Genomic DNA, 57120 nt, shown 5'->3' with positions numbered 1-57120 from the left:
GCGAGGGCGACCTGGCGGAGGCTTCCCGGATCCTGTACGGCGAGATCCCGACGCTGGAGAAGGAACTGGCCAATGCACAAGCCGCCGAAGAGCAGGGCGGCGCCGACCGCGACCTGATGGTCTCCGAGGAGGTGACCGCGGACGACATCGCCGAGGTCATTTCCGCGTGGACCGGCATCCCGGCCGGACGCATGCTGCAGGGCGAAAGCCAGAAGCTGCTGCATATGGAGGAGTACATCGGTTCCCGGCTGATCGGCCAGAGCAAAGCCGTTGCCTCGGTGTCCGACGCCGTCCGGCGCGCCCGCGCGGGCATCAGCGATCCGGACCGGCCCACCGGCTCGTTCCTCTTCCTGGGCCCCACCGGCGTCGGCAAGACGGAACTGGCCAAGGCGCTGGCGGACTTCCTGTTCGACGACGAACGCGCCATGGTCCGGATCGACATGAGCGAGTATTCGGAGAAGCACTCCGTGTCCCGCCTGGTCGGTGCCCCTCCCGGTTACGTGGGCTACGAAGAAGGCGGCCAGCTCACCGAGGCCGTGCGCCGGCGGCCGTATTCGGTGGTGCTGTTGGATGAGGTGGAGAAGGCCCATCCCGAGGCCTTCGACATCCTGCTGCAGGTGCTCGACGACGGACGCCTCACCGACGGGCAGGGCCGCACGGTGGACTTCCGCAACGTGATCCTGGTGCTGACCTCCAACCTGGGCTCGCAGTTCCTGGTGGATCAGTCCATGGACCAGGAGACGAAGCGCGAAGCCGTCCTGAACGTGGTGCACGCAAGCTTTAAGCCCGAGTTCCTCAACCGGCTGGACGACGTGATCATCTTCGACCCGCTGAGCATCGACGAGCTGTCCCGGATTGTTGACCTGCAGGTGGCCTCGCTCGCCGCCCGGCTGGCCGACCGGCGGCTGGTCCTGGAGGTAACGGACGCGGCCCGGGAATGGCTGGCCTTGGCCGGCTTCGACCCGGCCTTTGGCGCCCGGCCGCTGCGCCGCCTGGTGCAGCGGGAGATCGGCGACAAACTGGCCCGCGGCCTGCTGGCCGGCGAGATCAGCGACGGGGACACGGTGCTGGTGGATGCGCCGCAGATCGACGCCGAGAACGGGGCCGGCGGCCTCACCGTACAGGCCAAGGTGGGCGCCTTCCGGAACGGCTAGCGCTGGCCGCTCCCAAAAACAGAAAAGCCCGGCGACCGTCGCATCAGCGGCGGTCGCCGGACCTTTGTGGCAGCAGTCTGACTAATCGACCAGAGTGCCGGTGAGCTGCTCGCCTTCTTCGGCGGCGATCTTGAAGCAATCGATCCTGCGATCGCCCTGGGCCCAGGTTTCCTTGGACGGCATCCCGTAGGAGTCCTTGAGCTCGGGCTGGTCGGCTGCCGCGTCGTTGAGGACGACGGCAGTGCAGACTTCCTGCGCCTTGATGTTCAGTGCGTCGGCACCCGGGAACTTGTCGTCGTCGCCGTAGGAGAACGTTCCGACCAACTGGGCCGTGTGCGGGGTGTCGCAGGTGACCACGGTGGCGTCGCGCATCACGGACTCGAACTTGGTGAAGCACTGGCCCTGCCGGAAGTCGAACGGGGAGACATTCTCGGCGATCACGCCGTCGGCATTTGCCGTCTCCGCCTGGCTCTGCGACGACGAGGGGCCGGCGGCCCCGCCGGCCGGCGAGCTACTGGTCAGGCTGGACACGATGATGGCAATTATCACGATGGCTACTATGACCACCGCACCGATGATGATCAGGGGCTTCCAGTCGATGTTCCGGCCCGCTGCGGCGGAACCTTCACCAGTGGCAGGAACTTCGCCGGCCTCGTCGTCCGCACTGTTGCCGGGTGCGCCGCCGTCGGGGGTGGAATACCATTTCTTTTCCGGCGCGGAACCGTCGGCGCTCGCCGGCGCGGAGTCCCAACCCGACGGCGGGACCGCGGGGGCCGAGGGTCGGGCTGCGGGCGACGTCGGCGGGACAGCGGGTGATGTCGGCGTGGACTCGGGGGCCGAGGGCGGGACCGCGGGTGACGACGGCGTGGCCTCCGGTGCCTGCGCCGCCGGGAAGGCCTCAGTGCTATCCATGTCGTCCTGAAGGGCGGGTGACGCTCCGGCCGGAGCCGTGCCGCTGGCTTTGGTGGGACCGCCGTCGTCCCTGGCTCCGAGTAACCGCTCGGCAGCTTCGACTTCTTCCTTCACCGCCTGCGCTTCGGCGGCAGCCTCCGCCAGATCCGCCTCGGCCGCGATCTCGTCGCTGATCTGCGCTTCGCCTAGGTGCGGTTCAGCCAGCTCGACTTCGTCGGCCGTGACGTGGAGCTCGGGATCAGGCACTTCGAGGTTCTCCGGGCCCTGCTGCGGAGACCTCCCGCGGTCATCAGGCCGCTTGTCCTGTTCGCTCATGGGGAAACTTGCCTTCCGTGCGTGTTGTCCTCCGGGAGAAAAGGAGAACGGGTCACGATGACTTTAGCCAACAATCCCCTTGCGTGGCACGATTTTGCCGTTTCCGGACGTGGAGGCAGCCGCTTCGGGGGACTGGCCGCGCTGCCACGAGCAGCGTGGAAAACCATGTACCCTAGAGGTACGACAGAATTGATCAATTATTCCGGAGCCTCGTGCGCCTTACCGTGCGACCACCTCCGGATCGACGTACAAAGGGGGTCACGCCATGGGGCGCGGCCGTCAGAAGGCAAAAGCAACCAGGCAGGCCCGGGACATGAAGTATTACAGCCCGGCCACTGACCTCACTGCTCTCCAGCGCGAACTCGGCGCTGCGAAACGCCATACCTCCGACGCGTTTTCCGATAATCCGCATGAGCCGGATTATTCGGTTTATGAGGACAAGTACGCGGATCAGTACGACGACGACGAGGATGAAGGCAGCCGCAACGTCGGTTAGCCGGCCTCGGTCGCTACGTCCCGGTCGAAACCCTTCCGGCTGGACTTCCCGCCTGGTTCCACACGGCGAGGACGCGCCGGTGCTTTGAATCCCCGTCGGGACGCATGTCTACCAGCGCTGCCTGCGCTACCCGCACAACTTCGCCAGGCTGAAGGCGTCCTTCTGTTTGGTGGCTGATGTGCGGGCGGAAGTTCTGGCGGGCGTGGTGCGGACTGAGCAGATGGACATCCGTACCGAGTTCGTCGAGCAGGCGGTCATGCAGCAGCTGTAGTTGCGGATGTGGTTCCACCAGCGAGACCGGAATTGAATGGTTTCTGCCGAAGAAATCGTCCGCTCCGGTGCGTACGTCAAACCCCAGCCGGCCGGAGAGGGCGCGGCCGATCCGCTCGGCGACGCCCTCTGCCGGCTCCTTGCTGTCGAAGCGCGCCAGCGTGATGTGCAGCGGCCAGTCGCTCCGAGGGAACACGTGACCGGCCCGCACCGGCCGGATGAACACCACCACCACGTACGCACCCATACGCCCAGTGTTTCACCGGACGTGAACCATGGAGGACATCGGCCAAAGCAAAACCGCCCCTGCACCGGTTAGCGGTGCAGGGGCGGTCCAGCGCCCGGACGGCTCAGGCGTATGAATTGACCAAGTGGACGGCGCCGCCGTCGACGCCCTTGGCGCCTTGGACGAAGTCGACACCGCCCAGCGAAGCGTCAACCGGGGCAACCTGTCCCATGACCCAAGCGGGCACGCCGCGCTCGTTCAGCCGCTGCAGGGCGGCGTCGGCTCCGGCTGCGTCCACGATGGCGACCATGCCGACGCCCAGGTTGAGCGTCCGCTCCAGATCGGCCTGCGGCACGTTGCCTAGCTCGGCGATGAGCTTGAAGATGGCAGGCAGCTCCCAGGTGGAGCGGTCCACCGTGGCCATCAGCCCTTGCGGCAGCACGCGTGCGAGGTTGGCGGCCAGGCCGCCGCCGGTGACGTGGCTGAAGCCGTGGACTCCGGCCGCTTCAAAGCGGGCCAGGTCCAGGCAATCCGCCGCGTAGACGCGGGTAGGCTCCAGCAGTTCTTCGCCCAGCGTCCGGCCGAGCTCGGTCACCTGCCGGTCCAGCGCCCAGCCGGCGTGATTGATTACGCGCCGAACCAGCGAGTACCCGTTGGAGTGGATGCCCGAGGACGCCATGCCGATCACGACGTCGCCGTCCTTGACCCGCTCCGGGCCGAGCAGGGCGTCGGCCTCCACCAGCCCGGTGGCAGCGCCGGCAACATCGTATTCGTGCTCGCCCAGCAGGCCGGGATGTTCGGCTGTTTCGCCGCCCACCAGCGCGGTGCCGGCCACCTCGCAGGCGGCCGCGATGCCGCGCACAATATCCGCAATGCGCTCGGGGACCACCTTGCCGCAGGCGATGTAGTCGGTCATGAACAGCGGCTCCGCGCCCACCACCACAATGTCGTCGACGACCATGCCGACCAGATCGAAACCGATGGTGTCGTGGATGTCCATGGCCTGGGCGATCGCCACCTTGGTGCCCACCCCGTCGGTCGACGTGGCGAGCAGCGGCTTGCGGTACTTCAGCAGGGCCGAGACATCGTACAGTCCGGCGAAACCGCCGACCCCGCCGATCACGTTGGAGTTGTGAGTGGCCTTGATGGCACCCTTCATCAGCTCAACCGCCCGGTCGCCGGCTTCGACGTCGACGCCGGCGCTGGCATAGGTGATCTGGCCCTGTTCGGGGGAGGTCATACTCGCTCTTTCTTGTCTTCGGCGGTCAAGAGGTTCTCCAGGTCCGAGTCCGGCCCTGGGTCGCAGGAGCCATGCTCCAGTTCGTCGCTGCTGCGCTCAAGCAGATTCTTGCCCAGGCGGTCCGCGGACGGCAGCTCGATCGGATACTCGCCGGTGAAGCAGGCGGTGCACAGCTGCTCCCGCGGCTGTTGTGTGGCATCAATCATGCCCTCTTCGGAGATGTAGCCGAGGCTGTCGGCCCCGAGGGAGGCCCGGACATCTTCAACGCCGATTCCGTTGGCAATCAGCTCGGCCCGGCTGGCGAAGTCAATGCCGTAGAAGCAAGGCCACTTGATGGGCGGTGACGAGATCCGCACGTGAACCTCCGCCGCACCGGCCTCACGCAACATCCGGACCAGGGCCCGCTGGGTGTTGCCGCGGACGATCGAATCGTCGATGACCACCAGCCGCTTGCCCTGCACGACGGACTTCAGCGGGTTCAGCTTCAGCCGGATGCCCAGCTGGCGGATGGTCTGGCTGGGCTGGATGAAGGTCCGGCCCACATAGGCATTCTTGACCAGCCCCTGGCCATAGGGGATGCCGGATGCTTCGGCGTAGCCGATGGCTGCCGGTGTTCCGGACTCCGGCGTGGGGATCACCAGGTCGGCTTCGACCGGATGTTCCTTCGCCAGCTTGCGGCCCATCTCCACGCGGGCGGCGTGGATGCTGCGGCCGTTGATGGAGGTGTCCGGCCGGGCCAGGTAGACGTACTCGAAGACGCAGCCGGCGGGCTTTTTCTCGGCGAAACGCTGGGAGCGCAGTCCGTTCTCGTCGATCGCGATGAATTCGCCCGGCTCAACTTCGCGGACGAAGGAAGCGCCGACAATGTCCAGCGCAGCGGTCTCGGAGGCCACCACCCAGCCGCGGTCCAGCCGGCCGAGAACCAGCGGGCGGACCCCCGCTGTGTCGCGGGCGGCGTACAGGGTGCCTTCATCCATGAAGGTGAAGCAGAACGCGCCGCGCAGCTTGGGCAGCAGCTCCATCGTGCGTTCTTCGAGCGACTGGCCTTCCTGGCCGGCCATCAGCGCGGTCACCAGTGCGGTGTCAGTGGTATTGCCCTGGGCCATTTCGCCGCGCTCGGGCTTGCCGAATTTCTCCAGCACCTTCTCGTACAGCTCTGCGGAGTTGGTCAGGTTGCCGTTGTGGGCCAGCGCCACGGTGCCGGTGGCGGTAGCGCCCAGCGTGGGCTGGGCATTGGCCCAGGTGGAGCCGCCGGTCGTGGAGTAGCGGCAATGGCCGACGGCGATGTGCCCGGTCAGCGTGTTAAGCGTGGTTTCGTCAAAGACCTGGGACACCAGTCCCATGTCCTTGTAGACGTTGATGCGCTTGCCGTCGCTGGTTGCAATACCGGCGGACTCCTGTCCGCGGTGCTGCAAAGCGTACAGGCCGTAGTAGGTCATTTTTGCTACTTCTTCCCCGGGGGCCCAGACGCCGAAAACGCCACAGGCATCCTGGGGTCCCTTTTCGCCGGGAAGAAGATCATGGGAGAGTTTTCCGTCACCGCGTGCCACCCGCTCATTCTCTCATGTGCCCGGCGGGCAGCATCACCGAGGTGATGGGAATTACGGCCTTCGGCCGGCAGGTTACGTCCGGCGTTCGCCTTCGCCGTCCTGTTCGCCGGCGGCAGCTGTGTTGCCGTCCCGCACCGTGGGCTGGCCAGGGACTTCCTCGCGGTTCGCCGGGGCGGCTGGCTCGTCCTGGCCCGTGGCACCTGGCCGGCCGGCGCCCGGCACGGGGCCTGCGGAGACTTCTTGTCCCGGCTCGGCGATAGCCTGCGCGGGCTTGGCACGCTTGACGCTGACCCGGTCAATGACCAGGAACAGCAGAGATCCGATCAGCACGCCGGCCAGCGCGAACAGCACAGCCAAAAAGGCGAAAATGGTGCCGCGGGTGAAATCGGGGTTCTCCGGACCGGTGTAGGCGGAGATGGCGGCAGCAATGACGCCCAACAGCGCCCAGAGGAGGACGAAGGACACGAATTTAGGCGCCCGGCGCACGGTGACGTCCCGACGTTCCGGATCAGCCTGCCGGTTGTCGCGGGCCGGTTCTTGCTCAGAAGTCATGCGTTCCAGCCTACCGGGCGAAGAGCGGCAGCCTGTCCGCCAGTCCGGCCCGCAGGCCGGAGGCAGCCACCTTGCCCTCGGCGACGGCGCTGTCCCAGCCCAGCGCGCCCGTCACCAAAGCCAGCCAGGTAGCGGGGTCGGTTTCCACCACGTTCGGCGGAGTGCCGCGGGTATGCCGCGGACCTTCGATGCACTGCGCGACGCCGAACGGCGGCACCCGCACTTCCACGCTGTTGCCGGGAGCGCGCTCGGACAGTTCCTCCAACGCGTACCGCACCGCTGTGGCAGTGGTCTTCCGGTCGGTGACGCCCGCCCGCCACGCAGCCAAGGCGGCGTTGCCCTCGGCAGCCGCGATCCGGCGTCGTACTCCCATAGCTGGTCCTCAGGCTCAGTCCAGCAGGGCGACCATGGGCGGTGCCAGCCGGAGCCGGCCAACAGGCTGGCCGCCGCCGAGCACCGGTTTGACTACTTCTTCCAGCACCGGACCGACCTTGTCCACGTCGATCGCGTCACAGGCGGCCAGCAGGGTCAGCGCGACCAGCGAGCCCGCGCGGGAGCTGCCGTCCAGAATCTTCACCGCCACCGACACCCCTGAGGGGGTGCCCATCACCATCACGCCTTCGGCACCGGACTTGGCGATGATCTCCAGTTCCTCCATCACCACGGTGTTCTCCTGGCCGCGGCCGTGGACGGCCCACGGGTAGTCCAGCATGGCGGTGGCGATGGTGGCCGCGCGGGCATCGGCGTTCTTGTCCGCTGGCGCTTTGGCAAGCTTGCCGACGGCCCGGGCGAGACCGGTCAGGGACAGCGCCGGAGCAGGGGCGCCGCACCCGTCGACGGCGATGTGCTCGATTTTCTCTTCGGCGTATTCCTCGAGGACTTCCATCACGCGGCGCTGCAGCGGGTGGTTCGGCTCCAGGTAGCTGCGGGTGTTCCAGCCGTTCTCAGCGCACGCCCACAAGAAGGCGGCGTGCTTGCCGGAACAGTTGAAGGCCAACCGCTGCTGGCCCCGTTCGGTACGCACCAGCCAGTTGCGTGCCTGTTCGTCCTGCGGCCACGCCGGCGGGCAGCGCAAATCTGCGTCGGTCAGGCCGGCGGCCTTGAGCATGCCCTCCACCACGTCCATGTGCTCCAGCGATCCCACATGGCTCGCGCAGGCCAAGGCCACCTGGGCGCCGCGAAGCGGGACGCCGGACTGCATTGCGGCCAGGGCCTGGAAGGGCTTGAGCGTGGAGCGCGGGAAAATCGGGGCGGTGATGTCGCCGAGTTCGGTCACCACCGTGCCGTCCGCGGCCATCACGACCGCGGAGCCCAAGTGGCGGGATTCGATGAAACCGTTGCGTTCAACGACGGCCAGTTCCACGGCGTCCGCGGCTTTGAATGTCTCGGGCATGGACTTAGTTTAGGTCCGGCGCAACAACTTCGAGGCTCCGCCCCGCGCCAAGTAGGGTAGTTCTTTGTGAAGGTACTGGTGATCGGCCCCGGCGGCCGCGAACACGCAATAATCCGTTCCCTGTTGGCCGATCCGTTTGTGACCGAGGTCCATGCCGCCCCGGGCAACGCCGGCATCGCGCAGATCGTGCCCACGCACGCCGTGGACGCCAGCGACCCGGCAGCCATTACCGAACTGGCGCAACGGCTGGAATCCGACCTGGTGGTGGTGGGCCCGGAGGCGCCGCTGGCCGCCGGCGTGGCGGACCCGTTGCGCGCGGCCGGGATCCCGGTGTTCGGCCCCAGCAAGGAAGCCGCCCGGCTGGAGGGCTCCAAGGCCTTTGCCAAGCAGGTCATGGCCGCGGCGAACGTGCCGACCGCCATGGCGCATGTGGCCACCAACGCCGAGGAAGCAGCCGAAGCCCTGGATGCTTTCGGTGCGCCGTACGTGGTCAAGGACGACGGCCTGGCTGCCGGCAAGGGGGTGGTGGTGACCGGGGACCGCGATGCCGCCCTGGCCCACGCCCAGGCCTGCTTGGACGCCGGCGGCTCCGTGGTGATCGAGGAATTCCTGGACGGGCCGGAAGTCTCGCTGTTTGTGATTTCCGACGGCGAACGCGCCATTCCGCTAGTGCCCGCGCAGGACTTCAAACGGATCTTCGACGGCGACGAAGGCCCGAACACCGGCGGCATGGGCGCCTACACCCCGCTGCCCTGGCTGCCGCCCGGATTCGTCGAAGAAGTCATGGACCGCGTGGCGCTGCCCACCATCCGGGAGATGGCCAACCGCGGGACGCCGTTCGTCGGCGTGCTGTTCTGCGGTCTGGCCATCACTCGGCGCGGCGTGCGTGTCATCGAGTTCAACGCCCGCTTCGGCGATCCGGAAACCCAGGCCGTGCTGGCCCGGCTGCGGACGCCGCTGGGCGGTCTGCTGCTGGCCGCGGCCAAGGGGGAACTGGACGACGCCGAGCAGCTGGTCTGGTCCAAGCGGTCTGCGGTGGCAGTGGTGCTGGCCGCGGAAAACTACCCCGGAACGCCGCGCACCGGCGACAGGATTCGCGGGCTGAAGAAGGCCAACGCCCTGGAGGACGTGCACGTGATCCACGCCGGCACGTCGCTGGACGAGAACGGCAAGGTAATGAGTGCCGGCGGGCGGGTGCTCGCCGTCGTCGCCTTGGGTGAAGATCTGGTGGAAGCCCGCGAACGGGCTTATGAAGGCATCGGCACCATCAGCCTCGAGGGCTCGCAGTTCCGTAGCGACATCGCCCTGTTGGCGGCGCAAGGCGCCATTTCGGTACCGGCATCCGCCACGGCCCTGCCCCGGGCCGAAGCACAGAGAGACTGAGGAACGCCATGGCATTCGCCCCCGAAGTACTGGAACTGCCCGGCTGGAAGCATGTCTACTCCGGCAAGGTCCGCGACCTGTACGTGCCGGCCGTGGCCCAGCAGGTGCAGACCTCCAGTGAGGACATTGCCGCCGAGGGCCTGCTGGACCAGCGCAACGACACCGTGCTGGTGGTGGCCAGCGACCGGATCAGCGCCTTCGACCACGTGCTCTCCAGCGAGATTCCGGACAAGGGCCGGGTCCTGACGCAGTTGAGCCTCTGGTGGTTCGAACAGCTCTCCGCAGGAGACAGCCCGGTAGCCCACCACGTGGTGTCCACGGAGGTGCCCGAAGCCGTGGCCGGCCGGGCAATGGTCTGCAAGAAGCTGGACATGTTCCCGGTGGAATGCATTGCCCGCGGCTACCTGACCGGCTCCGGGCTTCAGGAGTACCGGCAAACCCAGACGGTGTGCGAGCTTCCGCTGCCCGCGGGCCTGGTGGACGGCTCCCGGCTGGAGCCCGCCATCTTCACGCCGTCGGCCAAGGCCGAGGTAGGCGAGCACGACGAGAACATCACCTACGACGCCGTGGTCCAGACCGTGGGGGCGGAAACCGCCGGCCGGCTGCGCGAACTGACCCTGCAGATCTACACCCGCGCCGAGGAGATTGCCCGCGAACGCGGAATCATCTTGGCGGACACCAAGGTGGAGTTCGGAATTGATCCGACGACGGGGGACATCACGTTGGGTGATGAGGTGCTGACCCCGGACTCTTCCCGGTTCTGGGACGCGGATACGTACGAACCGGGCAAGGCACAGCCATCCTTCGATAAGCAGTTCGTGCGCGACTGGCTGACCTCGCCGGCCTCCGGCTGGGACAAAAACACGCCACCGCCGGCGCTGCCGGAAGAAATTGTGCAGAAAACCCGGGCCCGCTACGTGGAAGCGTACGAGCGGCTCACCGGCCGGAAGTTCGCCTGACCGGCAGGAAAGTCCGGCCGGTTTGCACGACCGCTTCCAGCCGGCTGCCGCGATCCGGCAGGCGGCCGGCCGCTCGTTCGGCCGCCGTGAGGCGGGCGGCAGCTTCGGCGACGGCCGTAGGATAGGCGGCGGCACCGCCGTCGTCATCCGGTCCCAAGGAGCGCAGCGCATCGGCACGTTTCATGGCGCGGAGCATGGCCGCGGTTTCCGGTCGCGCGACGTCCGACATGTCCGGATAATCAATGGCCAGGGCCGGATCCAATTCGTACGCCAGCCAGCGGGTGCGGGTCGCGTCGTGGCGGGCGGCCGCTTCATGCCAATCGCGCGTGTCCTGATAGCGGACGGCCGCGGCAGCTTGACGGGTGATCCGCCAGACAGCGGGGGCGGCGCAACCGGCGGCGAGCAGCAGCCACAGCGGAACGGCCTGCGGGAAGAGAGCAGCGGCGGCAAGCACCACGGTCAGCGCGCAGCACAGCCCGGAAAAGCAATACCAGAACGCCGTATCCGCGTCGGGGGAGCGGCGCAGGCCGCGTTCGACTGCATACGAGGTCAGGAAAACTACAGCCGCCAGCACCACGGTGGCTACGGCCAGCTGCGCGAACTGTGCGAGGAACATCTGCACCCCTGACGACGGAGTTACCTCTATTGCAGTACGGACGAAGTCGTCAGTCAATGGTGCGGGCTTGCCTCAGGCCGGCGGGCGCGGGTCTTCCGAGGCGGGAGCGTTGCCTTTCCGTGCCGCCGGGCGCGGCCCCTCCGTGCCGCGGCGCGGGGGCCTAGAGCCTTCGTTCCCATGTCTCGGACTAATTTCCCATGTCTTGCGGGGCCTGCAGCGCCCTGACCTGCGGATTCTTTTGGCACGCTGCCCCAAACATGGGAGCGAACGGGAACCGGGCCGCGGCCGGCGGGGGTGGATCAGCTGCGCACGTGGATCAGTGGTCGACACGACCGACGACGCCGTCCAACTGCCGGTACACCAATGACTGCGGCATCATGCTGATCAGCGACCGCTGGAGTTTCTGCTTCCAGGGCTTCTGCTCCCGCGCCATCGCCGCCATTTTGCGCGAGCCCTTCACCACCTTGGCGGTGCGCGGCGCCCGCGCCTGTTCATAGCTGCGCAGGGCGGTGGTGATGTTCCAATCGGCCGCCAGCGCATCCGCCAGGGCGACGGCGTCCTCGAGGGCCTGGCCTGCACCCTGGCCGAGGAACGGCAACATGGGATGCGCGGCGTCACCGACCAGCGTGGCATGGTTGCCGGACCAGGCAAGGGTCGGCTTCCGGTCGAAGAGTTCGTGGGCCATGATGTCCTGGCTCTTGGTAGCGAGGATGACCGCCCGTACGGCCGGGTGCCACGTCTCGAAGCGCTGCAGGGCCAGCGTGCGCCACAGGACGTCCCCGTCCTGCGCCAACGCTGTATTCGGCATCGTGGCATACCAGTAGATCAGCCCGCGCGGCAGCGGGACCATGCCGAAGACCTCTCCGTTGCCCCAGGACTCGCCCCAAGGGAGCCATTTGGGATCAAGGTCGCCGATCGGGCAGACCGCGCGCATCGCGGTGATGCCCGAGGGGCGCGGGGCGCCGTCGCCCACCAGATCGTGGCGGACCAGCGAGCGTAAACCGTCGGCGCCGATAACCAGGTCCGCGTGCATCCGGCCGCCGTTGTTCAGCATCACGGTGCCGCCGTGCGGATCGCGGCGGAACTTCTCTGCCTGCAGGCCCAAGTGCACCGTGTTGACATACAGCGAGTCGTTCAGCAGCGTGGTGAGGTCCGAGCGGTGAATTGCTCGCAGCGGGTGGCCGTACCGGTGGCGCATGTCATCGCTGCTGAAACTGGCGAGCACGTTGCCGAACTGGTCGTGCGAGCTGCCGCCGACCGGGAGCGAGGCATCTTGGAAGCCACCGAGCAGGCCGAGGCGCTCCAAGGCGCGCGTCCCGTTGGCCCAGATGGTTATTCCGGTGCCCATCGGCTGTAGCGTTCCGGAGCGTTCAACCACATGGACTTTCCAGCCGGTTCGCTGCAAAGCCCGCGCAGTGGCGAGCCCGGCGATTCCGGCCCCTACGATGAGCGCCGAGCGCTGCTGAGAAGCCATGGGTCCATACTTCCCGCTTTGGGTGCGGGTTCACAACTTTCCGGCGGTACAAACCAGGTTGGGGAGCGGAAAAGCAAGAACTCCCGCCGCTCCGAAGAGCAGCGGGAGTTCTTGTCATTGGTCGGGGTGACAGGATTTGAACCTGCGACCTCGTCGTCCCGAACGACGCGCGCTACCAAGCTGCGCCACACCCCGATACCGGTGCCCCGCCGTCGTTATGATGACCGCGAAAGCAACTGTTCAAGGATAGCGGAGACAGGTCCGAAACGAGAAATCGGCCTCCGGTTGCCTGCCCGGATCAGATCAGCGAATCCTTCCACGCGGCGTGCAGTTGTGCGAAGCGGCCGCTGCCGGCGATCAGCTCCGCCGGGGACCCGTCCTCCACCACCTGGCCGTCGTGGATCACCAACACGCGGTCGGCTATCTCTACGGTGGACAGCCGGTGCGCGATGATCAGCGCGGTGCGGTTGCCGAGCAGCGTCTGCAGGCCTTCCTGGACCTGGCGTTCGCTCGGGACGTCCAGCGAAGCGGTGGCTTCATCCAAAATCAGTACGGCGGGGTCCGCCAGAAACGCGCGGGCGAAAGAAACCAGCTGCCGCTGGCCCGCGGAGACGCGGCCGCCGCGCTTGTTCACGTCGGTGTCGTAGCCCTCCGGCAGGGACAGGATGAATTCGTGTGCGCCGACGGCCCGGGCGGCATCTTCGATCTGCTCACGGCTGGCCTCCGGGTTGCCCAGCGCGATGTTCTCCGCGACGCTGCCGCTGAACAGGAACGCCTCCTGCGTCACCATGACGACGGCGCGGCGCAGGTCCTCGTTGGACAGCTGCCGCAGCTCAACCCCGTCCAGGGTGAGCGAGCCCGAGGTCAGGTCGTAGAAGCGGGCGATCAGTTTGGCCACCGTGGACTTGCCGGCTCCGGTCTGCCCGACGACGGCGATGGTCTGGCCGGCGGGAATGTCCAGATTCAGCTCGGGCAGCACCACCCGCCCGTCCCCGTAACCGAAGACCGCGTCGCGGAACTGGATGGCGCCGCGCGCATTCTTGAGCGGAACCGGGCTTGCCGGGGGAACCACGGTGGGTTCTTCTTCCAGCAGCCCGGAGACCTTCTCCAGCGCCGAGGAAGCAGACTGGAAGGAACTGTAGAACATGGCGATCTGTTCGGTGGGGCGGAAGACCTGTTTGGTGGCCAGCAGCACCGCCACCAGGGTGCCGATGGCAAGGTCGCCGTCCAGCACACGGAAGCCGCCGGCCAGCAGCACAGTAGCCACGGTCAGATTGCCGATGCCGTTCAACGCCGGCTGGAGCACGCCGAAATACTTGATGTTCCGGAGGGTGGCACGGCGGTAGTCGCCGGCGAGCTCGTCGAACCGTGCGGCGTTGTCCCGCTCGCGGCGGAAGGCTTTGACCGCCCGGATGCCGGTCATGGTTTCCACGAAGTGCACGATCAGCCGGGCGGACACCACCCGGGACGCGCGGTTGGCCAGCTCCGAACCCTTCTGGTACCACCGGGTGACGAAGCCGATGGGAATGGCGGCGACCAGGATGATCAAGCCGCTCTTCCAGTCCAGTCCCACGATGCTGATGGCGGTGAAAACCATGAACATCACCCCCGAGGTCAGCTGGGTGACGCCATTGTCCAGCAGCTCCCGCAGCGCCTCCAGATCAGAGGTCTGCCGGGAGATGATCCGGCCGGAGGTGTAGGTTTCGTGGAACTCCAGACTCAGCCGCTGGGTGTGCCGGAAAACCCGCATGCGCAGGGCCAGCAGCATGGCCTGGCTCAGCCGGGCAATGACGTAGGTGTAGGCGGCCAACAGCGATCCGCCGGCGATCGCGATCGCCGCATAGGCGGCGCCAACCAGCACCAGCGGGCCGGCGTCGCCGTCGGTGAGCGCCGGCAGGGCGTTGTTGATGCCGAAGGCCACCAGCACCGGACCGGCCGCGCGGGCGGCATTGCTGACCACCACCAGCACAACGGACAGCGCGAACAACCGGCGGTGCGGCGAGACCAGCTCGCCCAGCAGGCGCAGCGACCGCCGGCGCACCGCCCGGCGGTCGGCCTTGTCCAGGTTGATGTTGTCTTCGCCGGTCACACCGGTCATGGAACTCATCGGGATTCCTCAGCATCCAGGACGTCTTCGACGGAGGGCTCGGCCGCCAGCGAGGCGATCACATAGCGGTAATGTCCGTTGCTCCGCAGCAACTCGGAGTGGGTGCCGACGGCGGCGATGCGCCCGTCCTGCAGCAACGCCACGCGGTCCGCCAACGCTACCGTCGAAGGCCGGTGGGCCACGATCAAGGTTGTTGTACCCTGCAGTTCTTGGCGCAGCCGCTGCGTCACCGCTTCTTCGGTCCGAACGTCCAGGGCGGAGAGCGGGTCATCCAGCACCAGCACGGCCGGCCGGGCCGCGATCGCCCGGGCCAGGGCGATCCGCTGGCGCTGCCCGCCGGAGAGGCTCAGTCCTTCCTCACCGATCTTCGTATCCACGCCCTGCGGCAGATCGTGAGCGAACTGCGCCTGTGCCACCCCCAGCACGCGGGCCAGCAGAACCTCCGGGTTTTCGCCGTCGGGCCGGGCGCCCAGCAGCACATTCTCCCGAACCGAGGTGGAGAACAGGGTGGAGTCTTCGAAGGCCACCGACACCTGGCTGCGCAGTTCCGTGAGGGGAAAGCGGCGGATGTCCGTATTGTCCAGCAGCACAGCGCCGCCGGAAACGTCATACAGCCGGGGGATCAGTTGGAGCAACGTGCTCTTGCCCGAGCCGGTTATGCCCACCAGGGCCATGGTTTCGCCGGCGCGCACATGTAGGTCCACGCCGTCCAGGACCGGTGCCGTGCCCGGCGCGGCATCCGGATACCGGAAGACGACGTCGGCCAGGCGCAGGTCCCCGCGAACGGAGCTCACCGGCTCGGGGTCCTCCGGATCCGTGATCGTGTTTTCCGTGTCCATCACATCGAAGTGCCGGTCCAACGCCGTCTTGGCCGTCAGCGTCATGCCCATCAGGGACCCGATGGCTTCCACCGGCCCGGTCACCACGGCGGCGGTGGCAAAGAACGCGACCAACTCGCCCACCGTCATGTGTCCGCCGGCGACTTGGGCGATGCCGATGACCAGGGCAGCGCCCAGCACCAGGTCCGGCAGCGAAACCACAGTGGCCAGAAACTTGGACAGCGTGCGGGCCTTGGCCAGTTCGGTCTGGCGCAGTTCTTCGGCCTGCCCGTGAAAGTTGTCCAGCGCGTACTTACCCCGGCCGAAGGCCTTGAGCACGCGGATGCCGTGCACGGATTCCTCCACGGTGGTGGCCAGGTCTCCGGCCTGGTCCTGGCTGAGCCGGGAGGAGGCGCCGAAAGCCGTCCGGAAGCGGAACCCCTGCCAGATAAGCGGCACGGCAGCGACCAGGAAGATCAATCCCAGCAATTGGTTCAGCGCGAACATCAGCACCAAGCCCACGATCACCGTGACAAAGGAGACGACCAGCATCAGCGATCCGAACGCCAGCCAGCGCCGGATCAGGCCCAGGTCGGCCATCGCCCGGGACAGCAGTTGGCCCGATCCCCACCGGTCGTGGAAGGCGGCCGGTAAGTGCTGCACATGCTTGTATAGACGGATGCGCATGCCCATCTCCACGTCCGTGGCCGGCGCGAGCGCGAAAACCCGCCGCAGGTACACCAGGCCCGCTTCGGCCAGACCAAGGATGGCAATGACGACGGCGGGGCCCCACACTTCGGAGGGGCGGCCTCCGGTGTGGATGGTATCGACCAGCCCGCGGAGCACCTGCGGAATGGCCAACGCCACGAGGCTGGCACCAAGGGCGCTGAAGAACCCCATGATCAGCCGCGGCAGGATGGGCCGTACATAGTCGTTGAGCCTGGCGATGGTGCGCCAGAGGGACAGCTCAGTCATTCGTTGATTCATCGCCGTGGGTCTCGTAACGGGGGGCGTGCCTTGTGTACCGCAGCAACCATCCTAACGAGCGGCGGGAAACGCCGGTCCCGTGCAGTGCCCTCAGGGACGCACACGTTCAGCAGGCCTCGCTTGCTAGTCTTGGCGAAACCGTTTACCCGGGCGAAGCGCATGGACCTGACGGAAGTCGTCAACGGTATCCAAACAATGCTGTGGCAGTCGCTGCTATTCCCGGTGCTGCGGGTGGTCGCGGTCTGGCTCTTGGTGCTGCGGAAGCGCGCTGGCAGGCGGGGGAGCCCCGGTGCATTCGCGCGCTCCACGTTTACGGGCTGGCTACCTGGCGGGCTGCACGCACGGAGGCGGCATCCTTTGATTAGCGTCCTGCGCCACGCAAGCAGCAGCAGTGCATGTTCAGCCGAGCCGCAGCCCGGCTGACGGGAGCTCACCGGCGGATGGACCAGGCGTCAGCGTCAGCAACACGGCCTCCGGTCGGCAGGCGAACCGGATCGGAGCCAGCCGGGACGTTCCCAGCCCTGCCGAGACGTTTAGAGGCACGCTGCGTCCTTGGTGCTCCCAGTGCGTCAACCCGCGGGCGCGCCAGGTTGGTAGATCGCAGTTGGTGATCAAGGCCCCGTAGCCGGGGATGCAGACTTGGCCTCCGTGCGTATGTCCAGCCAGAATCAGATCCGCGTCGCCGTCCGTGAAGCGGTCCAGCACGCGCTGGTAGGGCGCGTGGGCCACGGCGATGCGTAGATGGGCGGCACTGTCTCCCGAGGTGGACCCGACGGGGAAACCCACATAACGGTCCCGCTGCAAGTGCGGATCATCCACGCCGGAGAAGTCCAACCGAATCCGGCCGACCACTAGCGACTGGTTCCGATTGGTCAAATCAACCCAGCCGGCAGTGCCGAAAGCAGCGTGCATCTCACGCCACGGCAGCTCTCGTGAACTGAGGTCCTTAGGCTGTTTCGAGGGTCCGGTGAGGTAGGAGAACGGGTTTTTCAGCACCGGAGCGTAGTAGTCGTTGGAACCCGGAACGAAAACACCTGGCACCTCCATCAGCGGAGCCAGCGCGTCCAACAGTGGTTTCACGGCTTTACGGTGGCTGAGGTTGTCGCCGGTGTTAACCACCAGATCAGGTTCCAACGCGATCAGTCGCGGCAGCCACTTCTGCTTGAGCAACTGCCCGGGGGCCATGTGGATGTCGGACAGGTGCAGGATCTTCAGCGACGCGTGGCCGGCAGGCAGGATGGGCAGCGTTTCTTCGCGCAGTCCGAAGAGGTTCCGCTCAATGAGTGAGCCGTAAACGAGCGCGGCCCCGCCCGCGGCAGCAGCTCCAAGAGCCAGCTTGCCTGCGGTGCGGAGCCGTTCCCGCAGCGCTTCAGTGTCCACGGTCAGTCATCGTTCTCGTTGCGGTTTCCATTGCCGCCTCCGTTGCCGTTGCCCCTGGAGTCGTTGCCGTTGCCGTTGTCGGAATCGCCGGAGTCACTGCCGCCGTCGCTATTGCCGGAATCCGAGCTCTTCTTTTGTTCGGTTTCAACCTTCTTAGGCTGCGGCGGATAGAGCATGTTGCCAGGTGCGGCCCCGAAGCTACCGGTCTTGTATAGCCCCGCGACCTTCTCCATGTAATCGGTCCACTGGCCGCCGGCGATGGTCGCGCCGTCAACATAGCTGCGGGTCACGCCGTTAATCGGGATGTTGTTAATCGACTTGTAAGCGTGCGGGTTGCCCACCCAGGAAGCAGTGGAGATGCCCTTGGTGTAACCAACGGTCCAGGTGTACTCGGACTTGTCCGTGGTACCGGTCTTGGCAGCGGCGGGAACGCCGATCGGGTGGATCCCGCCGAGCCGGAGGTTGACCAGATTTTCCAGCGGGACGCTGACGGCGGCGGCCACCTCTTCGGAGATGGCCCGCTCACAGGACTTCTTCGGGACCTTGTATTTGTTGCCTGCGGCGTCCGTGACGGAGGTCAGCGCGATGGGCTTGCAGTACACACCGCCGTTGGCGAAGGCCGCAAACGAGGCAGCCATCGTCATCGGCGAAACGTTGGTCGTGCCGATGATGAACGACGGGTGCTCGATGCTGATGGGCTCTTTATCAGTCGCGGTGCGTACCCCAAGCCGGGTCGCCGCGTCCTGGATGTCGCACAGGTCCAACTGCGCTGCCATCGCGGCAGTGGCCGAGTTGATCGACCAGGTCAGACCCTGGCTGGCGGTCATGGTGCGCTCATAGCCGGGCAGGGCGTTTTGGAAGTCCCACTCACTGAACCAGGCGTCCGGCGGCAGGCAGCTGGCCTGCCAGTTGTACTGAGCGGGGTACATGGTGCGGCGCGCATCCACCGGTGCGTTGAGCGCCCTGCCGGATTCCAGCCAGGCGACGGTGGTGTAGGGCTTCATCGTGGAGCCGGGCTGCCAGCCGTTGCCGCCGCCCATGTCGGCGTCGACGTTGTAGTTCAGTTCCGTGTTCGCGGCCCCGTCTTCCGGGCTGTATTTGGTGTTCTGGGCCATCATCAGGATCTTGCCGGTGCCTGGCTCAATCGAAACCATGGAGGAGCCCACTCCGGACTTATCGCCCTTCGGGACTTCCTGCTCGATCTGCTTCTGGCCTTCCTTCTGGAGGCGGGAATCGAGCGTGGTCTTGATGGTCAGTCCGCCGCGGGCCAGCAGCTTGGCGCGTTCGGTGGAGTCCGCGCCGAACGCGTCCGACTTCATGATCGCGTGCTGGACGTAGCTGCAGAAGTAATCGGCGAAGTTGGCCGCCACGCAGCCGGAACGGACAGGCTTGAGGTTGAGGTCCAAGTCGCTGGCGACGGCTTCCTCGTATTCCGCCTTGGTGATCTTGCCCGCGCTGAGCATGGCCGCCAGCACGGTGTTGCGCCGCTCGATCGTGGCCTCCGGGTTGTTCACCGGGTTGAAGTAGTTGGGCGACTGCACCATCCCGGCCAGCATGGCCGACTGCGGAATGGTCAGCTTTGCGGCGGAAACGCCGAAGAACGTCTTGGCAGCAGCTTCAATCCCGTACACCTGCCCGCTGAACAAGACAATGTTCAGGTAGCCCTGCAGGATCTCTTCCTTGCTGAATTCTTTTTCGACGGCGATGGCCAGCTTCGCCTCGCGGAGCTTGTCGCCGATGTCTTTGGTGCCGCTGATGGTCAGCTCTTCGGCGCCCTTGCCTGCAGACGCGCCGGCGTCGATCAGCACGTTGTTTACGTACTGCATGGTCAGCGTGGACGCTCCCTGCAGGTCGCCGCCCGCCAAGTTCGTCACTGCTGCACGCATGATGCCCTGCGGGTCCACGCCGTTGTGCTCGTAGAAGCGCACGTCCTCGATGGAGATGATGGCGTCCTGCATGTGCTGGGAAACCTTGTCCAGGCTGACGGGGACACGGTTTTCGGCGTAGAACGTAGCGATCAGCTTGCCGTCGGCGGAGAGGATCCGCGATGGCTGGGACAGCGGCTGGGTCTGCAGCTCGTCCGGCAGCTGGTCGAAGTACTCGATCGAGGAGGTTGCTCCGACACCGGCTACGGCAGCGGCCGGGACCAGCAGGCCTGCTGCCAGCACGCCACAGAGCGCACTGATACCCAGGAAGCCAACTATCTTGCCGAGGGTGGTCGCAGTGTCGAAGAAGGGGGATTTGCGAGCGGCCATGGGGTCCACTTTACAAGCAAGCGCTAGGCTTTCAGTCATGACCAAATGGGAATACGCGACAATTCCGCTCATCATCCACGCTACCAAGCAGATTCTTGATCAATGGGGCGAGGACGGCTGGGAGCTGGTGCAGGTGATCCCGGGCCCGAACGGGACCAACCCGGTCGCTTACTTGAAGAGGGAGAAACAGTAGCCATGAGCGAAACGACCGAAGCCCGGAAGTCCGCCGTCGAAGAGCGGCTCGCCGGACTGGGCCTGTCCGTGCCGGAGGTCGCAGCCCCGGTGGCCGCCTACGTACCGGCCGTTGTCACGGGAAACTACGTCTACACCTCCGGTCAGCTGCCCTTTGTTAAGGGCGAACTGCAGGCCGTGGGCAAGGTGGGCGACGGCGCCGGCCAGGTCAGCGCCGATGAGGCCAAGAAGCTGGCCGCGACGGCCGCGGTGAACGCGCTGGCAGCGGTCAAGAGCGTCATCGGCGACTTGGACCGGATCACCCGGATCGTCAAAGTCGTCGGTTTCGTTGCCTCCGATCCCGCTTTCACCGGCCAGCCGGGCGTGATCAATGGCGCATCCGAACTGCTGGGACAAGTTCTCGGCGACGCCGGCGCCCACGCGCGCTCCGCCGTCGGCGTGGCAGTGCTGCCGATGGATTCGCCGGTTGAGGTAGAACTGATTGCCGAATTCAGCTAGTCCGCTCCGAGAGGAGCAACGGCTTTTCCCGGTGGCTCCGGACCAGCTGGGCGCGGCCCATAGCTGGTTCGAGCATGGGGAACGCACACCGCGGAAGCCGCGCCTGGCGTCCTCCGTGGTGCTGGTCCGGGACGGCCCGGCCGGCACCGAAACCTACCTCGGCTACCGGTCGGGTTCCTCTCCGCTGGGCACCGTGGCGTTTCCCGGCGGCAGCCTGGATGATGCCGACGGCGAGCCCGTTACCTGGTTCGGCCCGTCGCCGGCCAAATGGGCCGAGACCATGGGGATCAACGACCATCGCGTCGCCCAGGCCCATGTGGTGGCCGCCATCCGCGAACTGTTCGAGGAAACCGGCGTGCTGCTGGCCGGCCCGGACGAGTCCAGCCTGCCGGAATCCACCTCCGGCGCCGACTGGATGCGCACCCGCGAGGCGGTGGCCGGTCAGGAAAAGACCTTCGCCGAGGCCCTCGCCCGACGCGGGCTGGGCGTGCGTACTGATCTGCTCAAGCCGCTGTCCAACTGGTTGAGCCCGGACTTCGCCCACCGCCGCTTCGACACCCGCTACTTCGCTGCCGCCCAGCCGGCCAACCAGCCGCCGTCCCTGCTGGAAAGCAAGGGCGTGTGGGCGGCCTGGCTGCCGGCCCAGGAACTGCTGGCAGGGCGGGACACCACCGCGTTGGGCGATTTGGTGGGCCAGCCCGACACGCGGGGACTCACCTTCAGCGAGGTGACGTCGCCGGCGGTCGAGGTCATCGTGGAGAAGATCGCGTCGGCCCGCGGCTGCATTGCCTACCTCTCACACAAGCGCCCGCAGCGGAGTTACCACCCGGAACTGGTGCTGGTGAATGGGGTCCCGATGCTGCAGGTTGCGGCCAGCGCCGCTGCCGAAGGCGGAGCCGTTCAGCGCGGCCGCTGAGCGCGCACTGTCCGACACCAGCGCCCGGCTGTTTCCCCAGCCGAAGGCTGCCAGTCCCGTTCCAGCCAGCCCGGACGGCATCATCAAAGCAACCAGTACGACGACGGCGGGGGCCCACCTTAAGGTGAGCCCCCGCCGTCGTACTTCTCAGCGGAGAATTAGCGAGAACGCTGGCGCAGACGCTGGATGTCCAAGATGACCACGGCGCGTGCTTCCAGCCGCAGCCAGCCGCGCTGGACGAACTCGGCCAGGGCCTTGTTCACGGTTTCGCGCGAGGCGCCCACGAGCTGGGCCAACTCTTCCTGGGTCAGCTCGTGCGCCACGAGGATGCCATCCGTGGCCGGGCGGCCGAAGCGGTCGGCCAGATCCAGCAGCGCCTTGGCCACACGGCCCGGAACGTCGGAGAAGACCAAGTCGGCCAGCGAGTCGTTGGTGCGGCGGAGACGGCGGGCCAGGGCCTGCAGCAGTTGTGCCGACACCTCGGGACGGGTCTCCAGCAAGCCGCGCAGGTTCTCGTTCTTCAGCCCGGCCAGGCGGGTTTCGGAAACAGCCGTAGCCGAGGTGCTGCGCGGGCTCGGGTCGAACAGTGCCATTTCGCCGAAGAGCTCGCCCGGGCCGAGGATGGCCACCAGGTTTTCGCGGCCGTCGGAGGCAGTGCGGCCGAGCTTGATCTTGCCGGAGACGATGAAATAGAGCTGGTCGCCTTGGTCACCTTCGCGGAACACCGAAGCGCCGCGCGAGAGATCGACCTCGGTCAACTCGTCGGTCAGCGCTGCAAACACGTCGTCGTCAAGGGTTGCAAAAAGAGGTGCGCGGCGAAGGATCTCTACGTCCATGAATTCTCCAATGTAGTACTGTTCGGCGTGATCAGGCTGCTCTCCCGTGGGGGCACTGGCTTCCATTTTGCCGTATGTAAAACGGTTGTGACATCTTCCACAAGGCTTTTCGCTCCCAGTGGACGGGAAAACCGGCGGCATCGCGGGCCGCGCAGCGTGTACCGGAGTGGACAACGGCCGGGCTGCCTGAATAATTCCCACAGGTTGACGGCTTAGACTATTGCACATCCGACCGCTACGGAGAATGTGTGATTTTCGGCCTGACCATCTTGGACATCGTCCTCCTGCTTATCCTCCTGTCCTATCTGGTGTCGGGCCTGCGCAAGGGGTTCGTGGTCACGCTCGGCGGCATTGTTGGCATCATCGCCGGTGGGGTGGCGGCGTTCTTCGCGATCCCGCTGGTCAGCCAGTGGGTGCCGGACAGTGCGTGGCGGCTCACCGCAACTATTGCCGTGGCGGTGTTGTTGGTGGTGCTGGGACACGCCCTCGGATCGGGGATCGGCGCCAGCATCCGGCGGCGGATGGACTTCCCGCCGCTGCGGCCGGTGGATCGCTTGCTGGGCGGCGCCATGAACCTGGCCGTGACCGCGTTGGTGATCTCCATGCTGGCGTTCAGCCTGGGCACCATGGGAGTGCCGTTTATTTCCCAGCAGATTGCCTCGTCCAAGGTGATCGCGTCCATCGAGCACCTGACCCCGAATCCGGTGAAGGCCTGGGCCGCCCAGGTGCGTTCCGTCGTGGTGGCAGACGGCATCCCACTGGTGCTCGATCCGCAGGCGCCGCAGAAATCGGCGCAGGTTCCCGACGCCAGCACGGACACCCCGGCGCTGAACCAGGCGGCGGCATCGGTGCTGCGGATCGCCGGCACGGCCTTCCAATGCGGACAAAACCAGACGGGTTCGGGCTTTGCCGTGGCACCGGACCGGGTGATGACCAACGCGCACGTCGTGGCCGGCGTCAACGAACCGGTGGTGGAGATCCCGGACGGACGGGTGCTGCCCGGCCGGGTGGTGTTCTTCGACCCGGTCCGCGACCTCGCCGTCATCGCCGTGGACGGTTTGAACGTCCGGCCGCTGCCTCTGGGTGGCGAACTGTCCGAAGGTGACTTCGCGGCGTTCCAGGGCTACCCGTCCGGTGGCCCGTTCCAGAGCAATCCGGCCACCGTCCAAGGCCGTTCGCAGGTGCTGGTCCAGAACATTTACGGCGCCGACCCGTCCTCGCTTCAGGTGTACACCTTGGCCGCAGACGTGAAGCAAGGCAACTCGGGCGGACCGCTGCTGGACGCCGACGGCAGGGTTGCCGGCGTGGTGTTCGCAAAGTCCACCCAGAACGTGCCGGTGGGTTATGCGCTGACGCTGGCAGAGGTCCAGCCGGTGGTGGACGCGGCACGTGGCTACCAAGAGACCATCTCCGCCGGCCAGTGCGTGACCCGCTAGGGTTGCCGGGCTAGAGCACTTCGGCGAGGTATTCGACCGCCAGCCGGTAGCCTGCAATGCCCGCACCCGCGATCACCGCGTCCGCCACACCGGAAATGTAGGAGTGGTGGCGGAACTGCTCGCGCTTGTGGATGTTGGTGATGTGCACTTCGACCACCGGCAGCGCCACGCCGGAGAGCGCGTCGCGGAGCGCCACGGAAGTGTGGCTGTAGCCGCCAGGATTGATGATGATGGCGTCGGCAGTGTCCCGGGCGGCGTGGACCGCGTCGATCAGCGCCCCTTCGTGGTTGGACTGAACGCACTCGACGCTCCAGCCGTGCGCCGTTGCGGCCTCGGCGGCCAACGTCTCCACATCAGCCAGTGTGGCAGTGCCGTACACCTCGGGCTCACGCGTGCCGAGCAGGTTCAGGTTCGGGCCGTTCAGTACCAGTAGGCGGCGGGATCCGGGAGTGTCTGCAGTCATGCCCTTACTATGCCTCAATCGCGCCGCCGGCGAGATCTCCTGTTACGCGTGGTCCGGCCGGTCCCCAGTGGCAGCGCGCCGGAGCTTTCCCGCCGGCGCAGCCCGGGCTGCCACGTGGCGCAGGCGCGGAGCTTTCCCGTGGCACAGGCGCGGAGCCTTCCCGCTGGCGCAAGCCAGGGGCTGCCCGCCGACATGGTCAGCGGGCAACCCCCGGTTTGCGGTCGGGCTGAGCGTCAGCCCTTCAGCGAAGCGGCAATCTGCTGCATGACAGTGTTGTCAGCCAGAGTGGTGGCGTCGCCGACTTCGCGTCCTTCGGCGACGTCCTTGAGCAGCCTGCGCATGATTTTGCCGGAGCGGGTCTTGGGCAGTTCCGGCACCACCAGGATGGTGCGCGGCTTGGCGATCGGGCCGATCTCCTTGCCCACATGGTTGCGCAGCGTGGCGACGATGTCCGGATCTTCAGCCGCGCCTCCTCTCAGGATGACGAACGCAACGACGGCTTCACCGGTGGTTTCGTCCTTCGCTCCGACGACGGCGGCTTCGGCGACCGCGGGATGCGAGACGAGGGCGGATTCGATCTCGGTGGTGGAGAGCCGGTGGCCGGAAACGTTCATCACGTCGTCCACCCGGCCGAGCAGCCAGATGTCGCCGTCGTCGTCCTTTTTGGCGCCGTCGCCGGCGAAGTACATGTTCTCGAACCGGGACCAGTAGGTTTCCTTGAACCGCTCCGGATCGCCCCAGATGCCGCGCAGCATGGCCGGCCAAGGCTCGCGGATCACCAGGTAGCCGCCGTGCCCGTCGGGGACGGACTCGCCGAGTTCGTCCACCACGTCCACCGCGATGCCTGGCACCGCGACCTGCGCGGAGCCGGGTTTGGTGGCGGTAATGCCGGGCAGCGGGGCGATCATGTGCGCGCCGGTTTCGGTCTGCCACCAGGTGTCCACAATTGGGGCCTTGTCGCCGCCGATGACGCGCCGGTACCACATCCAGGCTTCGGGGTTGATGGGCTCACCGACGGAACCGAGCACTCGGATAGAGGACAGGTCGAACTTGGCGGGGATGTCTTCGCCCCACTTCATCATGGTGCGGATCGCGGTCGGCGCGGTGTAGAGGATGGAGACCTTGTACTTCTCCACAATCTCCCACCAGCGGCCCTGGTGCGGGGAATCGGGCGTGCCTTCGTACATGACCTGGGTGGCGCCGTTGATCAACGGCGCGTAGGTGACGTAGGAGTGGCCGGTGACCCAGCCGATGTCCGCGGTGCACCAGAACACGTCGGTTTCCGGTTTCAGGTCGAAGACCACTTTGTGCGTGTAGGCGCACTGGGTGAGGTAGCCGCCGGTGGTGTGCAGGATGCCCTTGGGCTTACCGGTGGTGCCGGAGGTGTAAAGGATGAACAGCGGGTGCTCGGCATCGTGCGGTACCGGGGTGTGCTCCGCGGAGGCAGTCTCCACGGTGTCCGCCCACCACTGGTCGCGGTCCTCGTGCCAGTCCACGGGTTCGCCGTTGCGCTTGACCACCACCACGTTGGTGACAGTGTGGCCGGGGGCGGAGAGCGCCTCGTCGACGGCAGGTTTGAGCGGGGACGGCTTACCGCGGCGCCAAGTGCCGTCGGCGGTTACCACCAGCTTCGCTTCGGCGTCGTCGATCCGGGAGCGCAGCGCGTCGGCGGAGAAGCCGCCGAACACCACCGAGTGCACCGCGCCGATCCGGGCGCAGGCCAGCATGGTGATCACCGCTTCCGGGATCATCGGCAGGTAGACGGCGACCCGGTCGCCCTTGGCCACACCGAGGGATTCGAACGCGTTGGCAGCCTTCTTCACTTCCTCGGTCAGCTGCGCGTACGTGTAGCTGCGGGTGTCGCCGGGCTCGCCCTCGAAATGGATCGCCACCCGGTCGCCCAGGCCGTTCTCCACGTGCCGGTCCAAGGCGTTGTAGGCAGCGTTCAGTTCACCGCCGACGAACCACTTCGCGAACGGTGCCTCGGACCAGTCCAAGGCCTGGCTGAAGTCCTTGTCCCAAGACAGCACCTCGCGGGCCTGCTGGGCCCAGAAAGCCGGACGGTCCGCCTCGGCTTCCGCGTAAACACCCGGCTTGGCCACCGCTGCCGCGGCGAATTCAGCGCTTGGCGCAAACTTGCGGTTTTCCTGGAGCAGGTTTTCCAAAGCATCGCCGGCGGCGGTGGAAGTCTGCGTTCCGTTGGCTTCAGACATAAGAAGGCCCCTTCGTTTTGCTGCGGTCGTTGCATGCTCCGGCTTCCGTCAGCCGGGCGCATCTGCTGCTTTTCAGCCTAATCCTTTGTGCGCCTTCCGCAGTGTCGACCGTCACAATGCGGGATGCAAAAGGTCTTGAATCTGCGCTGAACGGCACATGCAAGTGCGTTCGACGGCGATGGTCCGGCTAGTGAAGGGTAGGTTCCTTGACTACGCTGAGACCAGCGCCAGAACGTTGCACAGTGGGCTTAGCCCGCTCTGCAGCCGCAACGACCCGGAGGATCGACGATGTCACAGAGCTCCCAGACCCACGCCACGGCAGGAACAGCGGTGGCCGGCCCATTCACCGTGCGAGACCTGGTGGTGGGCGCCGGCGTCGTTCTGCTGTTTCTCTCCTCGGTGTTGCCTCTTGAGGTCCTCCGGGGCATTGGTGTGAACCTGTGGAATTCGGCCGGACTGTTCCAGCTGGCGCTGGGCATCCTGCTGCCCGCAGTCGTGCTGGTGCTCTTCGTGGTGCGCCGACTGGCCCCGCAGACACCGCTCCGGATCGGTTCTTTGTCCGTTGATCAATTCGCCTCTGTGGTGGCATCGCTGGCCTTGGCCTTCTACTTTTTGACCATCGTCACCGTCTATAGCGTCAGCGGAATCATTGGATTCATCGGTGCCCTGGTGCTCTTCGCCGGGACCGTCTGCGCACGCTGGATCCCGCAGCTGGCCGTGGATTTTGCGGGCCGTCCCGAGACACCCGCCCACCCAGTGGCGCGGGACGCCATCCCGGCAGCCCCCAAGCCGAAGGCACCAAAGCCTGCCGCTCAGGGTGCCGGCGCAGCTGCCGGTGCACCGGCCGGGTACGGGATGGAAAGTGGACTGCCTGCTACCCACGACCAAAGGGTTTCCGCCGGGGCAACCGGTGCCTATCGGGCCACAGCTCCGGCCGCGGCCGGCTGGAACCAGAACAGCGCTGCACAGCCGTCCACCGGCCAGTTCGCCGCGCCCGCCGGCAACGGAGCAGCCGGGGTTGCGGGTGCCGCCGCAGCTGCCCACGCAACGCAAGAGACAGCCACTGGTACCTCGACGCACACCAAGGGAAGGGAAACCGCCGCCAGCCCGGCCGGCGTCCAGCAGGCCACGGAACTCGCAGCCGACGACTCAGTCGCGCCGGGTGCCGCAGACGGGGAGGCTGTGGGGATCCCGGTCACTGACGACTCGAGCGGCACGGCAACAACGCGGGCCGCTGCCCACGCTGCAGGCGGCGTCGCCCGCGACGTGGGGTACTCCGCCAAAACGGTGCTGGGAAGCCCCAACCAGACCGGCGACGGTCAGCAGATCCCGGAGACTTCCGGAGCCGGCACCGCCGAACCGCAGGACCGCGGCAACGGCGCGACACCGGTCCGCAGCGCTGATGCGCAGGCCGGGACAGCTGTCCCTACCGGAGGGGCGGTGGGCGGGGCCGCCGCAGAACCCAGCGCAGCCGGAACCGGCGCGACTGCCGCCACCGAGCCGAGCGCGGCCCGAACCGGCGCTGCTGCCGCCACCGAGCCGGGTGAGGCCCGGACCGGCGCTGCTGCCGCCACCGAGCCGGGTGAGGCCCGAACCGGCGCGACTCGTGCTGACGCCGTCCCGGAAACGGCGACCGCGGCGATGCCGTCCGTCGCAGCGAAGGGCGCTGACCGCCCCGCCGACGCTGCCTCGGCATCGTCTCCGATCAGCGCCACGCGTGAACACTACGAGGAAGCCGAGGAGGAGTACGAAGCCTTCTGGTTCGCCGTCGGACGGACCCGCCCGGTCTTGGACGAGAGCACCGGGCAGGTCATGTTCACCGTCGAGCCGGGATCATGGATCCTGGCGCTGCAGGACCGGGGGGATGAATTCCTGGTACAGCACACGGACGGCCGGGTGGGCGTCTTGAGGGACCTGACTAACATTGAGCGTGCCTGACCGGGCGCCGGCCACCCGCCGGCGCAAGACTGAAGAATCCCTGCTTGCACGCAAACGCCGGGCACGGCGGATTAACAAAGAGCTCGCCGAACACTACCCCTATGCGGTGGCAGAGCTAGATTTCCGCAACCCCTTCGAGCTGCTGGTGGCGACCATCCTGTCTGCGCAGACCACCGATGTCCGGGTCAACATGACCACGCCGGCGCTCTTCGCTCGCTACCCGGATGCCCGCGCGCTCGCCGAGGCAGATGAGACGGAACTGCAGGAGTTGATCAAGCCCACCGGATTCTTCCGTGCCAAGAGCCAGAGCTTGCTCAAGATGGCCGGCCAGATCGTCGATGAATTCGATGGCGAGGTCCCGGGAAAGCTGGATGACCTGGTCAAGCTCGCCGGCGTCGGACGCAAGACCGCCAACGTGGTGTTGGGCAATGCCTTCGGCATCCCGGGGATCACGGTGGACACGCATTTCCTCAGGTTGTCGCGTCGCTTCGGCTGGACGGATTCCACCGACGCCGTCAAGGTGGAATTCGACGTGGCGGAGCTGTTCGAACCCAAGGACTGGACCATGCTCTCGCACCATGTGGTCTTTCACGGCCGCCGGGTGTGCCACGCCCGCAAGCCGGCCTGCGGCGCCTGCCCAGTGGCCCAATGGTGCCCTTCCTATGGCGAAGGGGAAGTTGATCCAGAGAAAGCCCGGAAACTGCTGAAGTATGAACTGGCGCCCGGCCGTGAAGAACTCTTGGCCCGGATGATGGCCGGTGAGACCCGCCAGGAGCTTCGCGCCGCCGGTTTCCCGCTGGGAGCCTGACAGTGAGCGCCAAGAAGGATCTGCAGCGGCTCATGGAGCTGCCGATGGAACAGCGGCTCTCGGTCCGTGAACGCGAGCGGTGGTACAACGCCGCCTTGGACGCGGAAACGGTCCGGCCGGCAGCGGTGCTCCTGCTCTTTGGCGCATTGGACGACGCGCCTGCCCACTTTCACGACTCCGCCGTACCGGACGACCTTGACGTGCTCTTCGTGGAGCGCGCCGCCAACCTCAGCTCGCATCCAGGCCAGGTGGCCTTTCCGGGTGGCGGCATTGATCCCGACGATGACGGCCCTGTTGGCGCCGCAGTGCGCGAAGCGGTGGAGGAGACCGGGCTGGACGCCACCGGAGTTGAGGTTCTGGGGGTCCTGCCGGACATCCCGCTGTCGGTCAGCAACTTCTTAGTCACTCCTGTCGTGGCCTGGTGGGCTTCTCCCTCGCCGGTGGCCGTGGTGGATTTCGCCGAGTCCGCACAGGTTTTCCGGGTTCCGGTTGCGGACCTGCTTGACCCTGCCAACCGGCGCATGTCGGTGCTCCGGCGCGGCGGCCAGGTCTTCCGCAGCCCGGCGTTCCTGGTCCACGGAGTGGTGGTCTGGGGCTTTACAGCGATCCTGCTGAGCCATCTTTTTGACGACCTGGGCTGGACTTTGGAATGGGACACGTCCCGGGAGATCCCTGCCCCGATCGCTCCGCGCCCCGGAGACGACTGACGCTATCCCGCCTGCGTGGCTCAGGCGGGAGCGCGCGCGGCGGGGGATTAGACGCGCCCGGCGGGGACGGCCGGGTTGTACTGCCAACCGACGGCCGGAACGGGGCCGTTGGTTTGGCGGTGGCCTGGTGACCAGACGCCGGACTTGGCTCACGGTCTGTGCGCGGCGCCTGCGATGGCGCGGGTCCCGGGCGAGGCGACGGCAATAGAGCGGGTCCCGGGCGTGGTGCCGGGGACGGTGCGGGTCCCTGGCGTGGCGACGGCGATGGCGCCGGGGATAGATTATCCCGTGCGGGCGGCACGGCGTTACCGCCGCCGGTGCCCAGGACTTGCTTCAACCACGAGTCTTTCGTGGTTAGGGTCCACGCGCTATCGCCCCGTTGGGCCCAGTTGTAGGCCGTGAAGACGGAGAAAACGAACGGCACCATCTTGCCCGGCTTGGCAGTCACAGGATTCGCTATCGGCACCGGCGAGAGAAGCCGCGGCGCCAGCTGCGCGGTCAGCCGGCGTTGGGCGGTCTGGCCGGCAAGCTGCAGGAGCAGACTTTCCGGTCCGGCGGCCAGCACCCCGAGGAGGGAGTCTCCGTGGCGGCGCGACAAGGCCCGGGCCGCCGCCATGTTCTCGGAGGCAAGGACAATTTTTGCCCGGGTGGCGGCCCGTGCCATCCCTTGAACTGCGAAACCCGTGGAGGAAGCTGCGATCCCGCGAACGCGGTGTGACGCCGCGGCGATCCGTGCCATCGCTGCTGAACTCGTGCCGACCGCCCGCGCCGCTGCTGCCCCCAGCGCACCGACCACCGAACGGAAGATGGATGCAGCAGCAGCCAGCCGGGCAGCACCGGCGGCGCCGGAGATCCAGACCGTGAGCCCTGCGCTGACCGGTGCCAGCGCCAGGCTCACACCCAGAGTCAGGGCCACATCGCGGGTAAAGGCGGTGGCCTCTTCAACGAGTTGCTGGTGCGCCAGTTCCACCGCCCCGGCGTACTCGTTGCATTCCTGGGCGAGGGCGTCGCAACCGTCTGCCAGCACGGAAGCGCACGTCATTAGCTCACCGTGCGCGTCGTGCAGCAGCAGCACATCCGCCCCGCGAAGGCCTGACAGCGCACCCGTTGCCGCTCGCTCTGCGGCAGCCGCATGTTCTCTGGTCGCTCTGCCGATGTCCTGCCAGACGCCGGCTACGCCGCGCAGTGCGGAGGCACCGCCGGACGGCCACCGCACGCCGGCGGCGTCGGCGATCAGTTGCCCCAGTTCCGGAAGCAGCGGGAACTTGCCGCCAACGGCCGAAGCAGGCAGGGGGAGGCAGCGCTCGCCGTGCGGGGGCACGGGTTGTTCGAAGGCTGCGGCGGATCCCGCGGCTGCCTGTTCGGCAAACCGGTAGAGGGCCGCGGCGCACTGCGTGGCGCAGCGGAGCCGGCTGTAGGCGGCAGTCAGTCCTTCCAGCCCGCGCAGCAGCGCCGCGGCCTCCAGATCGTAGGCATGTCCCCACAACGAAGCATCGGCCTCCCAGCCAGACATCCCAGCGCCCACGCCCAACCGGCCGTTTGCCGCTGCCCGCACGTCCTCGTAGCCGGTGGCGGCCCTTCCCGCCGCCGCGGCGGCTTGCTCCAGGGCGGCAGTGTCGATGGCCAGCACTACCATCCGCATCCCTCCTCCAGCACCGCCGACCGGCGGCTGCCCACCATGGGAACGACGCTACGGCCGACAGCCGGAGCGGACCATGGCAAAGATGGGAATTGTGGATAACTCCACCCCGGAGGGCTGCGGAGGATCTACTTAGCGTCGGCGTAGGAATTGACGACGGCCACACTGACCGGGAACTCCACGGGGATCCGGCCGAAGACCAGCCGGGTGGCCGCGGCGGCCGACTCTTCGACCAGCCGCCGGGCAAGATCCGTCCGGTCCTCGTGGACATGCAGCATGACCTCGTCGTGCAGGAAGAACACCATGTCCCCTACAGAGGTGCCCTCGGCAGCGCAGGCGCGCAACCGGCGTCGTAATTCCGCCAACCAGCACAGCGCCCACTCCGCAGCGGTGGATTGCACCACGAAGTTGCGCGTGAAGCGGCCGCGGCTGCGAGCCAAGCCATCGGCCCGACGCTGCTCCTCCGCAGTGGTGGTCCGTTGGGCGGCCAGCCACCGGTCGGACGGCGGAGGGCAGCTGCGGCCCAGATAACTGCTCACCACTTGGCCCGCTTCGCCGGCCCGTGCCGCCCGCTCGACCACCGCGATGGCCTGCGGATAAGTGCGCGTGAGCTGAGGCATCAGCCGGCCGGCTTCACCGGTGGTGGCCCCGTACATGGCACCCAGCATGGCAATCTTCGCCTTGGCCCGGTCGCCACCGAAGCCCACGTCGGCAATACCCTGGTAGAGGTCTGTGCCCCGTCCTGCCGCTGCCAGGGCGGAGTCCTGTGCCAGTGCAGCCAGCACACGGGGTTCCAATTGGGCTGCGTCCGCGACGACGAGCTTGTGGCCGGGATCCGGACGGACGGCATCTCTGATCTGGCCGGGTATCTGCAGGGCGCCACCGCCGCGCGACGCCCAGCGCCCGGTGACGACGCCGCCCACAACGTACTCAGGCCTGAAGCGGCCGTCCCGAACCCAGGCATCGAGCCACGCCCAACCGTTGGCCGTGAACAGGCGGGAGAGTTTGCGGTACTGCAGCAGCGGTTCGATCGCAGGATGGGAATGTTCCTTCAACTCCCAGGAACTGGTGGTTTTGACCTCGATGCCGGCCCGGTGCAGGGCGCGAATGAGCTGCTGCTGGGAGTCGGGGTTGAAGCTTGGATTGGCCAGCTCCTTTCCGAGCTTGACGGCGAGCTCCTCCAGTTTCTCCGGCCGCTGGCCTTCCCCCGGCCGCGCACCCAACTGGGACGAGAGAATGTCGAGGTGGATTTCCTCGCTCCACGGCACGCCCAAGTGTTCCATTTCGGTGGCGATCAGGGCGCCGGCCGATTCGGCCGCCAGCAGTAGCTGCAGCCGGCCGCGCTGCGGCGAGGCAGCAACAGCGGCGAGCTGGTTCTGTAATTCGGCCACCAAGTCTTCCAAAGCAGTCCCTGTGGCCTGCGGTTCGTCGAAGAGCGTGTACTGGTCCGGGGACTGCGGCAGCGGCGGCAGGTGGCGGGGCAGTTCGTCGTCCTGATGCGCAACCGGCTCCTCCCGGAGCGCGCGGATGTATTCCGTGTCGGGAGCGTAGACGGACAGCGCCAGGATGCTGCGGACCAACGCCAGATCGTGGCTCCGGTCCACGCCCGCCTCGGCGGTGAGCAGCGGCAGATAAGCCTCGCGGGTGGATTCGAAAACCCAGCGGGGTGCCTCTGCGTCGAGGTTGCGGACCGTCTCAGCCAGTTTCCCGGCGGGCACGACGGCGGGTGGTCCGGCGGGTGCGCCGTGCGCGTCGGTGCGCTGCAGGTACGCTTCCGGTTCCGTCCCTGCGGGCACGGCAATGTTCCGCGCTGCCGACGCCAGGACGATGTACACGCCTCAATTCTCTCCTGACCTGTCCTCCACACCGGCGCGGCAGGCCGCCGCCGTACACATCCGCCGGCACTATGGGCCGGCAGCGGCCGGACCCACGGGACGATCGGATCATGCCAAGACACCAAACGGTCAAGGAACGTGCGCCTTGGAGACCGGCGGAAGCGAGCGACGTTGTGCTCCTCGGCGGCACTGACCGGCTGCGCGATGAAGTCGCCCGGATTGCTGCGGCGGCAGGGCTGGCACTCCGCCCCGACGGCCCGACGGGAGCGCCCGTGGCCTCGGCCGGAGCTGCCCCGGTGCTGTTGGGAACCGGGTACGCCCGGGTGCCGCGGTCCACCGCGGAGATCATCGTGGTCGGCTTTTCCGATGAGGCGCCGGCTCTCTGGGACTTGGCGGCTTCGACGGCTGCCGGCCGGGTGGCCGTGCTGCCCGACGGGGCGGCGTGGCTGGCTGAATACTTGAGCCGGACCTGGCGGCGTGAGACTGCGGGAAAGGTGGTTGCCGTGCACGGCGCCAGTGGCGGAGTGGGGACTTCGGCGCTGGCCGGGTGGCTGGCCGGCGCGGCATCGCGTGCTGGAACAGCCACGGTGCTGGTGGATGGTGACCCGTTGGGCGGAGGGCTTTCGTCGGCCCTAGGCGCCGCCGACGTCCCGGGGCTGGTTTGGCCTGATCTGACCGAAGCGCAGGGAACGGTGAACCCGGTGCAGCTGGCGGCATCGCTGCCGGCCATAGCCGGCTTCTCCCTGCTGTCCTGGCCCGGGGCGGGGGAAGCAATCCTGCCGGAGATGCCGGCGGACGACGCGGCGGCTGCGGTCATGTCAGCTGCCGCCGGCGCTTTTGGTTTGGTGCTGGTCGACGCCGGACGGCTGGGGACCGCTCCCGGCGTCGGGCTGCTGGCGGACGACGTCGTCCTGTTGACCAGGGCAGATGGCCGCTTCCGCCGGGCCGCGGTGGCTGCGGCGGCCGCTGCAGCCGACAGCGGTGCCAACGTAAGCGTGGTGGTTAGAGGGCCGCTGCCTGCCAGCACGGACGAGCAGCTGATCGCCGAGGGGCTGGGCGTGCCGCTGGCCGGGTATCTGCCGCATCTACGGGCGGTTCCGGCCGCCCAGCGCGACGGCAGGCTGCTGGAGCTGGGGTCGAACCGGCGGATCCGCTCGCTATGTGCCGGCGTGCTGGACCGGCTGGATGACGGAGCTCCTCCGGGGAGACTGCCGTGACTGGCGCTGGCCGGGGGCGCCGGGCTGCGCCGGCGGAGGCCCGCGGAATCAGCGTGGCGCCCTTCCGCAGTGCCGTGTTGTCGGACCCGTCGCCGGTGACAGGGGTGCGACTGGCAGCGGCGGTCCAGTCGAGCGGGCGGCTGTTGGGAACAGCCGGTACTCTGCAGGCGGTCGATGCACTGTCCGCGGAGCTGCGCGGGCTGGGGCCACTACAGCAGCTGGCCGACGCCCGGGTGACGGACATTCTGGTGAACGGCCCGCACGACGTCTGGACCGACGGCGAGGGAGGCCTGCGTCGGACCAAGGTCGCCTTTGGCAGCGATGCCGATGTGCGGGCCCTGGCCGCACGTCTGGTTGCGGCCGGCGGACGCAGGCTCGACGACGGGAATCCGTGCGTGGACGTACATCTTGCGGGCTATCGGGTCCATGCCGTGCTGCCGCCGGTTTCCACCGGCGGCACACTGCTGTCGATCCGTCTCCACCGGCCCCGCCGCTTCACACTTTCGGAACTGCTCGTCGCCGCCCCACAGTGGCAGCCTTACCTTGAAGCCATTGTGCTCCGGCGGCTGAATTTCCTGATCTGTGGAGCAACCGGATCCGGCAAGACCACGTTGCTCGCGGCAATGCTGGGGACGGTTTCTCTTCAGGAACGGATGGTTTTGGTCGAGGATGCAGCCGAACTGAATCCGGCCCATCCGCATGTTGTGGGTTTGCAGAGCCGGACCAGCAATGTGGAGGGCACCGGGGCGGTCGGCATGGCGGAGCTGGTCCGGCAGGCCCTGCGGATGCGCCCGGACCGGCTGGTGGTCGGAGAGTGCCGTGGGGCGGAAGTGCGGGAGTTCCTGGCCGCGATGAATACCGGTCACGCCGGCGCCGGGGGCACCATCCACGCGAATGCTGCGGCTGCCGTGCCGGCACGGCTGGCCGCCATGGGCGCGCTCGCAGGCATGAACGCCGACTCGATTGCGCTGCAGGCCGCAAACGCACTGGACCTGGTGATCTCGATGCAGCGGACCGATGCAGGGCGTTGCGTGCAGGAAGTCTGCTTGCTGCAAGCCACCGATGCCGGCCGTTTGCGCACCATCACGGCATTGGCTGCCGACGGCGACAGCGTCCGGCATGGCCCTGGCTGGGACGAACTCCGCGGGCGGTTGTTTCCGTGACTGGGCTCGTTGTCTTCCTGCTGATCGCGACCGCCTGCTTGCTGTTGTTGCCGTGGAGGCAGCCCGGCCCAGCGGACACGGAGGGAGGCTTCCGGTACAGGCAATTCAGCAACCGCAGGAGACGGCAAGCCACCGCGGCTCCATTGGACCAGTTGCCGCTGTTCGTCCGGCAGTTGGCCGCGCTGCTGCGCGCGGGGCGCGCCCCGGCGCAACTATGGCCGGACATGCTCGCCGTCTACGCTGCACCGGGACCGCCTGGCAGCGAGCCACAGGGCAGCCGAAAGCCAGACCGGAGGGGGACAGCACCCGGGGCGCCGACGGGAGAATCCGCGCTCTTGCTGCCCAAACTTCGCGCGGCGGCCCAAGCTGCGGAACTGGGACTGGGCATCGGACCTGTTCTGCGCCGGCAACAGCCGGCCGCCGGCGGCAGGCGGGTGGACGTTGCCGCCGCCGCGGCACAACGCATGTGGCAGGACCTCGCCTCCTGTTGGGAGGTTTCCGAAAAAACCGGGGCGCCCCTGGCGCTGCTGCTGGAAAATTATGCGCGGCACCTGCAGGATCGGCTCGATGGCAGGGCGGCCCGTCATACTGCGCTGGCGGGACCGAAGGCGACGGCCGCCCTGCTCGCCTGGCTGCCGCTGCTGGGACTTGGCCTTGGAACAGCCATGGGAGCCGATCCCATCGGCACGCTGCTGCTGTCGGCATCGGGGTGGCCGGTCCTCGCGATCGGAGCAGCGCTGATGGTCGGCGCACGCCTCTGGTCGCGCGAGCTTGTCCGGCGGGCCGCCGGACCGGATGCCTTGTGATCCCGGTCCTGACGGGCGTCCTGCTCTTCGGCGCCACCTTGCTGCTGTGGCCGGGGCTGTCCGGGGATGGTCCAACCGCTGGCGGGCAGGCCACGGGCAGCGAGCGGGGGAGTGGCGGTGCGGATGAAGCGGATCCGGCCCTGCATTTGGACTTGCTGGGAGCCATGCTGGCCGCCGGCCTGTCCCTGCCGCACGCGGTGGCTGCCCTTGCTGCCAGCGCTCGAGGACCCCAGCAAACGGCTTTGCAACGAGTCGCTTCGGCACTACTGCTGGGCGTGGAGTGGCAGGAGGCCTGGGCGCTCGGCGACCGCGGAAGCGGGCTGGACCTGCTCCGCGACTCGTTACGCTTCGGTGCCGCTACGGGCGCTCCGTCTGCGGTAGTGCTCTTCGCCCAGGCCGACCAGCTGCGCCGGCGCCGGCGACAGGAAGACCAGCAGCGGGCGGCCGCGCTCGGCACCAAGCTTGTCCTCCCGCTGGGCCTGTGCGCGCTTCCCTCCTTCATCGCGCTGGGTGTTGTGCCGGTACTGATCGCCCTCGTCCCCCGGTTGTAAGCATTCCTCCACAGTGCAGCAGGGACCGCAGGTTGTGCACCAGCAGCACACGAGCCCTGCCGGGATGGCGGCGTTCTCCGCGAAGCTCGAATAACCGCAACCCGGCGGTCACACCCAGGAGGAAAACATGTCATTGTCACTGGCACATTGGCGGGACCGGACAGCACCGAACCGGTTGCCGCTGGACCCGGCGCCGGCGGAAGGACCCGAGGCCGAACAGGATGAAACCGGGCGTTTGGCGGAGGTGATTGCATTCCCGGGCGGCAGACGCAACGGGCGGGCCAGGAAGATTTGGCGCCAGCTGGGCGGTTCCGAAGCCGGGATGGCTACCGCCGAGTACGCGATCGCAACACTGGCCGCCGTCGCGTTCGCCGGTCTCTTGGTCCTGATTTTGCGCAGCGGAGAAGTCCGCGGCATGCTCACGGGCCTGGTGGAACTGGCCCTCACGGCGGTCTGACAGATGCGGAGCCGCTGCAGACCCGTCTGTCACCGGTGGTGCGGCCGGACCGCCGGCGGTCGGTGCACCGGTGAACGCGGCAGCGTCACGGCCGAATTCGCCGTCGCCCTGCCGGCAGTTGTCGTCGTGCTGGCGTTCCTGTTGGCGGGGGCGGCGGCCGGGGCTGCCCAGCTGAATCTGGAGAAGGCGGCGCAGGCGGCGGTCCGCCAACTGGGGCGCGGCGAGACGAAGGCGGCAGCCGCATACACCGTTCGGTCAATCGCCGGGGAGGGAGCTGCGGTGGCGGCGGACAGCAGCGGCGGCTGGATTTCCGTCCGGGTGACGGCGTCGGTGCCCGGCCCCTGGCCGGAGTTCGGCGGCTGGACGCTGAGCGCGGAAGCCACCGGCCCGGCCGAGCCTGGCGGCGGGCCGGTGGATCCGGCGGGAGGCAGCGGTGGCAGATAGCCAGCCACCGTCGTCCCGACCAGCATTGCGCCGTCCGGTTGCCACCGCACCCTCGCCGCAGGTCAAGGACAGCGGGGCCGGGACGGTCCTCGCCGTGGGACTCGTGCTGCTGCTGTGCCTGATGCTCGCCGTGGTCACCTCGGTGTTGCAGGCGGGCTTGGCATCGGCGCGGGCCGGCAAAGCAGCCGATCTGGCGGCCCTGGCCGGCGCCGATGCAGCCCGCGGGTTGTTGGCCGGCGACCCCTGCAGCCTTGCCGCGGAAGTAGCGGGCAAGCAGGGCGCCGAGTTGTCTGCATGCAGCCGGTCGGGGCCCGGCGGCGTAGTGGTCGATGTCCGTTCCCGGACTGCGCTGCCCGAGGTCTTTGGATGGCTTAACGGGGAGTGGAGGCATGCCGAAGGCCGGGCACGGGCGGGGCCGCCGCCCGGGAAGTAGACAAGCGGCGGGCGGCGGGCGGCCCGCAGCTGCCGCAGTCCGGCCTGCGGCAGCGCCGCCTGCTACACCGCCGTTGCCTGGTGCCGTTGGGCCGGGGACGGGCCGGCGTGGGAGAGCAGCGCCTCGATCAGCGTGACCGCGCCGGGCTTGTCCAGCGGATTGTTCTTGTTGCCGCATTTCGGCGACTGCACGCACGACGGGCAGCCGGTGTCACATTCGCAGGAACGGATGGCGTCCCGGGTGGCCGCCAGCCACGTCCGCGCCGCCTCGAAGCCGCGTTCGGCGAACCCTGCGCCACCGGGATGACCGTCGTAGACGAAAATAGTCGGCTTGCCGGTGTCGGCATGCAGGGCCGTCGACACTCCGCCGATGTCCCACCGGTCGCTGGAGGCCACCAGCGGCAGCAGTCCGATGCCGGCATGTTCGGCGGCATGCAGGGCGCCGGGAACGCGGGCGGCGACCAAGCCGGCGGAGGCCAACTGCTGCTCGCCGATGGTGAACCACACGGCCTTGGTGAACAGCTCCCGGGCACCCAGATCCAGCGGTTCTTCGCCCAGGATCTCATTGGAAATGAATGCTTTGCGCTGGAAGGAGATGACCTTCGTGGTGACCTTGACGTCGCCGAAGCAGGCCTGGACCTCACCCCAGTCCTCGGTCCGTTCGGCTCCGAGCACTTCAATCTGCGTGATGTCGCGGGCCTGCGTGTAATAGTCCGGATTGGCGCGGCTCACCATCGCACAGTGGTCCTGCTCGTTGAGTTCATCCACCACATAGGTCGTTCCCTGGTGGACATACACGGCACCGTTGTGGGCCTGATAGTGCGACTGGGGCGAGTCCATCGTCCCCAGCAACGTGCCGGATTCCGACTCGACAATGCTGATCGGTCCACCGCCGTCGGCCCGCAAATTGACCATGGCGGCGGCGCTTTCCGGATGGGTCCAGTACCAACCGGCGGGCCGGCGGCGGAGGTAGCCCTCGGTCGTCAGCCGGTCCAGCAGGGCGGGGGCAGCCGCACCGAACAGGCCAATGTCCGCCGGGGTCAACGGAAGCTCCTGGGCAGCCGCGCACAGGTGCGGGCCCAAGACGTAGGGATTCGAGGGGTCGAAGACGGTGGCTTCCACCGAGACGTCGAAGACCGCTTCCGGGTGGTGCACCAGGTACGTGTCCAGCGGATCGTCGCTGGCCACGAACGCCGCGAGCGCGTCCTGGCCGGACCTGCCGGCACGGCCGATCTGCTGGAACAGCGAGGCGCGGGTTCCGGGCCAGCCCGCGACCAATACGGCATCCAGTCCGGAAATGTCGATGCCAAGTTCCAGCGCCGACGTGCTGGATACGCCCAACAATTGCCCGGACCTGAGCTTGGCTTCCAGTTCGCGTCGTTCCTCCGGCAGGTAGCCGGAGCGGTACGCCGCGACCCGGCCGGGCAGCGAGGGATGGACGTCGTCCAGCAGCCGCTTGGTAATCGAAGAAATCGTCTCGGCGCCCCGGCGGGACTTGATGAAAGCGATGGTGCGGACCTGCGCGGAGACCAGATTGGCCATCAAGTCGGACGTCTCGGCAACCACGGTGCGCCGTTCTTTGGCTCCGTTCTCGCCCTTAAGCTCTGTGAGCTGGGGCTCCCAGAAGGCCACCGTTGTGGAGCCGTGCGGCGAGCAGTCTTCGGTGACGGCCTCGGCGTCGACGCCGATCAGCCGTCCAAACGAGGTGCCGGGGTCGGCGGAAGTGGCCGACGCTCCGATGAACACTGGGTCGGCACCATAGCTGGCGCAGATCCGGCGCAGCCGACGCATCAGGTTGGCCACATTCGAGCCGAAGACGCCGCGGTAGCTGTGCGCTTCGTCGATGATCACGTAGCGCAGCCGGCGGAAGAACCGCGCCCACCAGGCATGGTTGGGAAGGATGCCGAAATGCAGCATGTCCGGGTTGGCCAGGACGAAGTTCGCATGGTCCCGGATCCAGCGGCGGGCACCGGGGTCGGTGTCGCCGTCGTAGGTTTCCGCCCTCACGGTGGGCAGCTTCAGCGACTTGATGGCTGCCAACTGGTCGGCGGCCAGTGCCTTGGTGGGGGCCAGATACAGGGCCACGGCGCCGCTGGGTTCCAGGCTCACGGCGTCTGCCAGCGCAGTCCTGTGGATCGCATCCAGCGCCGGCACCTGGTAGGCGAGAGATTTTCCGGAGGCGGTGCCGGTGGCAATGATGGTGTGTCGCCCGTCGTGGGCGCTCTCGGCCGCCTGCACCTGGTGGCGCCACGGCTGGTGCACGCCGAGCATGGCGTAGGCGGCGCGCACATCGTCGTGGACCCACTCCGGCCAAGGCTCGACCACGGCTTCCCTAGCCGGCAGTTCGCGGACGTGCACCAGTTGCTCGGGCTCCGGACCGGAACCGAGCAGCGGGATCAAGGAGTCGTGCAGGGCCACCCGAATATTGTGTCATCACCCCGGGGCAACGTCGCACACGCGACGGCAGCCCCGGGACGGCCCGGGACGGCAGCAGCGGTGCGTCAGGTCGGACGCCCGCAGCAGCCGGAAGGAGTCAGCTCTTCGTGGCGGGCTTGAGGATCATCACGTCGCAGACGGTGTCCCAGCCCAAGTGGTTGTAGAGCATCTGGCCGTCGTGCGAGGCGATCAGCAGGCCGGTATCCACCATATGTTCGAAGGTGGAGGCGATCAGTGCGCGCATCACGTGCGTGGCCAATCCGCGGCGGCGGTAATTGATGTCGGTTTCAATGTGATCGAAGACCGCGAAATTGTCGACGACGGCGACCACGCCGTGTGCCGCCTCGTTGCCTTCATGCACCACGCGGACGCGGTGGACGTTGCCCGTTTTTTCCAGCTCGGTTTTGAAATCGGCGTCGCGGTACCACGGATCCTCGGCGTCCTGTCCGGACATGTCCGTGACCATCAGCGACTGGGCATTGTGGTGCACGCGCAGGCCGTGCTGCGGCGCCAGTTGGTGGATCCGCTGTGCGTCGCGGGTCAGGACCGTGAAAATCCGTCCCGGGGATGCGGTGGTGTCGCGGGCCACCGCGGCGAATTCTTCATCGCCGGGCTCAAACGCAAAGTATTCCCAGTCTCCGGTCTTGTCGGCCAGCAGCACGGCAGGGTGGCCGGCAGCCTCTTCGGAGGAGTAACCCCGGCAGGCTGACCAGCCGGCAACCCAGACGGAAAGGACATCGTCCGGAACGTCAGTCGTGTAATCGTTGCCCATAGCAGGACTGTACCCAACAGCGGCCGCGGGCGGCACCTGTTGGTGATGACAACACTGTCACAATCTCCAATTACCTGCCGGCGCGCAAATTTGGGTCCCTGACCACCGCGTAATCTTGATGGGTGGCTTTGAACCGGATTGTGCTCTATTACGCTTTCACCCCGCTGCCGGACCCGGACGCCGTCCGGCTGTGGCAGCGCGCGCTGTGCGAGAAACTCGGCCTGCGCGGCCGGATCCTGATCTCCAAGGACGGTATTAACGGCACCGTCGGCGGCGAACTGAACGCGGTAAAACAGTATGTGAAAACAACGCGCGAACACTCTGCGTTCCGCAGCCTGGACGTGAAATGGTCGGAGGGCGGGGCTGAGGACTTCCCACGCCTGAGCGTCAAGGTCCGCGACGAGATCGTCTCCTTCGGCGCCCCGGGCGAGCTCAAAGTGGACAAGGACGGCGTGGTCGGCGGCGGCAAGCACCTGCGACCGGAGGAACTGCACCAGCTCATCGATGCCAAGAAGGCAACCGGCGACGACGTGGTCTTCTTCGACGGCCGCAACGCCTTCGAGGCGCAGATCGGCAAGTTCAAAGACGCCATTGTTCCGGACGTGGCCACCACCCACGATTTCATCAAGGAACTGGACTCGGGCAAATACGACGACCTCAAGGACAAGCCGGTGGTCACCTACTGCACCGGCGGGATCCGCTGCGAAGTCCTCTCATCCCTGATGGTTAACCGGGGCTTCCAAGAGGTTTACCAACTCGACGGCGGAATTGTCCGCTACGGGGAGACCTTCGGCGATGCGGGGCTGTGGGAGGGGTCGCTCTACGTCTTTGACCAGCGCATGCACCTCGAGTTCACGCCGGACGCCAAAACCATCGGAGCATGTGTCCGCTGCCAGGCGCCGACCAGCAAATTCGAGAACTGTTCCAATGCGGAATGCCGGCAGCTGACCCTGTACTGCTCCGCGTGTGCAGCGGATCCGCAGACGCTGCGCTGCCCGGACGGCTGCGCGGCCTAGCCACCCGACCGCCCCGGCATAGCTGATTTGGGACTCGGGCAGAGCGCAGGTTCACACGGCCGCGGTTTCCGGCCACAGTCCGGCGGCTGCATCCTGCGGCTCAATCTCCTCAGCCTCCGTCTTGAACACGCTCATGCCGCGCGCCTGGTAGTTGGCAACTGCCGTCGGGCCGTCCAACGAACAGGTGTGCACCCAGACCCGCCGCACCGGCGGGAACCCGTTCCAGCGTCCGTCCAAGTGCCATGCCTGCCGGATGCCCTCGGCCAGCAGCGCGCCGCCCAAACCGCGGCCGATCGCCTCGGGGAACAGTCCGAAGTACATGATTTCGACGTCTGTGCCCGCCTCGGCGGGGCGGCCCAGCAGTTCCACGTAGCCGGCCGGCGCGCCGCCGGTGTAGAGCACCCAGGTTTCCGAGCCGGCGGTGCGGACCACCTGCTCCCACTCGCTGCGGGTGAGCACCAGCCGGTCGGACCAGTTCCAGCTGCTACCTACGCTCCGGTAGAGAAATTTGCTGAATTCCGGGCTGATATGGCTCACCCGCACCACGGCGGCATCGTCCGGCAGCGGGCGGGACCCGGGAACCAGCTGGCCGGGATCGGTTTGTTCAAGGTGGGTGGTGGTGACGAGCATGCAGTCATTTAACCACCGGGCCGCCGTGCCGGGCTCACCGGACAGCCGTCGCCTGCGGCCGCCGGCGCGCCGCCAGGGTTCGGACGCATCCACCAGGTGAACGGCAGGGAAACCGGCCGGCTTACTAGACTTGGCGCGTGGACTTTGCAGATTTCTCCGATGTGCCCGGCGCTCCGGCCAGCAACAACCCGCAGCTGCTGGCGGACCTGGCCGCCGACCTGACCGCCCTGGACTACAGCGTGGATGGGGTGGCGGCACTGCTGGGAGCACAGGCCTGGGCGGCCTTCGACCGTGACCAGCTGGTCCCGGCCGTGCTGGCGACCGCCCGACTGCTGGAGGATCCGGCACACAACCGGTTGGCCGCCGTCGTGCGTTTCTGGCTGTTGGGCCGCACCGTGGAGCCGGAGCAACTGGCGCCGGCGTTCCCGCGAACAGGCCTGGACGGACTGGCCGCGCTGGGTCTGGTGGAGCACGACGGCGGTGGGTTGCGTGCCGCCGTCGACCTCCGTCCGTACGCCTTTGGCGGCACCGAACTGTGGGTGGCCAGCGATCTGGGCGCGCACCAGAGGCCCGGCGTCCTCCGGCGCGACCATGTGCTGGGCATCGGCCAAGCCTCGCTGACCTTGGCCCAGCTGACCGTCCGGACAGAAGCGGAGCGGGCGCTGGACCTCGGAACCGGCTGCGGCATCCAGTTGTTCCACCTGCTCGGGCACTGCCGGTACGTCACGGCGACCGACATTTCGGAACGGGCGCTGGCGTTCACCCGGTTCAATCTGGTGCTCAATGCCGGTGCCCTCAGGCTGGATCCGGACCGACTGTCGGCGCGGGTCAGCCTGAGGCTGGGCAACCTGTTGGAGCCGGTAGCGGGGGAACGTTTTGACCTGGTGGTGTCCAATCCGCCGTTCGTGATCACGCCGCGGCGGCCGGCGGAACGCGCCGACGAGCAGTTCACCTACCGCGACGGCGGGCTGCCCGGAGACGACATTGTGGGCGCCCTCTTCCGCACGCTCCCATCCGTGCTGGCCGACGGCGGGGTAGCCCAGCTGCTGGGCAACTGGGAAATCCCCGACGAGGCGGCCAGCTGGCATGCCCGGCTTGAGCAATGGCTGTCGCCGGACACCGACGCCTGGGTGATCCAGCGCGAACAGCTCAGCCCGGCGCAGTATGCGGAAACCTGGCTGCAGGACGCTTCGGAGAACCGCGACCCGGCGCTGTTCGCGTCGGCCTACGCCGCCTACCTTGAGGACTTCGAGTCCCGTGCGGTGCAGGCCGTTGGTTTCGGCATGGTGTGGCTGCGCCGTGCCGTAACCGGCCCCGGTGAGACGGCCGTGGAGCCGCTGCGTCGGTTCGAAGAGATCACTTACCCGATCGAGCAACCCATCGGGCCGCACGTGGCAGCAGCGGTCGAGCGCTCCGACTGGCTGGCCGCCCACGCCGCGGACTTCGGCCGCCAGCATCTGCAGGTGGCCGGGGACGTGACCGAGGAGCGGCACCAGCGGCCCGGAGCTGAACATCCCGGAGTCATCTTGTTGCGCCAGGGCGCGGGACTGCGCCGGACCAACCTGATGAGCACCGAACTGGCGGGATTCGTTTCTGCCAGTGACGGTGAACTGGACGTGGACCAGATCATCGGCGCCTTGGCGTCGCTGCTGGACCGCCCCGACCCCGACTTCCGCCGGCAGCTGTCCGCGGAGGTGCGGAACCTGGTGGCCGATGGCTTCCTGGTACCTACCAGCCAGTAGGGTCAGATCGTTTCCTGAGTGCTGCCTGTGGGAATGGCGAACACCGCGCCAGCAGCGGTGAGCGGCATTACACTTACTGATCATGACTAAGGGTTCAACCTCGACGACCGGCCGGGCGGCTGCTGCCGCAGCGGACCCCCAGCGGGAGCCGGCAGCCGGGGACAGGGTCAACATCTCCGATGCCCGGGCCATCCGGGCACTGGCCCACAACGTGCGCCTGAAAGTCATCGAAGAGCTCTTCGATACACAGCAGCCGGCCACCGCCACCGAGTTGGCCCAGCGGCACGGGTTGACGCCCAGCGCGATGAGCTACCACCTGCGCGCTTTGGAGAAGTGGGGATTCGTCAAGCGGTGTGCCAACCAGGGTGACGGCCGGGAGCGGCACTGGCAGGCGGCTGCGGGGCGCCTTGACGTGACCAGCGTGGCGGACAGCCGCGCGGCCACCCTTGGTGTGGTGGACGTGGAACTGAACGACCTGCGCGAACGTCTGTCCAAATACGTCAAACGGGACAAGCAAGCACCGGATCCGGACACCTGGCGGCAGGAAGGACACCTGGCTGCACTCAGCACGGGACGGTTCTATTTAACCGAGGAACAGCGCAAGGACCTCGGCCGAAGGATCGGCGAGATCCTGCTGGAATTCAGCCCGACCACCAACCCGGAGAACAGGGGAGAAGGGGCGGAGAAACTGTATTACGTCTTCTCCTTCCTGCCCGGCGACATCGACAACGACTAGGCCTTCGGCGGGCCCGCGGCCGGCCTTCCGGCCACCGCGGAGCCAACCGCTGCTCCAAACGGCGCGTTCTGGTTCGCGGTACTGTTGCGGCTAACCTAGTGCTGACGGTCCTCCACCCCGCCGGGTTGGAGGACGTACTTACAAGCGCATCAACATCTTTTTCTACGTAGGAGCACAGTGCCAGCCAAGGCCCGCGAAAAAACCGGCAAGAAACTCGTCATCGTCGAGTCTCCCGCCAAGGGCAAAACCATTGCCGGATACCTCGGTGAGGGCTTTGAGGTCACAGCATCCATGGGTCACATTCGTGATCTGCCCCAGCCCTCCGACCTGCCTGCTGAACTGAAAAAGACGTCCGTGGGCAAGTTTGCAGTGGACATCGAGCACAACTTCGAGCCCTATTACGTGGTATCGCCGGACAAGAAGAAGAAGGTGTCCGAGCTCAAATCAATGCTCAAGGACGCCGACGAGCTCTATCTGGCAACTGACGGTGATCGCGAGGGCGAAGCCATCGCGTGGCACTTGCTCCAGGTGCTCAAGCCCAAGGTGCCGGTACACCGGATGACCTTCAGCGAGATCACCCGGGAAGCCCTGCAGCGCGCCCTGACCGAGGTCCGCGAGGTCGACACTGACCTGGTGGACGCGCAGGAAACCCGCCGGATCGTGGACCGGTTGTTCGGCTATGAGCTCTCGCCGGTGCTCTGGCGCAAGGTCAAGGCGGGCCTGTCCGCGGGGCGCGTGCAGTCGGTGGCTACCCGGCTGGTGGTGGAGCGCGAACGTGAGCGGATGGCTTTCCGTGCGGCCTCCTACTGGGATCTCCTGGCCACGGTCCAGCCCGAGGACACTTCCAAGGGCTCGGCCTTTAAAGCCAAGCTGGTGGCCGTCGACGGCAGCCGCGTTGCCGTCGGCAAGGATTTCGACGATCTGGGCCGGCTGAAGGCCCGCACGGCCGTCCACCTGGACGAGGCCGCCGCCACCGCCTTGGCGGACTCGCTGCGCAGCGCCGAGTTCTCCGTCCGCGCCGTGGAGAACAAGCCCTACACCCGCCGCCCGGCCGCCCCGTTCACCACCTCCACCCTGCAGCAGGAAGCGGCCCGCAAGCTCCGGTTCTCCGCCCGCTCAACCATGCAGGTGGCGCAGAAGCTGTATGAAAACGGCTACATCACGTATATGCGTACCGACTCGCCGGCGCTAAGTGACCAGGCGGTCAATGCCGCCCGCCGGCAGGCTTCGGAGCTGTACGGGCCGGAGTACGTTCCGGATTCCCGCCGGGTGTACCAGGGCAAGGACAAGAACGCCCAGGAAGCGCACGAAGCCATCCGGCCCGCCGGTGATTCGTTCCGGACACCAGGGCAGGTCCGCAGCCAGCTGTCCAGCGACGAGTACCGGCTCTACGAGCTGGTCTGGAAGCGCACGGTCGCTTCGCAGATGACCGACGCCAAGGGCTCGACGTCGACGGTGCGGCTGGGGGCCACCGCCGCTGACGGTCGGGACGCCGAATTCACCGCATCCGGCACCGTGATCACGTTCCCCGGCTTCCTCGCCGCCTATGAGGAGGGCAAGGACGCCGGCCGGGAGGAGGACGACGACGCCAGCGGCGGCCGCTTGCCGAACCTGGCCCAAGGCGACGGCTTGGACGCCCAGGCGGTCGACGCCGTCGGACATGAGACCTCCGCGCCGCCGCGCTACACCGAAGCGTCGCTGATCAAGACGCTGGAAGACCGCGGCATCGGGCGTCCGTCCACCTACGCCGCCACCATTTCCACCATCATGGACCGAGGCTATGTGCGTACCCGCGGTTCCGCCCTGGTGCCGAGCTGGATCGCGTTCTCCGTGGTCCGGCTACTGGAGGAACATTTCAGCGACTACGTGGATTATGACTTCACGGCCGAGCTGGAAGAGGATCTGGACCGGATTGCCCGCGGCGAGGCCGACCGGACCGAATGGCTCTCCGGCTTCTACTACGGGGACCGCAAGGAAACCGGTCTGAACACCGTGGTCAACGACCTGGGCGAGATCGATCCCCGGCAGATCAACTCCATCGACATAGCCGATGGCATCACCCTGCGCGTGGGCAAATTCGGCCCCTATCTGGAACGAAACGGCAACGGCGAAGGCGAAGAGCCGCAGCGTGCCAACGTCCCCGACGACTTGGCCCCGGACGAGCTGACGGCGGAGAAAGCCGTCGAGCTGATGGAAACCCAAGGCCCGGGCGAGCGTGAGCTCGGCAAGGATCCGGAGACGGGCCGGACCATTGTGGCCAAGGAAGGCCGGTACGGCGCCTACGTCACCGAAGTGATCCACGAGCCGACGGCAGAGGAACTGGCCACGCAGCCGGTGGAGTACTACAAGAACGGCAAGCCCAAGCCGCCGAAGAAACCTGCCAAGGTCAAGCCGCGCACCGGGTCCCTGTTCAAGTCGATGAGCGTGGATACGGTGACCCTCGAGGATGCGCTGAAGCTGCTGAGCCTGCCGCGTGTGCTCGGTACCGATGCCGAGGGCGCCGAGATCACCGTGCAGAACGGCCGCTTCGGCCCGTACCTGAAGAAGGGGACGGATTCGCGGTCCATCGGTTCGGAAGAGGAAATTTTCACCATCACGCTGGAGCAGGCGCTGGAGATTTACTCGCAGCCGAAGACCCGTGGGGGCCGTACTGCCGCTGCACCGCTGGCCGAGTTCGGCGTGGACCCGGTGTCGGAGAAGAACATCGTGGTCAAGGACGGCCGGTTCGGTCCATACATTACCGACGGCGTCACGAACATTACGGTGCCGCGTTCCACCAGCCTGGAGGAGCTGACGCGCGAGCAGGCCGTGGAACTGCTCGCGGAGAAGCGGGCCAAGGGACCGGCAAAGGGCCCCGCCAAGAAACCTGCCCGGCGCAAGGCAACGGCCAAGAAGTAGCCCGTCCGCACGCTCCGGCAGCCTGGGCTGCCGGAGCGGGGTCCGATTTGCGGCGCCGGGGCGAGGGCGCTGCATAATATGAGAATGCGTTTGGGCGTTCTCGACATCGGTTCCAACACCGTGCATTTGCTGTTGGTGGATGCGCACCCCGGCGCCCGCCCGGTGCCCTTCGCGTCGCACAAGCGGCCGCTGTCCTTGGTGGCTTACTTGGACGCCGACGGCAACATCACGGAGGAAGGCCAGCAGGAACTCATCGGGTTCGTGCGGGAGGCCTGGCGCTTCGCCGGGCAGCACCGCGCCGAAGACATGCTGGCCTTCTGCACATCGGCCATCCGCGAGGCCGGCAACGGCCGGGCCGTGCTGGACCGGGTCAAGGCGGAAGCCAATGTCACGCTGCAGGAGCTGACCGGCCCGGAAGAGGCCGGCATGACTCTGGTGGCGGTTCGCCGCTGGTACGGCTGGGGTTCGGGCACCGTTTTGGACCTGGATATTGGCGGCGGCTCCTTCGAAATGGCGATGGGACATGACGAACAGCCCGATCTGGCCGTGTCTGTTCCGCTGGGAGCGGGCCGGCTGACCAGGCAGTGGCTGCCCGAGGACCCGCCGAGCGTGAAGAGCATCAAGGCGCTGCATGGCCACATTCGTGACACCTTGGCTCCCGCCGTGGCGGAGTTCGCCGCCTTGGGCCGCCCGGACATGGTGGTGGGAACATCCAAGACCTTCCGCTCGCTGGCCAGGATCGCTGGAGCCGCGCCCTCGGCGGCCGGTCCCTATGTACGGCGCGAACTGCACCGGATCGACCTGTCCCTGTGGGCCCGAAGGCTGGCTGCCATGCCGGTCAGCGACCGGGTGAATCTGCCCGGCGTTTCGGTGGTACGGGCGCCGCAGCTGCTGGCGGGTGCGATGGTTGCCGAAGCTGCCATGGAAATGTTCCGGATCGAGACGTTGCAGATCTGCCCTTGGGCGCTGCGCGAAGGCCTGATCCTCAAACGGTTCGACCACCTGCTCTTCGATAGTGAAGCGCCGGTCAGCCCGGTGGGCACCATGCTGGTGCAAAAGGCGGTGGAGCCGGCCCCGGCTATCGAGACGGTGGGAAGCCACTTCGGCCCTGCCGGCGGGTGAAAAAACAGGCGGGTGAAAAAACAGGCGGGTAGACCCGGCGGGTGAAGCGCGGGGTGGAGCCACCCAAGCGACGTCAGCCCGCTTTTGCCGGCGGCGGGTCTGCCATAGCGCGGCCGTGGGCGAGGCTCAACGGGGGAACACGGAGAGAGTACGCGGCTTAAATGGCGGCGCCGGCGAACACTGCGGTCGGTTGGGGGAGTCAACCGCTGTTCGCCGGCGCCCGGACCGGACCAGCAGATCCGGTCCATCATCACTCGCACCTTGATGAGGTCTTATAGACATTAGAGGGCGAAGTTGAGATAACCCCCTTAACTACCTGAAAAGCAGCTGTGAGTTGTTTGGCTGACCGCCAGTCGCCCGAAGCCAGGCGTAACCGCCCGGTGCGGCCCGTGCGGGTCCGCGTGATTCAATGGCAGACATGACTGCTGAAGCCTCTGGAACTCCCTCCACCCGCCGCACCGCCTTCCTGGGGTGCGGCTCCATGAGTGAAGCCATCCTGGTGGGCCTGCTCGCTTCCGGGACACCGGCGGAGAACGTGACGGCAACGGTACGCCGCAGCGAGCGCGCGGAGGAGCTGCGTAACCGCTATCCGGGCCTGACGGTGCTGGCGGAACACGACGACGCCGCAGCCAACGCCACCGCTGTGCAAGGCGCCGACGTCGCGGTACTGGGCGTCAAGCCGGTCGGTATTGCTGATATGTGCCGCAGCATTGGCCCGTCCCTGGCTCCGACGACGGTGGTGGTCTCCGTGGCGGCGGCAGTCACTATTGCCACCATGGAAGCGGCACTGCCGGAAGGCCAGCCGCTGGTCCGCAGCATGCCCAACACACCGCTCAAGGTCCGCCGCGGGGCCGTCGGCATCTCCGCCGGCAGCCAGGTGACCGATTCCCAGCTCAACGCCGCCCGTGAGGTGTTCGCCGGAGCCGGCACCGTCGTCGTCGTTCCGGAGGACCAACTGGACGCGGTGTCCGCGGTCAGCGGGTCCGGCCCCGCCTACGCGTTTTACCTGGCCGAGGCAATGGCCGCTGCCGGGGTGGAGCTGGGCCTGGAGCCGGAGCTGTCCATGACGCTGGCCCGCGAAACGGTGGCCGGGGCAGGCATCATGTTGGCGGAGCCGGACGCCGACCCTGCGCTCCTGCGCCGCAATGTCACCAGTCCCAACGGCACCACCGAGCGGGCCATCGCCGCTTTCGAAGAGGCCGGGTTGCCAAAGATCATTGCGCGTGGCGCGGCGGCCGCTGCGGAACGGGCGGCCGAGCTGTCCCGCGAACTGGCCTGAACTGCCTCAGCTGTCAGCCAGCCAGCCGGCCGGTCCGCGGCCGCGTTAGGGACGGGCGGCGAAGCGCTCCAGCAGGTCCACGTGGCCGGAGACAATCAGCATGTCCCGGCTGGACACCTTGGTTTCCGGCCGCGCATAGGTAAAGTCTTCGCCCGGAGACTTCACCCCCACCACCGTGACGCCGTACTTGGAGCGCACCTGTGACTCACCCAGCGTGAAGCCCTGGGTTTCCTTCGGCGGGTACATCTTCACGATGGCGAAACCGTCGTCGAACTCGATGAAGTCCAGCATCCGGCCGCCCACCAGGTGGGCGGCGCGTCGGCCGGCGTCGGCCTCCGGGTAGATCACGTGGTTGGCGCCGATGCGGGAGAGGATTTTGCCGTGCGACGGCGTGATGGCCTTGACCCAAAGATGTTCAATGCCCAGGTCCACCAGGTTCACGGTGATCAGCACCGAGGATTCGATCGACGTGCCGACTCCGACCACAGCAGCGCTGAACTCCTGGGCGCCGAGCTGGCGCAGCGCGTCGATGTTCGTGGCGTCCGCCTCCACCACGTGGGTCAGCTGCCCCGACCACTTTTGCACCAGGGCCGGGTCACGTTCGATCGCCAGCACCTCGCGGCCCTGCCGCACCAGCTGTTCAGCGGTGGACGCGCCGAAGCGGCCCAGTCCGACGACCAGCACGGGCGCGTTGTGGGCGGGGCGTTTGTACGATGCGGACTTGTCAGCCAATGATGGGCCTCTCTTCTGGGTAGTGGAACAGTTGGCGCCGTTCGCGCAGCGCCAGCGCCGCGGCCAGCGTGATGGTGCCGACGCGGCCCGCGAACATCAGTGCGCAGAGCACGTATTTGCCTTCCGGCGGCAGCTCGGCACTCAGCCCGGTGCTCAGGCCGCAGGTGGCGAACGCGGAGATGACTTCGAACAGCACCCGGTCCAGGCTGTCGCCGGTGAGGGCCAGCAGCAGTCCGGCCGCTCCGGCCACGAACGTGGCACCCATGACGATCACCGAGATGGCGACCCGCATGGCGCCTTCCGGGATGGTCCGGCCGTGGATCTTCACATCCCGGTCGCCGCGGGCCTCCGCGACGATGGCCAGGAACACGATGGCGATGGTCGTGACCTTGATGCCGCCGGCGGTCGACGCGGAACCGCCGCCGGCGAACATCAGGGCGTCGGAGAACAGCATGGTGGTCGGCTCCAGGTTGTTCATATCCACCAGATTGAAGCCGAGCGAGCGGGTCATGACGGAGGCGAACGACGCTTGGAGGATCTTCTCCCCATCGCCCATGCCGCCAATGGTCTTGGGGTTGTTCCATTCCAGGGCCCCCCACACCAGGGCGCCGACCACCAGCAGGAGCAGCGACACCTCCACGGTGAGCTTGGTATGCAGGTTCCACTTACTGAAACGCCAGCCGCGCTCCAGCAGCACCATCACCACAGGGAAGCCGAGACTGCCGAAAAACCCTCCGGCCATCAGCGGGAGCAGGATCCACGGGTCGGATTCATAGGGAACCAAACCGTCGGAATGCGGCGTGAAACCGGCATTGTTGAAGGACGAAATGGCGTAGAAAATGCCGTGCCAGACGGCTTGGGGAAAGGATTCGCCAAGCATCAGGAAGCGGGGGAACAGGATCAGGGCCAGAATCACCTCGATGATCACCGAGGTGGTGATCACAATCCGCAGCAACGTGCCGACCTCGCCGAGCCGCCCGGCGTTGCTCATGGCGGACTGGGCGATCAGTTTGCCGCGCACACCCAGCCGCTTGCTCACCATGAGTGCCAGCAGCGAGGCCAACGTCAGTGTGCCCAAACCGCCGATGAAAATGGCCAGCAGGATCACGGCCTGGCCCAGGAAAGTCCAGTGCACAGCGGTGGAGACCACCGTCAGCCCGGTGACACAGACAGCGGAAACCGCGGTGAAGAAGGCATCGTACAGAGGGGTGATTTGCCCGTCCCGGGAGGCGGCGGGCAAGGACAGCAGCCCGGTGAAGATGAGGATCACGGCCACATAGACGATCAGGGCCAGCCGCGCCGGTGAGCTGTTGGCAACGCTGTCGACGAAGTCACGGAGCGTGCGCAGGAGCCAGAATCGCCCGTGCTCCCGCTCGGCCAGCCACGAGGGCTGCTGTCTGGTCATCCCGATCGCTTCTGTCCGGCTCCGAATCGCTGCTTTGTTCCTTGCAGTAGTAAATCATCATTTAACCGGGCAGGCGCGGGACGACTGCGTGCCGGGCAGCTGTTTCGCGTAGCCTGTCTGTGATGTCAGCTACCCCAGTTCCCGCGGTTCCCACTCTGGCGGTGTGGAGCGAATCCCTCCTGGCTTACAACTTCGGGACACACCATCCCATGTCGCCGGTCCGGTTGGAGCTGACCGCCCGGCTGGCTGACGAATACGCCATCTTCCACCGGCCGAACGTCACCCTGGCAGCGGCCGAAATCGCCGGCGACGCCGAGTTGGAAACCGTGCACGACCCGGCCTATGTTGCCGCGGTAAAAGCGGTCAGCGACGACCCGACGGCGGTGGACGAAGAGCGGGGGCTGGGCACCGACGATGACCCGGTGTTTCCGGGCATGCATGCCGCCAGCGCCCGGATTGCGGGAGCCTCGCTGCAGTCGGCGGCCGCCATTTTGGATGGGTCGGCGCTCCATGCGGTCAACTTTGCCGGCGGTATGCACCATGCGGCGCGCGGCAAGGCGAGCGGCTTTTGCATTTACAACGACTGCGCGGTGGCCATCCAGCACCTACTGGACGGCGGCGTGCAGCGGGTTGCCTACGTGGACGTCGACGCCCACCACGGCGATGGCGTGCAGTCGATCTTCTACAACGACCCGCGGGTGCTGACCATCTCCCTGCACGAGACCGGCACCCACCTGTTCCCCGGAACGGGTTTTGCCAACGAAAGTGGTGGCCCGGAGGCGCTGGGCAGCTCGGTGAACGTGTCCCTTCCGCCCCGGACCGGTGATGCAGCCTTCCTGCGCGCCTTCCATGCGGTGGTCCCGCAACTGGTCAGGGCCTTCGCACCCGAAGTGATCATCAGCCAGCATGGGTGCGACAACCACGCCCGCGACATGCTGAGCAGCCTGCGCCTGAGCGTCGACGCCCAACGGCAAATGATGCTGGACCTGGCCGATCTGGCCCGCGAAGTCACCGGTGACCGGTGGATTGCCACCGGCGGCGGCGGCTACGACGTCTTTAACGTGGTCCCGCGGTCCTGGACACACATGCTGGCCATTGTTTCCGGCCGGGCCATCCCGTTGCACAGCGAGGTGCCGCAGTCCTGGCACGAGTACGTGGAAGTCCGGTACGGCCAGCAGGCGCCGCTTTATATGGGCGACGACGCGGACCTGTGGTGGCGTTCGTGGGAAGTTGGCTATGACCCGAACGACAGCGTGGACCGCACCGTGATGGCGACCCGCAAGGAAATCTTCCCGTACCACGGCCTCGATCCCTGGTTCGACTGAGCTGTTCCCTCACAGGGCACGGCGCTGCTCCGACCGCTTGGTGTAACGATTTCGCCGCTCCCGCCTTCCAGACAGCCGCCAGGGGTGCCTGCCGGGCATATATGCGATTAGGGTAATGGAATGGCCATCGATGACGTCTTTGCAGTAATTGCTGAAGGTACGCGCCGAGACATACTGGGTTCGCTTCGCAGCGGAGATAAAGCGGTCGGCGAGCTGGTTGAAGAGCTTGAAGTCAGCCAGCCGACCGTATCCAAGCATCTGAAGGTGCTGCGCGAGGCCGGCCTGGTGTCGATGCGCGCGCAGGGGCAGAAGCGTTACTACTCGCTGCGAACCGGGCCGCTGCAGGATGTGGCCGAATGGATCGTCGGTTTCGGAGTCGATGTGCTGCCGGCGGCCGAACCGGTGGCACCAGCGGTGGCGGCCGCCGTCGTTGCTCCTCAAGAGCCGGGCCACGCAGTGTCGGGGCGCAGCCTGGAGGTCCCGGTCCCAGCCAACCTCAGCCGGTCGCTCGGCCAAGCCGCCAACAAGGCAACAACCAAGGCTGCGGACCTTTTTGCGCACCTGCCCAAACTGCCGCGCCGACGCCGCGGCTGAGCCGGCCCCGTTCCGCCGGGCAAGGCCGATGTCCAGTGATCACTGGCACATTGGGTCTACGCAGCTCTCGTCCACTGGGGCATGACAATCGGCCTGTTTCGTCTCACGCGAGTGGCGGCGGGGCGCGGAACTGCCAGCGTATTTGTCCCGGAACTGCCAGCCGCACCCCCAGTCGGGCGTTACGGGGCGCTTCGGCGATATGTCAGAATGTGTTTCCTGGTTCCCGCCTCCGTGTGGTTCTCTTTGTGAGGGCCTGAAGCAAGTCGAGTGCCCCAATACGTCAGCTAGGGAAGGGACGCACCCATGGATGCCCATCTGCTTGAAGTCCGCGACGAAGTTTTCCGCCGCAACCCAGGCGAAACGGAATTCCACCAGGCAGTCAACGAAGTCTTTGACACCCTGCAGCCGCTCTCCGCCCGGCACCCCGAATACACCGATGCCGCCATCTTGCAGCGCATCTGCGAGCCCGAGCGCCAGATCATCTTCCGGGTCCCGTGGATGGACGACGCCGGCAACATCCAGATCAACCGCGGCTTCCGCGTCGAGTTCAACTCCGCGCTGGGCCCGTACAAGGGCGGGCTGCGTTTCCACCCGTCGGTATACCTGGGCATCGTCAAATTCCTGGGCTTCGAGCAGATCTTCAAGAACGCCCTGACCGGCATGCCGATCGGCGGCGGCAAGGGCGGCTCCGATTTCGACCCGCGCGGCCGTTCGGACAACGAAGTGATGCGCTTCTGCCAGTCCTTCATGACCGAGCTGTACCGCCACATCGGCGAATACACCGACGTTCCCGCCGGCGACATGGGCGTGGGCACCCGCGAGATCGGCTACCTGTTCGGCCAGTACAAGCGCATCACCAACCGCTACGAGTCCGGCGTCCTCACCGGCAAGGGCACCGGCTGGGGCGGCTCGCTGGTCCGGCCCGAAGCCACCGGCTACGGCGCCGTGCTGTTCACCCAGGAGATGCTCAAGACCCGGGGCCAGAGCTTCGACGGCCAGCGCGTGGTGATCTCCGGTTCCGGCAACGTGGCGATCAACGCCATCGACAAGGCGCAGGAACTCGGTGCCAAGGTGGTCACGGCTTCCGATTCCGGCGGCTACGTGGTGGACGAGGCCGGCATCGATGTCGAAGTGCTGCGCCAGATCAAGGAAGTTGAGCGCGGCCGCATCTCCGACTACGCCGAGCGCCGCGGCGGGTCCGTCCGCTACGTGTCCGAGGGCAATGTCTGGGATGTCAACTGCACCGTGGCGCTGCCCTGTGCGACGCAAAACGAACTGGATGACAAGGCCGCCCGCCGCCTGGTGGAAGCCGGCCTGATCGCCGTCGCCGAAGGGGCCAACATGCCCTGCACCAGTGAGGCTGCCTCCATCTTCCAAGAGGCGAATGTGCTGTTCGGTCCGGGCAAGGCAGCCAATGCCGGCGGCGTGGCCACCTCCGCGCTGGAGATGCAGCAGAATGCCAGCCGCGACGCGTGGAGCTTCGAGTACACCGAACAGCGCCTGACCGACATCATGGTGGGCATCCACGACCGCTGCGCCGAGACCGCCGATAAGTACGGCATGCCCGGCAACTATGTGGCCGGCGCCAACATCTCCGGCTTTAAGAAGGTTGCCGACGCCATGCTGGCGCAGGGGCTCATCTAGGCCCGCTGACCCAAGCAGAGGCCACTTAACGACGACGGTGCCCGCCCCCTCCGGCTTGGGTTCTAGCGGTCGTTGCAACACCCGACTTTGGGAGTTGCAACGACCGTGTCGTCTTCAAGCGAGAATCCGTCCCGGAGGCAGAGGAAGTATT

50 protein-coding genes and 1 tRNA gene (1 of these 51 only partly in view) are annotated in these 57120 nt (G+C 67.0%); 27 read left to right on the top strand and 24 right to left on the bottom strand.

All coding sequences use genetic code 11. The features are described 5' to 3' along the window. On the top strand, nt 1–1154 hold the end of the coding sequence (clpB, locus tag AC5RWX_RS16065) for an ATP-dependent chaperone ClpB (protein WP_493939164.1). Its footprint begins 1471 nt before the window's first position; the window shows 1154 of its 2625 coding nt (coding positions 1472–2625); its start codon lies off the left edge, out of view; its stop codon occupies nt 1152–1154. A gap of 81 nt (nt 1155–1235) precedes the next feature. On the opposite strand, the gene AC5RWX_RS16060 is transcribed toward clpB, so the two are convergent. Continuing rightward, nucleotides 1236–2381, bottom strand: a complete 1146-nt coding sequence (locus AC5RWX_RS16060) for a septum formation family protein (protein ID WP_493944948.1) — start codon at nt 2379–2381, stop codon at nt 1236–1238. Between the two features lie 265 nt (nt 2382–2646). On the opposite strand from AC5RWX_RS16060, the gene AC5RWX_RS16055 reads away from it, so the two are divergent. Further along, complete coding sequence (locus AC5RWX_RS16055) at nt 2647–2877, top strand: DUF3073 domain-containing protein (RefSeq protein ID WP_493939162.1); 231 nt, start codon at nt 2647–2649, stop codon at nt 2875–2877. 13 nt (nt 2878–2890) lie between these two features. Here AC5RWX_RS16055 and AC5RWX_RS16050 read toward each other — a convergent pair whose 3' ends face one another. The 6 genes from AC5RWX_RS16050 to AC5RWX_RS16025 form a co-directional block, all read right to left on the bottom strand. Continuing rightward, a complete protein-coding gene (locus AC5RWX_RS16050) occupies nt 2891–3394 on the bottom strand; it encodes a 2'-5' RNA ligase family protein (protein ID WP_494097611.1) in 504 nt (167 codons plus the stop codon). Nucleotides 3395–3497: 103 nt separating this feature from the next. After that, nucleotides 3498–4613: a phosphoribosylformylglycinamidine cyclo-ligase gene (purM, locus tag AC5RWX_RS16045; protein ID WP_493939160.1), complete on the bottom strand. Its 1116-nt coding sequence runs from the start codon at nt 4611–4613 to the stop codon at nt 3498–3500. Next, nucleotides 4610–6163, bottom strand: coding sequence for an amidophosphoribosyltransferase (gene purF, locus AC5RWX_RS16040; protein WP_493939159.1), 1554 nt, complete (start codon nt 6161–6163; stop codon nt 4610–4612). The genes purM and purF overlap by 4 nt, the downstream gene beginning before the upstream one ends. Before the next feature lie 72 nt (nt 6164–6235). Continuing rightward, entirely contained in the window at nt 6236–6715 is a 480-nt protein-coding gene (locus AC5RWX_RS16035; protein ID WP_493944946.1) for a hypothetical protein, read from the bottom strand. A gap of 10 nt (nt 6716–6725) precedes the next feature. Continuing rightward, nucleotides 6726–7088: a sterol carrier family protein gene (locus AC5RWX_RS16030; protein WP_493956610.1), complete on the bottom strand. Its 363-nt coding sequence runs from the start codon at nt 7086–7088 to the stop codon at nt 6726–6728. Between the two features lie 15 nt (nt 7089–7103). Next, nucleotides 7104–8108 carry an asparaginase gene (locus AC5RWX_RS16025; RefSeq protein ID WP_493944944.1) on the bottom strand — a complete coding sequence of 335 codons (1005 nt, stop codon included), beginning with the start codon at nt 8106–8108 and terminating at the stop codon, nt 7104–7106. A 66-nt stretch (nt 8109–8174) separates the two neighbouring features. On the opposite strand from AC5RWX_RS16025, the gene purD reads away from it, so the two are divergent. Together purD and AC5RWX_RS16015 are read left to right on the top strand one after the other, a co-directional pair. Then, nucleotides 8175–9491 (top strand): phosphoribosylamine--glycine ligase, encoded by a 1317-nt coding sequence (purD, locus tag AC5RWX_RS16020; RefSeq protein ID WP_493956609.1) that lies wholly within the window; start codon nt 8175–8177, stop codon nt 9489–9491. 8 nt (nt 9492–9499) lie between these two features. After that, entirely contained in the window at nt 9500–10450 is a 951-nt protein-coding gene (locus AC5RWX_RS16015; RefSeq protein WP_493944942.1) for a phosphoribosylaminoimidazolesuccinocarboxamide synthase, read from the top strand. On the opposite strand, the gene AC5RWX_RS16010 is transcribed toward AC5RWX_RS16015, so the two are convergent. The 7 genes from AC5RWX_RS16010 to AC5RWX_RS15980 all read right to left on the bottom strand — a co-directional run bounded on the left by AC5RWX_RS16010 (nt 10428) and on the right by AC5RWX_RS15980 (nt 20087). Further along, nucleotides 10428–11123: a hypothetical protein gene (locus tag AC5RWX_RS16010; protein WP_494097610.1), complete on the bottom strand. Its 696-nt coding sequence runs from the start codon at nt 11121–11123 to the stop codon at nt 10428–10430. The genes AC5RWX_RS16015 and AC5RWX_RS16010 overlap by 23 nt on opposite strands. A gap of 259 nt (nt 11124–11382) precedes the next feature. Beyond that, nucleotides 11383–12540 carry an FAD-dependent oxidoreductase gene (locus AC5RWX_RS16005; protein ID WP_493956607.1) on the bottom strand — a complete coding sequence of 386 codons (1158 nt, stop codon included), beginning with the start codon at nt 12538–12540 and terminating at the stop codon, nt 11383–11385. Nucleotides 12541–12658: 118 nt separating this feature from the next. Next, nucleotides 12659–12735: transfer RNA gene (locus tag AC5RWX_RS16000), tRNA-Pro, on the bottom strand. Between the two features lie 103 nt (nt 12736–12838). Then, on the bottom strand, nt 12839–14647 hold the full coding sequence (locus AC5RWX_RS15995; protein WP_493956606.1) for an ABC transporter ATP-binding protein: 1809 nt from the start codon (nt 14645–14647) through the stop codon (nt 12839–12841). Next, nucleotides 14644–16440: an ABC transporter ATP-binding protein gene (locus tag AC5RWX_RS15990; protein WP_493956605.1), complete on the bottom strand. Its 1797-nt coding sequence runs from the start codon at nt 16438–16440 to the stop codon at nt 14644–14646. Before AC5RWX_RS15990 ends, AC5RWX_RS15995 begins: the two co-directional genes overlap by 4 nt. A 411-nt stretch (nt 16441–16851) precedes the next feature. Then, on the bottom strand, nt 16852–17832 hold the full coding sequence (locus AC5RWX_RS15985) for a metallophosphoesterase (RefSeq protein WP_493956604.1): 981 nt from the start codon (nt 17830–17832) through the stop codon (nt 16852–16854). A gap of 2 nt (nt 17833–17834) precedes the next feature. After that, nucleotides 17835–20087, bottom strand: a complete 2253-nt coding sequence (locus tag AC5RWX_RS15980; RefSeq protein WP_494077244.1) for a transglycosylase domain-containing protein — start codon at nt 20085–20087, stop codon at nt 17835–17837. A 37-nt stretch (nt 20088–20124) separates the two neighbouring features. On the opposite strand from AC5RWX_RS15980, the gene sp36 reads away from it, so the two are divergent. Genes sp36 through AC5RWX_RS15965 form a run of 3 tightly spaced genes read left to right on the top strand, consistent with a single transcriptional unit; the run spans nt 20125 to nt 21693 of the window. Continuing rightward, nucleotides 20125–20280, top strand: a complete 156-nt coding sequence (gene sp36, locus AC5RWX_RS15975; protein WP_493939147.1) for a Sp36 family protein — start codon at nt 20125–20127, stop codon at nt 20278–20280. Nucleotides 20281–20282: 2 nt separating this feature from the next. Further along, nucleotides 20283–20777 (top strand): RidA family protein, encoded by a 495-nt coding sequence (locus AC5RWX_RS15970; protein WP_493939146.1) that lies wholly within the window; start codon nt 20283–20285, stop codon nt 20775–20777. Nucleotides 20778–20808: 31 nt separating this feature from the next. Beyond that, on the top strand, nt 20809–21693 hold the full coding sequence (locus AC5RWX_RS15965; protein WP_493956601.1) for an NUDIX hydrolase: 885 nt from the start codon (nt 20809–20811) through the stop codon (nt 21691–21693). Between the two features lie 158 nt (nt 21694–21851). Here AC5RWX_RS15965 and AC5RWX_RS15960 read toward each other — a convergent pair whose 3' ends face one another. Then, nucleotides 21852–22529, bottom strand: a complete 678-nt coding sequence (locus AC5RWX_RS15960) for a Crp/Fnr family transcriptional regulator (RefSeq protein ID WP_493939227.1) — start codon at nt 22527–22529, stop codon at nt 21852–21854. A gap of 251 nt (nt 22530–22780) precedes the next feature. Here AC5RWX_RS15960 and AC5RWX_RS15955 point away from each other — a divergent pair, with 251 nt between their 5' ends. Further along, the gene (locus tag AC5RWX_RS15955) at nt 22781–23965 is read left to right on the top strand and encodes a MarP family serine protease (RefSeq protein WP_493939226.1); all 1185 of its coding nucleotides are present in this window, start codon (nt 22781–22783) and stop codon (nt 23963–23965) included. A 10-nt stretch (nt 23966–23975) separates the two neighbouring features. Here the strand turns inward: AC5RWX_RS15955 and aroQ are convergent, their stop codons facing one another. Both aroQ and acs read right to left on the bottom strand, forming a co-directional pair. Continuing rightward, nucleotides 23976–24428, bottom strand: a complete 453-nt coding sequence (gene aroQ / locus AC5RWX_RS15950; protein WP_493939144.1) for a type II 3-dehydroquinate dehydratase — start codon at nt 24426–24428, stop codon at nt 23976–23978. A 233-nt stretch (nt 24429–24661) separates the two neighbouring features. Further along, a complete protein-coding gene (acs, locus tag AC5RWX_RS15945) occupies nt 24662–26641 on the bottom strand; it encodes an acetate--CoA ligase (RefSeq protein WP_494097609.1) in 1980 nt (659 codons plus the stop codon). Between the two features lie 288 nt (nt 26642–26929). Here acs and AC5RWX_RS15940 point away from each other — a divergent pair, with 288 nt between their 5' ends. Genes AC5RWX_RS15940 through AC5RWX_RS15930 form a run of 3 tightly spaced genes read left to right on the top strand, consistent with a single transcriptional unit; the run spans nt 26930 to nt 30094 of the window. Continuing rightward, the gene (locus tag AC5RWX_RS15940) at nt 26930–28579 is read left to right on the top strand and encodes a hypothetical protein (protein ID WP_494097608.1); all 1650 of its coding nucleotides are present in this window, start codon (nt 26930–26932) and stop codon (nt 28577–28579) included. Continuing rightward, nucleotides 28572–29387, top strand: coding sequence for an endonuclease III (nth, locus tag AC5RWX_RS15935; protein ID WP_493956599.1), 816 nt, complete (start codon nt 28572–28574; stop codon nt 29385–29387). The genes AC5RWX_RS15940 and nth overlap by 8 nt, the downstream gene beginning before the upstream one ends. 2 nt (nt 29388–29389) lie before the next feature. Further along, nucleotides 29390–30094: an NUDIX hydrolase gene (locus AC5RWX_RS15930; RefSeq protein WP_494097607.1), complete on the top strand. Its 705-nt coding sequence runs from the start codon at nt 29390–29392 to the stop codon at nt 30092–30094. Here the strand turns inward: AC5RWX_RS15930 and AC5RWX_RS15925 are convergent. Continuing rightward, nucleotides 29985–31736, bottom strand: a complete 1752-nt coding sequence (locus AC5RWX_RS15925; protein WP_493939139.1) for a hypothetical protein — start codon at nt 31734–31736, stop codon at nt 29985–29987. The genes AC5RWX_RS15930 and AC5RWX_RS15925 overlap by 110 nt on opposite strands. 125 nt (nt 31737–31861) lie before the next feature. Then, nucleotides 31862–33568: a bifunctional 3'-5' exonuclease/DNA polymerase gene (locus AC5RWX_RS15920; RefSeq protein ID WP_493939138.1), complete on the bottom strand. Its 1707-nt coding sequence runs from the start codon at nt 33566–33568 to the stop codon at nt 31862–31864. A 110-nt stretch (nt 33569–33678) separates the two neighbouring features. On the opposite strand from AC5RWX_RS15920, the gene ssd reads away from it, so the two are divergent. From ssd to AC5RWX_RS15885, 7 genes are all read left to right on the top strand, one after another. Continuing rightward, nucleotides 33679–34785 carry a septum site-determining protein Ssd gene (ssd, locus tag AC5RWX_RS15915; protein ID WP_493939137.1) on the top strand — a complete coding sequence of 369 codons (1107 nt, stop codon included), beginning with the start codon at nt 33679–33681 and terminating at the stop codon, nt 34783–34785. Continuing rightward, nucleotides 34782–35948 (top strand): TadA family conjugal transfer-associated ATPase, encoded by a 1167-nt coding sequence (locus AC5RWX_RS15910; protein ID WP_493939136.1) that lies wholly within the window; start codon nt 34782–34784, stop codon nt 35946–35948. The genes ssd and AC5RWX_RS15910 overlap by 4 nt, the downstream gene beginning before the upstream one ends. Before the next feature lie 335 nt (nt 35949–36283). Next, nucleotides 36284–36754 (top strand): hypothetical protein, encoded by a 471-nt coding sequence (locus AC5RWX_RS15905; protein WP_493956598.1) that lies wholly within the window; start codon nt 36284–36286, stop codon nt 36752–36754. Then, nucleotides 36751–37305 carry a type II secretion system F family protein gene (locus AC5RWX_RS15900; protein WP_493939134.1) on the top strand — a complete coding sequence of 185 codons (555 nt, stop codon included), beginning with the start codon at nt 36751–36753 and terminating at the stop codon, nt 37303–37305. The genes AC5RWX_RS15905 and AC5RWX_RS15900 overlap by 4 nt, the downstream gene beginning before the upstream one ends. A gap of 127 nt (nt 37306–37432) precedes the next feature. Further along, complete coding sequence (locus AC5RWX_RS15895; protein WP_493956597.1) at nt 37433–37762, top strand: DUF4244 domain-containing protein; 330 nt, start codon at nt 37433–37435, stop codon at nt 37760–37762. A gap of 3 nt (nt 37763–37765) precedes the next feature. Continuing rightward, nucleotides 37766–38206 carry a TadE family type IV pilus minor pilin gene (locus tag AC5RWX_RS15890; protein ID WP_493939132.1) on the top strand — a complete coding sequence of 147 codons (441 nt, stop codon included), beginning with the start codon at nt 37766–37768 and terminating at the stop codon, nt 38204–38206. Then, entirely contained in the window at nt 38196–38639 is a 444-nt protein-coding gene (locus AC5RWX_RS15885) for an Rv3654c family TadE-like protein (protein ID WP_493939131.1), read from the top strand. Before AC5RWX_RS15890 ends, AC5RWX_RS15885 begins: the two co-directional genes overlap by 11 nt. A 62-nt stretch (nt 38640–38701) precedes the next feature. Here AC5RWX_RS15885 and AC5RWX_RS15880 read toward each other — a convergent pair whose 3' ends face one another. Both AC5RWX_RS15880 and AC5RWX_RS15875 read right to left on the bottom strand, forming a co-directional pair. After that, nucleotides 38702–41056, bottom strand: coding sequence for a DEAD/DEAH box helicase (locus tag AC5RWX_RS15880; protein WP_493939130.1), 2355 nt, complete (start codon nt 41054–41056; stop codon nt 38702–38704). 115 nt (nt 41057–41171) lie between these two features. Beyond that, a complete protein-coding gene (locus tag AC5RWX_RS15875; protein ID WP_493939129.1) occupies nt 41172–41846 on the bottom strand; it encodes a GNAT family N-acetyltransferase in 675 nt (224 codons plus the stop codon). Nucleotides 41847–41968: 122 nt separating this feature from the next. On the opposite strand from AC5RWX_RS15875, the gene trhO reads away from it, so the two are divergent. Next, nucleotides 41969–42862, top strand: coding sequence for an oxygen-dependent tRNA uridine(34) hydroxylase TrhO (gene trhO, locus AC5RWX_RS15870; protein ID WP_493939128.1), 894 nt, complete (start codon nt 41969–41971; stop codon nt 42860–42862). Nucleotides 42863–42913: 51 nt separating this feature from the next. On the opposite strand, the gene AC5RWX_RS15865 is transcribed toward trhO, so the two are convergent. Then, entirely contained in the window at nt 42914–43492 is a 579-nt protein-coding gene (locus AC5RWX_RS15865; RefSeq protein ID WP_493939127.1) for a GNAT family N-acetyltransferase, read from the bottom strand. Between the two features lie 137 nt (nt 43493–43629). Between AC5RWX_RS15865 and AC5RWX_RS15860 the strand changes: the two genes are divergently transcribed. The 5 genes from AC5RWX_RS15860 to proC all read left to right on the top strand — a co-directional run bounded on the left by AC5RWX_RS15860 (nt 43630) and on the right by proC (nt 51269). Next, entirely contained in the window at nt 43630–45234 is a 1605-nt protein-coding gene (locus AC5RWX_RS15860) for a DUF7059 domain-containing protein (RefSeq protein ID WP_493939126.1), read from the top strand. A gap of 82 nt (nt 45235–45316) precedes the next feature. Further along, a complete protein-coding gene (locus AC5RWX_RS15855) occupies nt 45317–45970 on the top strand; it encodes an ArsR/SmtB family transcription factor (RefSeq protein WP_493939125.1) in 654 nt (217 codons plus the stop codon). Nucleotides 45971–46147: 177 nt separating this feature from the next. Further along, nucleotides 46148–48868 (top strand): type I DNA topoisomerase, encoded by a 2721-nt coding sequence (gene topA, locus AC5RWX_RS15850; protein WP_493939124.1) that lies wholly within the window; start codon nt 46148–46150, stop codon nt 48866–48868. 84 nt (nt 48869–48952) lie between these two features. Beyond that, a complete protein-coding gene (locus tag AC5RWX_RS15845) occupies nt 48953–49990 on the top strand; it encodes a Ppx/GppA phosphatase family protein (RefSeq protein ID WP_493939123.1) in 1038 nt (345 codons plus the stop codon). Nucleotides 49991–50408: 418 nt separating this feature from the next. Continuing rightward, a complete protein-coding gene (gene proC, locus AC5RWX_RS15840) occupies nt 50409–51269 on the top strand; it encodes a pyrroline-5-carboxylate reductase (protein ID WP_494097606.1) in 861 nt (286 codons plus the stop codon). A 45-nt stretch (nt 51270–51314) separates the two neighbouring features. On the opposite strand, the gene AC5RWX_RS15835 is transcribed toward proC, so the two are convergent. Together AC5RWX_RS15835 and AC5RWX_RS15830 are read right to left on the bottom strand one after the other, a co-directional pair. Continuing rightward, nucleotides 51315–51953, bottom strand: coding sequence for a potassium channel family protein (locus AC5RWX_RS15835; RefSeq protein ID WP_127512900.1), 639 nt, complete (start codon nt 51951–51953; stop codon nt 51315–51317). A gap of 40 nt (nt 51954–51993) precedes the next feature. Continuing rightward, a complete protein-coding gene (locus tag AC5RWX_RS15830) occupies nt 51994–53406 on the bottom strand; it encodes a TrkH family potassium uptake protein (protein WP_493943739.1) in 1413 nt (470 codons plus the stop codon). Nucleotides 53407–53528: 122 nt separating this feature from the next. Here AC5RWX_RS15830 and AC5RWX_RS15825 point away from each other — a divergent pair, with 122 nt between their 5' ends. The 3 genes from AC5RWX_RS15825 to gdhA all read left to right on the top strand — a co-directional run bounded on the left by AC5RWX_RS15825 (nt 53529) and on the right by gdhA (nt 56969). Further along, nucleotides 53529–54731, top strand: coding sequence for an acetoin utilization protein AcuC (locus AC5RWX_RS15825; RefSeq protein WP_493939120.1), 1203 nt, complete (start codon nt 53529–53531; stop codon nt 54729–54731). Nucleotides 54732–54851: 120 nt separating this feature from the next. After that, a complete protein-coding gene (locus tag AC5RWX_RS15820) occupies nt 54852–55325 on the top strand; it encodes an ArsR/SmtB family transcription factor (RefSeq protein WP_493939119.1) in 474 nt (157 codons plus the stop codon). Between the two features lie 303 nt (nt 55326–55628). After that, the gene (gene gdhA / locus AC5RWX_RS15815) at nt 55629–56969 is read left to right on the top strand and encodes an NADP-specific glutamate dehydrogenase (protein ID WP_494097605.1); all 1341 of its coding nucleotides are present in this window, start codon (nt 55629–55631) and stop codon (nt 56967–56969) included. Nucleotides 56970–57120 lie beyond the last annotated feature (151 nt).

The organism is Arthrobacter sp. SPT-J7, from assembly GCF_059089965.1.
Note: the sequence above shows the minus strand (reverse complement) of the source record. Positions and strands in the feature narration are given on the sequence as shown.

Excerpts from the sequence above, each read along its gene's own strand:
- AC5RWX_RS16060 (WP_493944948.1), bottom strand. The coding sequence starts at position 2,381 with ATGAGCGAACAGGACAAGCGGCCTGATGACCGCGGGAGGTCTCCGCAG.
- AC5RWX_RS16055 (WP_493939162.1), top strand. The coding sequence starts at position 2,647 with ATGGGGCGCGGCCGTCAGAAGGCAAAAGCAACCAGGCAGGCCCGGGAC.
- AC5RWX_RS16050 (WP_494097611.1), bottom strand. The coding sequence starts at position 3,394 with ATGGGTGCGTACGTGGTGGTGGTGTTCATCCGGCCGGTGCGGGCCGGT.
- purM (WP_493939160.1), bottom strand. The coding sequence starts at position 4,613 with ATGACCTCCCCCGAACAGGGCCAGATCACCTATGCCAGCGCCGGCGTC.
- AC5RWX_RS16035 (WP_493944946.1), bottom strand. The coding sequence starts at position 6,715 with ATGACTTCTGAGCAAGAACCGGCCCGCGACAACCGGCAGGCTGATCCG.
- AC5RWX_RS16030 (WP_493956610.1), bottom strand. The coding sequence starts at position 7,088 with ATGGGAGTACGACGCCGGATCGCGGCTGCCGAGGGCAACGCCGCCTTG.
- AC5RWX_RS16025 (WP_493944944.1), bottom strand. The coding sequence starts at position 8,108 with ATGCCCGAGACATTCAAAGCCGCGGACGCCGTGGAACTGGCCGTCGTT.
- AC5RWX_RS16015 (WP_493944942.1), top strand. The coding sequence starts at position 9,500 with ATGGCATTCGCCCCCGAAGTACTGGAACTGCCCGGCTGGAAGCATGTC.
- AC5RWX_RS16005 (WP_493956607.1), bottom strand. The coding sequence starts at position 12,540 with ATGGCTTCTCAGCAGCGCTCGGCGCTCATCGTAGGGGCCGGAATCGCC.
- AC5RWX_RS15995 (WP_493956606.1), bottom strand. The coding sequence starts at position 14,647 with ATGAGTTCCATGACCGGTGTGACCGGCGAAGACAACATCAACCTGGAC.
- AC5RWX_RS15990 (WP_493956605.1), bottom strand. The coding sequence starts at position 16,440 with ATGACTGAGCTGTCCCTCTGGCGCACCATCGCCAGGCTCAACGACTAT.
- AC5RWX_RS15980 (WP_494077244.1), bottom strand. The coding sequence starts at position 20,087 with ATGGCCGCTCGCAAATCCCCCTTCTTCGACACTGCGACCACCCTCGGC.
- sp36 (WP_493939147.1), top strand. The coding sequence starts at position 20,125 with ATGACCAAATGGGAATACGCGACAATTCCGCTCATCATCCACGCTACC.
- AC5RWX_RS15970 (WP_493939146.1), top strand. The coding sequence starts at position 20,283 with ATGAGCGAAACGACCGAAGCCCGGAAGTCCGCCGTCGAAGAGCGGCTC.
- AC5RWX_RS15960 (WP_493939227.1), bottom strand. The coding sequence starts at position 22,529 with ATGGACGTAGAGATCCTTCGCCGCGCACCTCTTTTTGCAACCCTTGAC.
- aroQ (WP_493939144.1), bottom strand. The coding sequence starts at position 24,428 with ATGACTGCAGACACTCCCGGATCCCGCCGCCTACTGGTACTGAACGGC.
- acs (WP_494097609.1), bottom strand. The coding sequence starts at position 26,641 with ATGTCTGAAGCCAACGGAACGCAGACTTCCACCGCCGCCGGCGATGCT.
- AC5RWX_RS15940 (WP_494097608.1), top strand. The coding sequence starts at position 26,930 with ATGTCACAGAGCTCCCAGACCCACGCCACGGCAGGAACAGCGGTGGCC.
- AC5RWX_RS15925 (WP_493939139.1), bottom strand. The coding sequence starts at position 31,736 with ATGCGGATGGTAGTGCTGGCCATCGACACTGCCGCCCTGGAGCAAGCC.
- ssd (WP_493939137.1), top strand. The coding sequence starts at position 33,679 with ATGCCAAGACACCAAACGGTCAAGGAACGTGCGCCTTGGAGACCGGCG.
- AC5RWX_RS15895 (WP_493956597.1), top strand. The coding sequence starts at position 37,433 with ATGTCATTGTCACTGGCACATTGGCGGGACCGGACAGCACCGAACCGG.
- AC5RWX_RS15890 (WP_493939132.1), top strand. The coding sequence starts at position 37,766 with ATGCGGAGCCGCTGCAGACCCGTCTGTCACCGGTGGTGCGGCCGGACC.
- AC5RWX_RS15875 (WP_493939129.1), bottom strand. The coding sequence starts at position 41,846 with ATGGGCAACGATTACACGACTGACGTTCCGGACGATGTCCTTTCCGTC.
- AC5RWX_RS15865 (WP_493939127.1), bottom strand. The coding sequence starts at position 43,492 with ATGCTCGTCACCACCACCCACCTTGAACAAACCGATCCCGGCCAGCTG.
- AC5RWX_RS15855 (WP_493939125.1), top strand. The coding sequence starts at position 45,317 with ATGACTAAGGGTTCAACCTCGACGACCGGCCGGGCGGCTGCTGCCGCA.
- AC5RWX_RS15845 (WP_493939123.1), top strand. The coding sequence starts at position 48,953 with ATGCGTTTGGGCGTTCTCGACATCGGTTCCAACACCGTGCATTTGCTG.
- proC (WP_494097606.1), top strand. The coding sequence starts at position 50,409 with ATGACTGCTGAAGCCTCTGGAACTCCCTCCACCCGCCGCACCGCCTTC.
- AC5RWX_RS15830 (WP_493943739.1), bottom strand. The coding sequence starts at position 53,406 with ATGACCAGACAGCAGCCCTCGTGGCTGGCCGAGCGGGAGCACGGGCGA.
- AC5RWX_RS15825 (WP_493939120.1), top strand. The coding sequence starts at position 53,529 with ATGTCAGCTACCCCAGTTCCCGCGGTTCCCACTCTGGCGGTGTGGAGC.
- AC5RWX_RS15820 (WP_493939119.1), top strand. The coding sequence starts at position 54,852 with ATGGCCATCGATGACGTCTTTGCAGTAATTGCTGAAGGTACGCGCCGA.
- gdhA (WP_494097605.1), top strand. The coding sequence starts at position 55,629 with ATGGATGCCCATCTGCTTGAAGTCCGCGACGAAGTTTTCCGCCGCAAC.